Origin of the sequence: Tangfeifania diversioriginum, from assembly GCF_900141875.1 — a bacterium.
Taxonomy (GTDB): domain Bacteria; phylum Bacteroidota; class Bacteroidia; order Bacteroidales; family Prolixibacteraceae; genus Tangfeifania; species Tangfeifania diversioriginum.
Genome location: NZ_FQZE01000027.1, coordinates 1 through 57671, shown reverse-complemented (window position 1 = coordinate 57671; position 57671 = coordinate 1). Strand labels below are relative to the sequence as shown.

At 41.8% G+C, this 57671-nt stretch carries 41 protein-coding genes, 1 tRNA gene and 1 CRISPR repeat array (1 of these 43 running past the window's edge); of the genes, 23 read left to right on the top strand and 19 right to left on the bottom strand.

Features of this window, described 5'->3' with window-relative positions; all coding sequences use genetic code 11:
- On the top strand, positions 1-221 hold the 3' portion of the coding sequence (locus BUC07_RS15855; protein WP_073171741.1) for an SDR family oxidoreductase. The gene continues 571 nt to the left of window position 1, outside the view; only the last 221 of its 792 coding nucleotides appear in the window; its start codon lies off the left edge, out of view; the stop codon is at positions 219-221.
- Between the two features lie 63 nt (positions 222-284).
- Here BUC07_RS15855 and BUC07_RS15850 read toward each other — a convergent pair whose 3' ends face one another.
- From BUC07_RS15850 to BUC07_RS15815, 7 genes are all read right to left on the bottom strand, one after another.
- Positions 285-902, bottom strand: coding sequence for a hypothetical protein (locus BUC07_RS15850; RefSeq protein ID WP_073171738.1), 618 nt, complete (start codon positions 900-902; stop codon positions 285-287).
- Between the two features lie 419 nt (positions 903-1321).
- Complete coding sequence (locus BUC07_RS15845) at positions 1322-3631, bottom strand: glycoside hydrolase family 95 protein (RefSeq protein WP_073171736.1); 2310 nt, start codon at positions 3629-3631, stop codon at positions 1322-1324.
- Positions 3632-3750: 119 nt separating this feature from the next.
- The gene (locus BUC07_RS15840) at positions 3751-4431 is read right to left on the bottom strand and encodes a TonB-dependent receptor plug domain-containing protein (RefSeq protein WP_073171731.1); all 681 of its coding nucleotides are present in this window, start codon (positions 4429-4431) and stop codon (positions 3751-3753) included.
- 92 nt (positions 4432-4523) lie between these two features.
- Positions 4524-5468, bottom strand: coding sequence for a glycosyltransferase family 2 protein (locus BUC07_RS15835; protein WP_073171728.1), 945 nt, complete (start codon positions 5466-5468; stop codon positions 4524-4526).
- A gap of 79 nt (positions 5469-5547) precedes the next feature.
- Complete coding sequence (locus BUC07_RS15830) at positions 5548-6456, bottom strand: hypothetical protein (RefSeq protein WP_073171726.1); 909 nt, start codon at positions 6454-6456, stop codon at positions 5548-5550.
- 69 nt (positions 6457-6525) lie between these two features.
- Positions 6526-7746, bottom strand: coding sequence for a C1 family peptidase (locus tag BUC07_RS15825; protein ID WP_073171723.1), 1221 nt, complete (start codon positions 7744-7746; stop codon positions 6526-6528).
- A gap of 391 nt (positions 7747-8137) precedes the next feature.
- Entirely contained in the window at positions 8138-8713 is a 576-nt protein-coding gene (locus tag BUC07_RS15815; RefSeq protein WP_073171718.1) for a DNA-3-methyladenine glycosylase I, read from the bottom strand.
- Positions 8714-8806: 93 nt separating this feature from the next.
- On the opposite strand from BUC07_RS15815, the gene BUC07_RS15810 reads away from it, so the two are divergent.
- On the top strand, positions 8807-10738 hold the full coding sequence (locus BUC07_RS15810) for a tetratricopeptide repeat protein (RefSeq protein WP_073171715.1): 1932 nt from the start codon (positions 8807-8809) through the stop codon (positions 10736-10738).
- A gap of 97 nt (positions 10739-10835) precedes the next feature.
- Positions 10836-12110, top strand: a complete 1275-nt coding sequence (locus BUC07_RS15805; RefSeq protein ID WP_073171712.1) for a replication-associated recombination protein A — start codon at positions 10836-10838, stop codon at positions 12108-12110.
- Between the two features lie 60 nt (positions 12111-12170).
- On the opposite strand, the gene rny is transcribed toward BUC07_RS15805, so the two are convergent.
- The 3 genes from rny to BUC07_RS15790 form a co-directional block, all read right to left on the bottom strand.
- Entirely contained in the window at positions 12171-13733 is a 1563-nt protein-coding gene (gene rny, locus BUC07_RS15800) for a ribonuclease Y (protein ID WP_073171709.1), read from the bottom strand.
- A 107-nt stretch (positions 13734-13840) separates the two neighbouring features.
- Positions 13841-14143 carry a cell division protein ZapA gene (locus tag BUC07_RS15795; RefSeq protein WP_175552548.1) on the bottom strand — a complete coding sequence of 101 codons (303 nt, stop codon included), beginning with the start codon at positions 14141-14143 and terminating at the stop codon, positions 13841-13843.
- 6 nt (positions 14144-14149) lie between these two features.
- Positions 14150-14443, bottom strand: a complete 294-nt coding sequence (locus tag BUC07_RS15790) for a hypothetical protein (RefSeq protein WP_073171703.1) — start codon at positions 14441-14443, stop codon at positions 14150-14152.
- A 149-nt stretch (positions 14444-14592) separates the two neighbouring features.
- Between BUC07_RS15790 and BUC07_RS15785 the strand changes: the two genes are divergently transcribed.
- The 6 genes from BUC07_RS15785 (at position 14593) to BUC07_RS15760 (ending at position 24393) form a co-directional block, all read left to right on the top strand.
- Entirely contained in the window at positions 14593-16296 is a 1704-nt protein-coding gene (locus BUC07_RS15785; protein WP_073171700.1) for a M23 family metallopeptidase, read from the top strand.
- Positions 16274-17350: an anhydro-N-acetylmuramic acid kinase gene (locus BUC07_RS15780; RefSeq protein ID WP_073171697.1), complete on the top strand. Its 1077-nt coding sequence runs from the start codon at positions 16274-16276 to the stop codon at positions 17348-17350. The genes BUC07_RS15785 and BUC07_RS15780 overlap by 23 nt, the downstream gene beginning before the upstream one ends.
- A gap of 125 nt (positions 17351-17475) precedes the next feature.
- On the top strand, positions 17476-18657 hold the full coding sequence (locus BUC07_RS15775; protein WP_073171694.1) for an aminotransferase class I/II-fold pyridoxal phosphate-dependent enzyme: 1182 nt from the start codon (positions 17476-17478) through the stop codon (positions 18655-18657).
- A gap of 104 nt (positions 18658-18761) precedes the next feature.
- A complete protein-coding gene (locus tag BUC07_RS15770; protein WP_073171692.1) occupies positions 18762-20450 on the top strand; it encodes a dipeptidase in 1689 nt (562 codons plus the stop codon).
- Between the two features lie 158 nt (positions 20451-20608).
- Entirely contained in the window at positions 20609-20956 is a 348-nt protein-coding gene (rplS, locus tag BUC07_RS15765) for a 50S ribosomal protein L19 (RefSeq protein WP_073171791.1), read from the top strand.
- 155 nt (positions 20957-21111) lie between these two features.
- Positions 21112-24393 carry a S41 family peptidase gene (locus tag BUC07_RS15760; protein WP_073171690.1) on the top strand — a complete coding sequence of 1094 codons (3282 nt, stop codon included), beginning with the start codon at positions 21112-21114 and terminating at the stop codon, positions 24391-24393.
- A gap of 65 nt (positions 24394-24458) precedes the next feature.
- Here the strand turns inward: BUC07_RS15760 and BUC07_RS15755 are convergent, their stop codons facing one another.
- From BUC07_RS15755 to BUC07_RS15730, 7 genes are read right to left on the bottom strand one after another with little or no spacing between them, the layout of a single operon-like run.
- Positions 24459-25823, bottom strand: a complete 1365-nt coding sequence (locus tag BUC07_RS15755) for a sulfatase family protein (protein ID WP_073171687.1) — start codon at positions 25821-25823, stop codon at positions 24459-24461.
- Between the two features lie 31 nt (positions 25824-25854).
- A complete protein-coding gene (recN, locus tag BUC07_RS15750) occupies positions 25855-27510 on the bottom strand; it encodes a DNA repair protein RecN (RefSeq protein WP_073171684.1) in 1656 nt (551 codons plus the stop codon).
- An 11-nt stretch (positions 27511-27521) separates the two neighbouring features.
- Positions 27522-28427, bottom strand: a complete 906-nt coding sequence (gene porD / locus BUC07_RS15745; RefSeq protein ID WP_073171681.1) for a type IX secretion system protein PorD — start codon at positions 28425-28427, stop codon at positions 27522-27524.
- A gap of 55 nt (positions 28428-28482) precedes the next feature.
- Positions 28483-29064 (bottom strand): phosphopantothenoylcysteine decarboxylase, encoded by a 582-nt coding sequence (locus tag BUC07_RS21360; protein ID WP_245792722.1) that lies wholly within the window; start codon positions 29062-29064, stop codon positions 28483-28485.
- A gap of 59 nt (positions 29065-29123) precedes the next feature.
- On the bottom strand, positions 29124-29684 hold the full coding sequence (locus BUC07_RS21355) for a flavoprotein (RefSeq protein ID WP_245792721.1): 561 nt from the start codon (positions 29682-29684) through the stop codon (positions 29124-29126).
- 12 nt (positions 29685-29696) lie between these two features.
- Positions 29697-30032: a DNA-directed RNA polymerase subunit omega gene (locus BUC07_RS15735; RefSeq protein WP_073171678.1), complete on the bottom strand. Its 336-nt coding sequence runs from the start codon at positions 30030-30032 to the stop codon at positions 29697-29699.
- Positions 30033-30035: 3 nt separating this feature from the next.
- Positions 30036-30845 (bottom strand): outer membrane protein assembly factor BamD, encoded by an 810-nt coding sequence (locus tag BUC07_RS15730; RefSeq protein WP_083578296.1) that lies wholly within the window; start codon positions 30843-30845, stop codon positions 30036-30038.
- Positions 30846-31104: 259 nt separating this feature from the next.
- Here BUC07_RS15730 and BUC07_RS15725 point away from each other — a divergent pair, with 259 nt between their 5' ends.
- A complete protein-coding gene (locus tag BUC07_RS15725) occupies positions 31105-32358 on the top strand; it encodes an aminotransferase class I/II-fold pyridoxal phosphate-dependent enzyme (protein WP_073171675.1) in 1254 nt (417 codons plus the stop codon).
- 213 nt (positions 32359-32571) lie between these two features.
- On the opposite strand, the gene trxB is transcribed toward BUC07_RS15725, so the two are convergent.
- Complete coding sequence (gene trxB, locus BUC07_RS15720; RefSeq protein ID WP_073171672.1) at positions 32572-33573, bottom strand: thioredoxin-disulfide reductase; 1002 nt, start codon at positions 33571-33573, stop codon at positions 32572-32574.
- A gap of 302 nt (positions 33574-33875) precedes the next feature.
- Between trxB and BUC07_RS15715 the strand changes: the two genes are divergently transcribed.
- Positions 33876-33950 (top strand) — tRNA-Pro (locus tag BUC07_RS15715).
- 287 nt (positions 33951-34237) lie between these two features.
- Here BUC07_RS15715 and BUC07_RS15710 read toward each other — a convergent pair.
- Complete coding sequence (locus tag BUC07_RS15710) at positions 34238-34831, bottom strand: hypothetical protein (protein WP_073171669.1); 594 nt, start codon at positions 34829-34831, stop codon at positions 34238-34240.
- Between the two features lie 494 nt (positions 34832-35325).
- On the opposite strand from BUC07_RS15710, the gene dinB reads away from it, so the two are divergent.
- The 12 genes from dinB (at position 35326) to cas2 (ending at position 50642) form a co-directional block, all read left to right on the top strand.
- Positions 35326-36483 (top strand): DNA polymerase IV, encoded by a 1158-nt coding sequence (gene dinB, locus BUC07_RS15705; protein WP_073171666.1) that lies wholly within the window; start codon positions 35326-35328, stop codon positions 36481-36483.
- 3 nt (positions 36484-36486) lie between these two features.
- A complete protein-coding gene (locus tag BUC07_RS15700) occupies positions 36487-39426 on the top strand; it encodes a DNA polymerase III subunit alpha (RefSeq protein WP_073171663.1) in 2940 nt (979 codons plus the stop codon).
- Between the two features lie 203 nt (positions 39427-39629).
- On the top strand, positions 39630-39938 hold the full coding sequence (locus tag BUC07_RS21150; RefSeq protein WP_073171660.1) for an OsmC family protein: 309 nt from the start codon (positions 39630-39632) through the stop codon (positions 39936-39938).
- Between the two features lie 1368 nt (positions 39939-41306).
- The gene (locus BUC07_RS15690) at positions 41307-42218 is read left to right on the top strand and encodes a helix-turn-helix transcriptional regulator (RefSeq protein WP_073171657.1); all 912 of its coding nucleotides are present in this window, start codon (positions 41307-41309) and stop codon (positions 42216-42218) included.
- A 90-nt stretch (positions 42219-42308) separates the two neighbouring features.
- Entirely contained in the window at positions 42309-43085 is a 777-nt protein-coding gene (cas6, locus tag BUC07_RS15685; RefSeq protein WP_073171654.1) for a CRISPR-associated endoribonuclease Cas6, read from the top strand.
- Positions 43086-43143: 58 nt separating this feature from the next.
- The gene (locus tag BUC07_RS15680; protein WP_073171651.1) at positions 43144-44772 is read left to right on the top strand and encodes a hypothetical protein; all 1629 of its coding nucleotides are present in this window, start codon (positions 43144-43146) and stop codon (positions 44770-44772) included.
- 21 nt (positions 44773-44793) lie between these two features.
- The gene (cas7b, locus tag BUC07_RS15675; RefSeq protein ID WP_073171648.1) at positions 44794-45741 is read left to right on the top strand and encodes a type I-B CRISPR-associated protein Cas7/Csh2; all 948 of its coding nucleotides are present in this window, start codon (positions 44794-44796) and stop codon (positions 45739-45741) included.
- 2 nt (positions 45742-45743) lie between these two features.
- Entirely contained in the window at positions 45744-46454 is a 711-nt protein-coding gene (gene cas5 / locus BUC07_RS15670; RefSeq protein ID WP_073171645.1) for a CRISPR-associated protein Cas5, read from the top strand.
- Positions 46439-48856 carry a CRISPR-associated helicase/endonuclease Cas3 gene (locus BUC07_RS15665; protein WP_073171642.1) on the top strand — a complete coding sequence of 806 codons (2418 nt, stop codon included), beginning with the start codon at positions 46439-46441 and terminating at the stop codon, positions 48854-48856. Before cas5 ends, BUC07_RS15665 begins: the two co-directional genes overlap by 16 nt.
- Positions 48857-48865: 9 nt before the next feature.
- The gene (gene cas4, locus BUC07_RS15660) at positions 48866-49378 is read left to right on the top strand and encodes a CRISPR-associated protein Cas4 (protein WP_073171639.1); all 513 of its coding nucleotides are present in this window, start codon (positions 48866-48868) and stop codon (positions 49376-49378) included.
- Positions 49375-50379 carry a type I-B CRISPR-associated endonuclease Cas1b gene (cas1b, locus tag BUC07_RS15655; protein ID WP_073171635.1) on the top strand — a complete coding sequence of 335 codons (1005 nt, stop codon included), beginning with the start codon at positions 49375-49377 and terminating at the stop codon, positions 50377-50379. The genes cas4 and cas1b overlap by 4 nt, the downstream gene beginning before the upstream one ends.
- Positions 50379-50642: a CRISPR-associated endonuclease Cas2 gene (gene cas2 / locus BUC07_RS15650; protein WP_073171632.1), complete on the top strand. Its 264-nt coding sequence runs from the start codon at positions 50379-50381 to the stop codon at positions 50640-50642. The genes cas1b and cas2 overlap by 1 nt, the downstream gene beginning before the upstream one ends.
- A 225-nt stretch (positions 50643-50867) precedes the next feature.
- Positions 50868-57371: a CRISPR direct-repeat array (repeat unit 30 nt; unit sequence CTATCAATCGTACCAACGTGGAATTGAAAT).
- Positions 57372-57671: the final 300 nt, after the last annotated feature.

The following is a 57671-nucleotide window of genomic DNA, read 5'->3' as shown; positions in this document are numbered from 1 at the left end:
ACACCGATCGCCTGAAAGCACTCGATCAGAATATTTCCGAAAAAACGGGAACTCCCGTTCAGGAAGTCAGGCAAAAAAATGAAGCAAACATTCCCATCGGAAGGTATGGCACCACAGAGGAATTCGGGAAAGCCGGTGCATTTTTGTTGTCGCCGGCAGCATCGTACATCACAGGGTCGAGTTTGGCTGTTGATGGTGGTTCAATGAAAACGGTCTGGTAGGGATAAGCGAATGCCTGAATTCCGTCAGGCGGATAAAACTGCTTAGCGGATGGCTTTCAAAATTCATTTCAGTCTTATACGGTAATTGATTTTCACTCCTAAACTGATTGGGTTGTCTCTGGTTTCATCCAGCCAGTTTTCATTCAGCCGGTATTTCAGAAAAGGTGTAAATTTTATCGAATGGTTCTTTTTGTTTAGTTTTACGAAATCAAAAAGTTCCAGTCCAAAAAACAAATCCGCTGCAAGTTTCGAGCTTTCATCATAACCCGTGTTATGGGTATTATCGTTCCATCCGCCGGTTGAACTTCCCTTATAAAATTCTTTTCCATTGAACAACCATCCCGGATAGATTCCGAATGCGGCATTAAATCCATCGCTGATTCTTCCTTTTAAAATTACAGGAACAAATATTTCATGATACCTCCTTTTAAAATTGCTTTTTATTCCTACTGATTTTTGCCCTGAAGTGAAACTGTAATTAATTCCTGCAGAGATAGAAAATAGGCTCGTAACTTTATTTTGATACAGAATTTCAATACCTGGATTAATAGGAGAAAAATATTCGGTTAAAAAATTGCTAATCTGAGTATTTAAATTTACGGAGCTTTTGTTATCCTGTGCACTACCTGAAGAAATCACCAGGAGTAAGATTGAAAGGAGAAATGAAATTTTAAATTTCATAAGGCATGATTAATTGTTAAATAGTTCTTTTTGGGTTCTTTCAAAAGAATGTGGTTTTAGCTTTTTAAACATGAAAAATTAAAAATAATACCTGTTGGCGGAATTAAATTGTAATATACTGAATTACAGTTCCCGCACAGCGATTCCCATGGGAGACTCCGCTCACTGTGACAGTCAGACTGAGCGGAGTCGAAGTCTGAAAGTCAGTTCTTTGGAAAATAATCCCGCCAACGAGTAAATAATATTTCACGGAAATTAGAAAGTCCCTCTTTCGATGGTATAAAACACTAATCCGTCAGGCAGATCAACTCGCCAAACGGTTTCCCCTAAAAAACCCTGAAAGAAAAACAGAAATTTAATTTCCTTACTAATCGCTGATACTGTTTATTTTAAGTTACCCTGAAGTAAAACCTTTTTCATTACAGGTTTTTATCCAAAACAATTTGTTCGCCTTTGCTTATTTCCGGCGCGGCAACCAAATCACCATACATCACTTTGCAATCGTTCCCAAGCAACGACTTAATTTTTAATTCAGCCAGTTCACCATTATCCCAGGAAATATCCACCTCAAAACCGCCGCGGGCACGCAGGCCTTTAACACTTCCGCTTTTCCAGTCGGGTGGCAGGGCAGGCAAAATTTGAAGCACGTTATTGTGACTTTGTAAAAGCATTTCGGCAATGCCGGCAGTGGCACCAAAATTACCGTCGATTTGAAACGGCGGGTGGTTATCAAATAAATTCGGATGGGTTGATTTGGCCAGAATGGCATCCACATTTTCGTGGGCTTTTTCCCCATCTTTAAGGCGGGCAAAAAAGTTGATAATCCATGCCCGGCTCCAGCCGGTGTGACCACCGCCATGCTTGAGCCGCTCCTCAATCGATTTTCGGGAAGCTTCCATCCATTTCGGATCATCCGGATTGGTAAACTCTTCGCCCGGGTACAATGCATACAAATGCGACATGTGCCGGTGGCCGGGTTCTGCTTCAGGCAATTCCTCCGACCATTCCAAAACCCTTCCGTCTGACCCGATTTGCGACGGAGTTAATTTTTGGAGCATCGTACGCAACGTATCGGCAAATTCGGCATCCACGCCCAGAATTTCAGATGATTTGATACAATTATTGAACAGTTCCCTGATTATCTGATGGTCCATTGCAGGCCCCATGCAAACAGCAGCCACTTCACCACTCGGTGCAATAAAAGTATTTTCGGGAGACATACTCGGGCCGGAAACCAGCAGTCCTGTTTCTGGATTTTCTACCAGAAAATCGACAAAAAACAGGGCAGCATCTTTCAGTACCGGGTAGGCTTTTTCCTCAAGAAACTGTTTATCACCTGTATAATCGTAATGTTCCCAAAAATGATCGGAACACCATGCTGCTCCCATGGGCCACATGCCCCAACCGGTTAATCCAATGGGGTCAGTGAATTTCCACAAGTCTGTAGTATGATGAGCAACAAATCCACGGGCGCCGTAAGTTTCGCGTGCCGTTATGTTGCCACGCTCGCGCAAGTCGTCAACAAATTCAAAAAATGGCTGCTGGCACTCGGATAAGTTGGTTACCAAAGCAGGCCAGTAATTCATTTGAATATTGATGTTGATGTGATAATCGGCATTCCAGGGTGGCGACAATGAAGGATCCCAAATTCCCTGAAGGTTCGCCGGCAGATTTCCTGGCCGCGAAGAGCTGATTAACAAATATCTTCCAAACTGAAAATACAACTCGGTAAGATGTGCATCGCTTATTCCCTCTTTCACCCGGTTAAGCCGCTCATCGGTTGGCAAATTGAGCGTGTCAGGTTCGTTGAGCTCCAAACTTACTCGATTGAAATATCCCTGGTATTCTTCAATATGATTCGACTTCAGCTCATTAAAAGTAATGTTTGCTGAATTATTAATATCGGCAGAAGATGTTTCAACTTCATCTTTTCCCCAATGGTCGGTGCGGCCCGAAATGCGTATCACCACTTCATCGGCATTTGAAACTGACAGTGTTTCACCTGACGAATCTACTTCTCCGTTTTTGGCCTTTACAGCCACAACCGATGCAAAACGAGTTCCCCTTCCTTCGTATTCGGCAAACCCTGTCATAACTATCCTACCTCCATCAGCAGACACTTTTTCGGCCTCTCCCGGGCGGTTCATCCGGGCTGAAAAATTGAGTTTGTCCTTTTCTGAGGCCGAAAGTTTTACGACAATAACCTCATCGGGTGCAGAAGCAAATACTTCGCGTAAATAGTTTACACCATCAGCTTCGAACTCTGTTTTGGCAACTGCGGTATTTAAATCCAGCGATCGTTTATAGTTGGAAACATTATCCAATCCTTCAAACTCAATAAAAAGATCGCCAAGTGTTTGATAAGTATGCTTCCCTCCGTCTATACGAGTGCCCATAATTTTTTCCTGAGCCAGCCGGTCTCCTTTGGCATACTCGCCATCAAAAAGCAACTGACGCACCTCATCGAGGTATTCCAGTGCTTCGGGATTTGCCCTTTCAATGGGGCCTCCCGTCCAAACCGACTCTTCATTTAACTGAATCCGCTCCGTTTCAATACCTCCAAAAACCATAGCTCCCAACCGCCCGTTTCCAAGTGGCAAGGCTTCAACCCATTGCTCTGCTGGTTGGTCATACCATAATTTTAATTCTCTGTTTTCAGTATCGGGTGCATTACTACAACTTTGAAAAATTAGCAGAAGGGAGATGATGGCAAAATAAATTCTGGTCATTTCAGTCCGGTTTAAATTTACGGGGTTGAAAATAGAAATTTATTCCCGGTGAAAAAAGTACCCGGTAAAAATTACCACAAAAATATATTTAGGGTGAAGTTGCGACTGAAAATTTTCAATTAGTCGTTACCACGGCGGGTTTCAATAATAACCACTCCGTTACCACCACGGGCACCGTAAATGGCTGCGCTGCCATCTTTAATTACATTAATACTTTTCACCTGAACGGGTGGGATTGAGTTTAGTGCACTTCCATCGACAGGCACACCATCGACAACAATTAATGCGGCGCTGCTACTGTTTATTGAATTAACCCCACGAATTATAATTTCGCCGTTTTTAACCTGCACACCTGCAAAACGACCTTTAATTAAATCGTAAATGTTGCTGTACTGACTGAAATCAGCGTCTTCATTATTCATGCTCGAAAGGGCATTCAGTTTATCCCGATCGGAAACGGTAGCATAACCTATTGCATATTCCCTGTTTTTGGGGCCTGGTTTCATTCTAAGGTTAACCGCAACGTATTTTGTATTTTCTTCAAGTTTGGCCTTTTCATTGAAAAAACCTTGTGCTTTAAATCTTAGTTTATCACCCGGTTCGCTCATAATTTGAAAACGCCCAAGTGAATCGGAGTAAACTATTTCTTTGGTACTCCTGTTTTCGATTTCAGCATCCACCAATGCGATACTGTCGAAAGTTGTAACAATTCCGCTTATGAGTCGCTCCTGTGCCTGCGTTAAGGATGTAACCAAAAGCATGGAAACCACAAGTAGTATTCTATTAATTCTTTTTGACATAATTAATTCCTTTCGTTATTGATTTACAACCTAATAAAAGTACAATTTTTATACCACATCCGACATTTTAGACCAGATAAATAAAAAATCGTTTAATGACGGCCTGTGGATGAAATATTTTTTATCCGGTAAGGTTTTTTTTGCTGCGACTCATAGTAAGTCCGCATTTGCAATTCTGCAATTATGCCAATGGTAATAAACTGAATACCTCCCATCACAAGCAGTATGCCTAGCAGAAGAAGTGGTTTTCCCCAGATATCATTACCCAGTATTTTTAAAATCAGCAGGTATATATTAATCAGTACTCCAATGCCAAGTGTAACAAACCCAAGACCGCCGAAAAGATGCATTGGCCGCTGCAGATACTTTTTAAAGAACAACATGAGAATCAAGTCACTCAGCACTTTCGATGTGCGGTTAAGGTTATATTTTGAGGTTCCAAATTTGCGCGGCCGGTGGTTTACATCTGTCTGTGTAATCCGTGTAGCACCTTCCTGGGTAATTAATACCGGAATGAACCGGTGCAATTCGCCGTAGATGGTAATACTTTTTATGGTTTCGCGGGTGAATATTTTAAGTGTACATCCCAAATCTTTCATTTGTGTTCCCGTCGATTTTCGAATCATGTAGTTGGCAATTTTTGAGGGCACTTTTCGCAGGAACATTCCGTCTTTGCGGTTTGCCCGAACACCTGCTACCATGTCCCAGCCTTCTTCTTCCATCATACCCAGCATGCGGGGAATATCAGCCGGGTCGTTTTGCAAATCACCATCAATTAATGCAATGTATTCAGCATCGGCGTGATCGATTCCGGCCTGCAAGGCAGAACTTTGCCCATAGTTTCGTTTTAATTCAATCAGAATAAACCGTTCGTCGTTAATTTTACGAACCTCGTCACGGGTTTTGTCGGATGAACCATCGTCCACAAAAACAGCTTCATAATCAATCCCGTCAAGGGCTTTTTGTATTTGTTCCGAAAGGGGTTTTATATTGGATTCTTCGTTATAGACGCAGATAACCAGCGAGAGTTTCTTCATTTTTCTATGATTTCCGAATGCGGCGCATTTATTTTATTCAACAAAAGTAAACATTTCCGGCACAATAACGGAATACCAATCAGGCGGGATTAAATTTCCAGATAAACGAAAAACGCAACGATTTATACCCCCACTCGCGCAAACTGTTTATATATTGAATTCGCAACGTTTTTCGATCAATATTTTTCTGAATATCAAAATTAAGTTGCATGGGGCGGTCGCGTTTATTTTTATAACCTGAGTACCCCGACCACGATGCGGAAACCAGCCAGGTATTTTTTTCAAAATCAGTACCAAGTGCATACATCAGCGCGTCGTTCTGGAGGTTTAGTTCATCGTTGGTTTGCCAACTGTAAAAACCTACTGACCCAAAAGGCCTGAGCAACCCGTTATTGGATGTACTCCATTGTTTTGAAAAACTAACATCTAAAAAATACCCGGGGCTGTCGGTATAGCGCGCGGCCTCCAGTTGATTGCCGGATGCTGTTTTTGTTGCAAAACGAAATAATGTATTCGGAAATTTCCGGTTTTTCGACAACTGAACCAGCGTGCTGAAATAAAAATCGCCAACTGCAAAACCTTTGCCGTCTTTGTCGCGGGCAATGCGTTCGTCTCTTATGGTTTCGGAAAAAGCAAAGCGTTCGATTGCCACCCCGTAAATTTCTACGGCAATTTTATTATTCGCAAACGGAATAAAAAGCCTCCCTGAAATATCCTGAGTGGGATCTCCGGAATGAAAATGATTTGAAAAACTTATTTCAACTTCCGAGAAATCTTCGATAAAACCTTTTTTTACCTGCGGCACCGGCAACGCATTAGGACCGAGGTAGCCGGGTGTTAATTTCATCCAGTTTCGCCAGCCCGGATCCCCGGGCTCCCAGCCATGCTGATTATTCCACCACTCCCAGGAATCTTCCGTAGTTTGTGCATTCGGAATCAGAGGCAGCAGGGTCAAAAAAAAGAGATAAACAAGGGAATTGAATTTCATGAAACCCGGATTATTAGAACACCCAAATATAAAAAAACCCTTCAGAAAAAACTGAAGGGTCAGTGGATTTTATAATTCCAGTTTTGCTCTTATTCCTGGCGGGATAGCATCTTTGTGTACCATTATGCACATGGTTTTATAATTCATGTAAGGCTTGGAAACGTAAAAATAACCATCGTATTTATTATAGTCGCCCCATGAATTTTTCACTTTATAAAAAAGCTTTCCGTTTTGATCTTTTGCTGTTCCGATAATATGCATCCCATGATCGTCGGTAGTCTGAAAATTATCAAAAGCAACCTGGCGCATTTCCTGGGTTACTTCCAGTTCCGGCACTGGTTTTTCGAGCTTGTAAAGCTCTTGTTCTTTTTCGCGTTCGGGCATTTCTTCCCAGCGCGAAATTTCGGCATCAGACATATTAGTTTCGGGGGCTGCAGGCAATACGGCCACTCCTTTATTGCTCGACTTAAATCCCTTTTCGCTCACATCAGCTGCCCAAGCGATGGTGTATTCGTTATTCAATGAATAATCGATGATTTCTTCCAGTTCATTTAAAGGCACGTTGTAAACTTCGTCCCACGACCAGTTGTCCGGCACTTCCAAAATAAATTTTGAGTAAAACGGATGATGGGTATAAGATGAAATCTCCACGTAATCGTCCATATCTAATCCAACATACTCATCAGCAAAACTTTGCGGCGTATATTGTTTGCCTTCGAATTCAAACTTTTGAGGAATTTCACCAAGGTAATTATCCAGAATTGAGGTAAACGCTTCGTGCCATGCGGTACTCAATTTCTGGTTTTTATTTTCAACTACAGCATCAACAAATTCGCGAAGTCCCCTGTCCATTTCGCCATGTACGTGTTTATCTTCACCATAGTTCAGCCCGTCGTAAACCGATTCGGGAACTATTCCGTATTTTGAAATCATGTTGGTCACATCGTGAAAAGCACCACCTGCAGCAAAATTAAGATTACCATGCACACGTACATGTTTTATGGCTTTTTCAGCATAAGTGTGCCAAACAATAAACATTTCCGAGAGGTTTACTCCTGGTTTTCCAAGCCGCAGCATTTCCGACTCCAAAAATGACAATCCTGAAAATGACCAGCAAGTCCCCGAACGGTGCTGATCCTCTACTGGTGTGGCTGGTAAAACCTTAACATCTTCAAACACGTAACCTTTTTTGTCTTTTTTGTCTGAACTGTTTTCATTACCGGCAGAAGCCTGAACCGAAACGATCAATGAAAGCAGAAAAACAAAACAACTTTTTATCCCCTTCTTCATATAAAAAATTTAAATAATCGTCCTTTTGAATGAAAGCCAAAAATAATAATTAATATTTCTTAACGAAAATTTTACCATTTAGAAATATTCTTAATTTAGTTGAAGACATCGTAACTAATCAGTTCAACTTTTGTTTTATTGAATTCAGCGAGAGGCAATCAATAAAAACAGGCCCGGCCTTCAGGCTGGGTACCGGAATTATGATTTGGACCCCGGATTTTTGAAAAATTTGTAAAATATAAAATACAAATTTTTCAAAAATCCCAAGTCGGAGCGTTATCTTTTTTATCCCAACCTGAAGGTTAGGCCTGTTTTTGCTCCTTTTTTCTATGTTTATCATACTTGAATAAACTGATTAGTTACAAGACAGCAATGAAAATGTTATGGGAGTTTAATGTCCGCTATCCGACACCTCCGAATGCCTGAAACAACCAACCAGATGATCGTTAACCATGCCTGTTGCCTGCATGTGGGCGTAAACAATTGTTGACCCCACAAATTTAAATCCCCTTTTTTTCAGATCGACCGATATTTTGTCGGAAAGCGGCGTTTTGGCCGGCAATTCTTCAGTCCGTGAAAATGTATTTACAATGGGAGTGAAATTTACAAACTGCCAAATATATTTGTCGAAACTCCCGAATTCTTCCTGGATTTTCAGAAACTGTTGTGCATTGTTAACACACGCTGCTATTTTTTGCTTGTTCCGGATTATCGATTTATTTTGAACCAGCTCATCCAGCTTTGCCTGATCGTAAGCTGCAATCTTTTCAGGGTTGAATCCGTCAAAAGCTTCACGGAAAGCCTCGCGTTTGTTTAACACAATCTGCCAGCTCAGGCCCGCCTGGAATCCTTCCAAAACAAGAAACTCGAATAATTTCCGGTCATCGTGTAACGGAACGCCCCACTCTGTATCGTGATACCTGATCATCAACTCACCCGAATTTGCCCAATCACATCTTTTCTTCATTTTCAATAATTTTGGTGAAAAAGTTAAATAAAATTAATGAACCTTCCAGCTGTTTTCATTTAATATTATTTTTGTTGGTTCAGGAAAAAGAAAATGAAGAAACAAACGCTAATATTGTTTTTACTGCTCACCACTGTTTTTACAGCAGAAGCACAGCTCAATATCGATCATTACATCCGGGTAGGCCGTACCCGTATCTCAATTGGTAATTACACCGGTGCCATTGAATATTTCAACATCGTATTAAAATTCAGACCACAGCTCCCCGAAGCTTACTTCTATCGCGGTGTGGCCAAACACCAGCTGGAAGATTTCCGCGGTGCCATTCTCGACTATGACAAAGCCATTGAGATAAAGCCGTATTACCCGCGGGCTTACATGAACCGCGGGATGGCTTACCACAACCTGAAAGAATACGAAAAAGCAATTGCCGATTACAACAAAGGCCTGGAGTTTGACCCCGAAAACGAGAACCTGTTTATTAACCGGGGAATTGCAAAACTGTCGATGGAAAAAATTGACGAAGCAGTTGAAGATTATAATAAAGCACTTGAGATTAATCCAAAATCGACCAATGCGCTGATGAACCGCAGCAATGCAAAAATAATGACCGGAGACACTGAAGGTGCCATTCGCGATTTGAACCAGGTCATTATTAACCGCCCCCACTTTGCCGGGGCTTATCTCAACAGGGGGCTGGCCCGTTTTGAAATGGAAGATTACGCATCGGCCCTGCGCGATTACGACCAGTGCATCCAGCTCGATCCGGAAAATGCCCTGGCTTTTAACAACCGCGGAATTGTGAAGCACAAACTGGAAGATTATGCAGGGGCCATTATGGATTACAACATGGCACTGAAATTAAATCCGGAAATGGCCAGTGCCTATTTTAACCGCGCCATGGCCCGCGAAATTCTTGATCGCCCGGGGTACGAAAATGATTACCAAATTGCCGCCCAGCTGAATCCGCAATACGATTTGGAAAGCCGCCGCCTCGATGCACAGCAACTGGCACAAAACCAACAAAGTCAGTCGGGTCAAAGCTCCGGTTCGTCTGGGCAGAGCCAGCAACAGGCAGCCAACCAAAGCACATCGCAGCAAACGGGTTCCGGTAATAACGCACAGGACAACCAGGCTGATGAAGAGGAGGAAACCGACGAACAGCAACAACGCCGGCGCAGGCCAAACCTTATCATTCAGGACACCCGCGATCTTCCCTCCGACGAGGAAGAAGTGGACGATGGCCGGGTTCAAAACAGAAATATTGAGATTGATTTACAACCCATTTTTATTGTTTCTGCATTCGAAAAAAACGCAGTCGATTATAACCGTTTTCAGTACTACAATCTTTCAATCGACCAATTAAACGAAAAAAACAACTATAACCCGATGCTCTCGCTTACCAATAAAGAGGTAGAAGAATATCAGGAAGTTTTTGAAAATTTTGTGTTGTATTTTAATGCAAGACTTGAAATAAATGAAACCAGCCACAACTACCTCAACCGCGGATTTTTTCACAGCCTGACCGGCGATTACAATGCGGCGTTGGAAGATTTCAACAAGGCTATTGAAATGAATGAAAAACAGGCAATTGCCTATTTTTCAAGAGGCAACTGCCGCTATAAAATGCTGGAAGAAATTGAACAACTCGAAAGTCCGTCCGACGAGATTACGGTGCCCATTGGCGGTACCACAAATAATTTAACCGATGACGATCCCATCGCCATGCCCGAGTACCAGAAAATACTGGACGATTACCAGACACTGCTATACCTCAATCCGGATTTCTTTTTTGGATATTACAACCGGGCATTTATTAAGCTAAGGCTGAAAAATTACAAAGGGGCCATTGAAGACCTGAACAGGGCCATTGAACTCGAGCCTGAATTTGCAGAAGCCTACTTTAACCGTGGGCTCACCAAAATTTACCTGAACGATATTGAAGGTGGCGCCCTCGATTTAAGTCGTGCCGGAGAACTGGGAATTGAAGGGGCTTACAATATTATCAAGCGATACGCCAACTGACTTTTTCAGTGGTATCGCTTTCCTAATCTCAAATAATAAATTTTACCTTTGAGTGTTTCTCTGTTCAACTTATTATTAAATTTTTTACCTGAAAAAAATGAGTGCAAACCAACCACTTGCCGAACGGCTCCGGCCAAAAACACTTGACGATTACACCGGACAGGAACATCTTGTGGGCAAAAACAGCGTGTTGCGAAAAATGATTGAATCGGGCAACCTCTCGTCGCTCATATTGTGGGGCCCTCCGGGAGTTGGTAAAACCACACTGGCCCGAATTATAGCCAACACGCTCGAACGCCCGTTTCACACGCTCAGTGCCATTAATTCAGGCGTAAAAGATGTACGCGAGGTGATTGAAAAAGCAAAAAAACAGCAATTTTTCAACCGGCCCAATCCGATCTTGTTTATCGACGAAATCCACAGGTTCAGCAAATCGCAACAGGATTCGCTGCTGGGCGCAGTTGAAGACGGAACCATCACACTGATTGGTGCCACCACCGAAAATCCTTCCTTCGAAGTCATCTCCCCGCTCCTCTCCCGCTGCCAGGTGTATATTTTAAACTCACTCTATAAAAAAGACCTTTTAAACATTGTTGACTCGGCCCTGAAAAAGGATGTGGAGCTGAAAAAAAAATCAATAACGATTACAGAAGACCGGGCAATGCTGCTCTACTCCGGGGGCGACGCACGGAAATTGCTCAATATTCTCGAACTGGTTGTTCTTTCTGAAGAAAGCGACAAAATTGAAATCACCGACGATAAAGTAGTTGCCTGCCTGCAGCGCAACCTGGCTACCTACGACAAAAAAGGCGAAATGCATTACGATATCATTTCAGCATTCATAAAAAGCATCAGGGGCAGCGACCCCGACGCGGCTGTTTACTGGCTCGCCCGCATGATTGAAGGTGGCGAAGATGTAAAATTTATTGCCCGGAGGTTGCTCATCCTCGCGTCAGAAGACATTGGCCTGGCCAACCCCAACGCGCTGTTGCTGGCACAGGGCACGTTCGATGCCGTGCACCAGATTGGTTATCCCGAAGCACGGATTATCCTTTCGGAATGTGCGATTTACCTGGCCACTTCGCCCAAAAGCAATTCGGCCTACATGGCCATTGACGAAGCCGTTGCGCTGGTGAAAAAAACCGGCGATCTTCCGGTGCCTTTGCACCTCCGTAACGCGCCAACCAAACTCATGAAAGAAATTGGCTACGGGAAAAATTACAAATACGCCCATTCTTACGAGGGGAATTTTGCCGAGCAGGATTTCCTGCCTGAAGAAATTCAGAAAGAACGCATTTACCACCCCGGCAAGAACCCGCAGGAAAATAAAATCCTGGAACGGCTGCGCAACTGGTGGGGAAAACGATTTTAGCCACAAAAAAACCGGCTACAACTCTTGCAACCGGTTTCAATTATTTATCTGAGTACTTTTCTATTTCGCGTAACTCACTACCCGTGTTTCGCGGATAACGGTGATTTTAATCTGTCCGGGATAAGTCATTTCATCCTGGATGCGTTTTGAAATATCGTATGAAAGCTGCTCTGTTTCCTGGTCGCTCATCTTGTCGGAACCAACAATAACACGCAGTTCGCGGCCGGCCTGGATAGCATACGTTTTGGTAACTCCCGGATACGACAGTGCCAAATCTTCGAGGTCTTTCAATCGCTTGATGTACGACTCAACCACTTCGCGGCGGGCTCCCGGACGGGCACCTGAAATGGCATCACAAACCTGTACGATCGGAGCCAGCAGTGTCTGCATCTCCATTTCGTCGTGGTGAGCGCCAATGGCGTTGGCAATATCCGGTTTTTCCTTGTATTTCTCGGCCAGCTTCATTCCTAAAATGGCGTGCGGCAATTCCGGCTCATCATCCGGCACTTTTCCAATATCGTGCAACAATCCGGCGCGCTTGGCTTTTTTAGGGTTCAGCCCAAGCTCCGAGGCCATAATTGCACTCAGGTTGGCCACCTCGCGCGAGTGCTGCAACAGGTTTTGGCCGTATGACGAACGGTATTTCATTTTACCAATTAAACGCACCAGTTCGGGGTGTAGCCCGTGAATACCAAGGTCGATGGCGGTCCGTTTACCGGTTTCAATAATTTCTTCTTCAATTTGCTTTTTCACTTTACCCACCACTTCTTCAATGCGTGCCGGGTGAATGCGGCCGTCGGTTACAAGCTGGTGAAGTGCCAGACGGGCAATTTCGCGGCGCACCGGATCGAAAGCCGAAAGCACAATGGCTTCAGGCGTGTCGTCAACCACTATTTCAACACCTGTTGCGGCTTCAAGCGCCCTGATGTTTCGTCCTTCACGACCAATAATGCGGCCTTTAATTTCGTCACTTTCAATATGGAAAATGGTAACGGCATTTTCAACAGCAGTTTCTGTTGCTACCCGTTGAATGGATTTCACCACAATCTTCTTGGCTTCTTTATTGGCCGTTTGCTTGGCTTCTTCCATAATTTCGTTCACGTAAGCCACGGCATCCGATTGGGCTTCCTCTTTCAGCGATTCAACCAGCTGGGCTTTTGCCTCTTCGGCCGACAGACCTGAAATCTGCTCCAGCATATCCTGATGTTGTTTGCGAAGTTTGTCGAGCTCTTCGCTTTTGTGCTCAACGCGTTGCAACTGGGAGTTTAGGTTTTCGCGAATGGCTTCCACCTCTTTGCGGGTATTTTCAAACTCTTTGGTTTTCTTATTCAACTCTTCACGCCGCTGGTTAATGGTATTTTCGCGTTGGTTTAATTTATTCTCAAGCTGGCCGATTTTAGCCCCTTTCTCCTGAATAAATTTTTCGTGGTCAGTTTTCAGTTGAATAAACTTCTCTTTGGCCTGCAGGATTTTGTCTTTTTTAATGACTTCACCTTCACTTTTGGCCTCATCGATAATTCGCTGTTTTTTCGAATTCAACGCCTTGTTCCAGATGACGTAAGCCAACGCTCCGCCTCCCAGAAAACCGGCTGCTACTCCTATTAGTATTTGTATCCAATCCATTATTTTTAATTTAATTTATTAATAAACAACCCGTAATAAATCACTTAATTTTTGTTAAAGAAAGTGACCTAATACGGGCTCCTGATAAATATCTCTTATTTAAAACTTTATTCCTCCGATTTTTCCTTCAGAAAATCTGAAATATCATCGTTTAAATTTTTCAGTTCATCAACGAAAAGAGACTTGTCGGCATGCTCCAGCAATTCTGTTTGATTTAAAGCAATCTGAAATGCTGCCATTGCCAAAATATCGCGGGCATCTTTATCACGAAAAAGTGTTTTAAACTTGTTCACCGTTTCGTTTACAGTTTTTGCAGCAACCCTGTGCCTCTCTTCATCTTTGCGATCGATGTTAAGCGGATAAACCCTGCCTTCGATCTTAATATTTATTCTCAATTGATTCTTATCCACCACTCATTACTTGTTTAGTAATGAAATACATTTATCAATTTCCCGTATAACTTTATTCATTCTTTTCCTGGCCTCGTGGTTTTCGTCTTTTCCCGACAAAATCCGGTTGGCCATTTCCAAACTGTCATTTCTCTGACCGAGCTCTGTTTTTTCACCTTCAATCCGGGCTATTTCATTTTTTAAAAATGCCAGCTGCTCTTCCAATTGTTTCTTATCTGCCTCCAATTTATGGAACGCCTGAAAAAGCTGTTTTGTATTGGCTTTTAACTCGTTCAGAAGGATACGTTCTTCTTCGGTCATTTTTGCTGCAATTCACTGACAAAGTTAATATTTTTAACCTATTGTGAAAACGTTTGCAAAATATTGAAAAAAATAACCTCAAAATAAATTCGGGAGGAAAAATGGATTCCTAAATTTGCAGTACTATTTACCGGCCTAAAGTTTTTTTAATGAAATATTTGACTATCATTCTGCTGATTCTTTTATCGGCAAACCTTTACGGACAAAGCAATTATTATTCAGAACCCCTGAAAATTCCCCTCATTTTAAGCGGGAGTTTTGCAGAACTGCGCAGCAACCATTTTCACTCGGGAATCGATATTAAAACCCAGGGGGTAACAGGAATTCCTGTATATTCTGTAGCCGATGGCGTTGTTTCGCGCATCGTGGTTTCACCCACTGGTTTTGGCAAAGCCGTTTACATTGATCATCCCAACGGCACCACATCAGTTTACGGACATTTGGAAAACTTCAGAGAAGACATCGAGGAATACGTAAAAAATATTCAGTATGAAAAAGAATCGTTCCGGGTTGATTTGCAGGTGCCTGATGGTTCGTTCGAGGTAAAGCAAAACGAATTTATTGCCCGAAGCGGCAACACCGGAAGTTCGGGCGGCCCGCACCTTCATTTCGAAATACGGGATACCGAAAGCGAAGAACCGCTGAACCCGCTAAAATTTGACTTCCCGGTAAAAGACAACACACCTCCGAGGATTTTTTCGGTGATGCTGGTGCCGCTTTCTGACTATTCGCATGTTGACTACAATGCAGTAAAAAAATCATTCCCCGTGGAGTTCAGAAACGGAAGCTACCACATTAAAGGAAATCCGATTATCCCGGTGTATGGCCAAATCGGATTTGCCATTCAAACCAACGATTTCTTTGATGAATCGCACAACCGCTGCGGAGTGTACTCTATTCAGCTTAAATTCGACGGGGAATTGTATTACTCCTTCAAAATGGACCGCTTTTCGTTTGCCGAAACACGCTACATTAACAGCCACATCGATTATGGCGAATACAACCACTCCCGCCGCAGGTTTCACAAAACATGGGTCGATCCGGGCAACCGTTTAAGCATTTACGAGTACATTCGTGAAAGCGGCATCCTCAGGGTAACCGACGGCAATATACACCATGTGCGGTTTGAGCTTACTGATACACACGGGAACAAATCGGTGCTTGATTTTAACATTGAAAGTAAATCACGGAAAGTTTCACCCCCGCAAAAAGAGTACGTCGAACTCATGAAATACGACCGGGAAAACCAATTTCGTTCCGGCGGCATCAAAATCGATTTTCCGAAAAATGCATTTTATACCGATATTCCTTTCAAGTATTCAAAAAAAGCGGGATGGGAAGAATTCTTTTCCGACATTCACACCGTTCACGATGAATCTGTTCCGATCCACACCAGTGCCCGAATGTCAATTGAAACAAAAAACATTGAAAAACATTTGCGGCCCAAAGCACTGCTGGTAAGGGTGGATACCGTTTCCGGGCTTTACAGTACTGCCGGCGGAACCTATAAAAACGGCTGGGTAACCGGAAATATCAGGAATTTTGGGAATTACGCCGTGGCAGTGGATACCGTTCCTCCACGTGTGATTCCCCTGAGCATAAATAATAATGGGGAACTTTCGGAGACAAAGCGCATCCGTTTCCGAATATCAGATGATTTGTCGGGAATTCACATTATTGAAGGAAAATTAGACGGCCGTTGGGCGCTTTTTGAGTACGATGCAAAAAGCAATCTGATAACACATTATTTTGATCCTGAACGCTTTGAATTGCAGAAACGCCATCAGTTTGAATTAACGATAACCGATTACAGCGGAAACACAACTACTTATGAAGCCTCGTTCTGGAAGTAAATACAAAGTGATTGGAGTGATGTCGGGGACTTCGCTCGACGGACTCGATCTGGCCGCTGTTGAATTCTATTATAACGACGGAAAGTGGAATTTTCAAATTACAGCAGCCGAAACGGTAGCATACGGCCACGATTGGGAAAACAGGCTTCGCGGTTCCACTGAACTAAGTGGCGAAAAGCTGATTCTACTTCACGCTGACTACGGTCGTTTTTTGGGGAAAGAAATCAAATGGTTTATGAACGCCACCGGTTTTATACCGGAAATCATCGCCTCACACGGGCACACGGTTTTTCATCAGCCCGAAAAATATTTCACTTTTCAGGTGGGAAACGGGGCCGACATTGCTGCCGAAACCGGAATCACCACAGTGGCCGATTTCCGCACGGGAGATGTGGCCCTTGGCGGACAGGGGGCGCCGCTGGTGCCGGTTGGCGACCGACTGCTCTTCAGCGAATACGAAACGTGCCTCAACCTTGGCGGATTTGCCAATATTTCGTTCGAACAAAACGGCAAACGGATTGCCTTCGACATTTGCCCGGCAAATTTTATACTGAACGATTTGGTCCGGAAACTGGGAAAACCTTATGACGAAAACGGTGAATTGGGACGGCAGGGTACAATTGACAACCAATTGCTTGAAAAGCTGAATCAATTGGAGTTTTATGCTCAAAACCCACCCAAGTCACTGGGAAAAGAGTGGATGGACAGTTACTTTTCCCCGGTTACCGAAGAATCGAATCTTTCGGTTCAGGATAAATTGAGAACAGCTTACGAACATATTGCCATTCAAATTGCAAAAGCCACACCCGCAACCGGAAAAGTGCTGGTAACAGGAGGCGGAGCCTTCAACACCTTCTTAATCGAACAGCTAAAAACGCATAGTTCTGCTGAAATAATCATTCCTGAAAAACAGATCATTGATTACAAAGAGGCGCTGGTTTTTGCGTTTTTGGGATTGTTGCGGCATTTGGGTGAAGTTAATTGTTATGCCTCGGTGACAGGAGCAAGCAGGGACAGTAGTTCGGGGGTGATTTTTCCGGATGGCGTGGATTAGATCCGCATTACTAGATGATTGTATTGGATAAAATTCCAAAAACCAACGTCCCGCAAACCCAACCAATATCATATTTCAATTCCGCAAATTCCCCTATTTTCAACCCAAACTAAAAACCAGTAAAAATGAAATTCGATCCGGCACAAAAACTTTACGAGCTAAAACAATTTGGCGAGTTTGGCGGTGTAAACCCGTCGATTACTGACTCATCGACCTATACTTTTCTGGAAGGCGAAACCATGGAAGAAACCTTCCAGGGCCACATGGAAGGCTGTTTTTTATATTCGCGCCACTGGAACCCCAGTAACAAGTATTTGGCTGATGCCATGGCAGCGCTTGAAAATACCAAATCGGCATGGATAACTTCCTCGGGAATGGCAGCTATAACCTGCGCGCTTTTGCAACTGTGCCGCTCAGGTGACCATATTGTTACAAGCGTTACAACCTACGGCGGCACTTTCGCTTTTCTGAAGAACTGGCTGCCGCGTTACAATATCGAGGTTTCATTTGTGGATATTACCGACATGAAACAGGTGAAAGCCGCCATGCAGCCCAACACCAAAGTGATTTACACCGAGAGTGTAACCAATCCGCTGCTGCAGGTTTCCGACATCCCGGAACTGGCAAAAATGGCACACAAACACGGCGCCAAATTGATGGTGGACAATACCTTCACGCCAATGATAATGACGCCTGCCCTTCTTGGAGCCGACATCGTGGTTTACAGCATGACCAAATTCATCAACGGCAAAAACGACTGCGTGGCCGGGGCAATTTGCGGTACGAATGAATTCATCAACCAATTATCGAACGTAACAGAAGGAACTGCAATGCTGCTGGGCCCGGTACTCGATCCGCTTCGCTCGTCCGGCATTTTGAAAAATCTGCACACACTGCACCTCCGAATGAAACAGCACAGCAAAAATGCACAGTTTCTGGCCGAAGAGTTTGAAAAATCAGGGTTGAAAATCAATTATCCCGGACTGCCATCCCATCCTCAACACGAACTTCATAAAAAACTCATGAACAGCGATTTTGGTTTTGGCGGAATGCTGGCACTCGACTTCAAAACAGAGAAGAATGCCAACCGGTTTATGAAAAACATGCAGGATGCCGGAGTGGGCTATCTTGCTGTTAGTCTGGGATATTTCAAAACACTTTTCAGTTGCTCTGGACACAGCACCTCTTCAGAAGTTCCGCCCGAAGTTCAGAAACAAATGGGCCTTTCCGACGGGCTGGTGCGATTTTCAGTAGGACTCGACAATGACATAAAAAGTACACTTGAGAAAATACAACAGTGCATCTGAAACAAATCCTGAAAACCCTCATTTGCCGCAAATAACAAAAATCTACAGTTGGTTTTTGAAATTAATTATATTTGCCTTTCCTGAAAATTAAAACGATACTAATAATGAAAACAAAATTAATGACCGGGATACTTGCAGTTGTATTCCTTTTATCGAATGTTGAAAATTCAAATGCCTGCACCAATTTTCTGATAACAGCAGGAGCCTCGGTTGACGGTTCCACCATGATTACTTATGCAGCCGATTCGCATACACTCTACGGCGAATTGTATTACCAGCCGGCCATGGATCATCCACAAGGGGCCATGCGCGAAATTTACGAATGGGATACCGGGAAATACCTCGGGAAAATACCACAACCGCGCCATACATACAGTGTAGTTGGAAACATGAACGAGTTTCAGCTTGCCATTGGTGAAACCACTTACGGCGGCCGCAGCGAACTTTCGAGTCAGTCTGGCGCCATTATGGATTACGGCAGCTTGATTTACGTCACACTGCAACGGGCCAAAACTGCCCGCGAAGCTATTGAGGTAATGGCCGGATTGGTAGAAAATTACGGATACTACAGTTCGGGCGAATCGTTTTCAATCTCTGATCCCGAAGAAGTTTGGATTCTGGAATTAATTGGAAAGGGAGAAGGTGAAAAAGGTGCTGTTTGGGTGGCATTGCGTGTTCCTGATGGTTACATCAGCGGTCATGCCAACCAGGCGCGTATTACCACTTTTCCAAAAAATGATCCTGAAAATTGTTTGTATGCTGAAGACGTTATTTCGTTTGCCCGCGAAAAAGGCTGGTACGAAGGGTCGGATGATGATTTTAGTTTTTCAGACGTATATGCACCGGTTGATTTTGGTGGCGCCCGTTTTTGCGAAGCACGTGTGTGGGCCGGTTTTAACAAAGTGGCCCAGGGAATGAAAAAATATACCGATTACGCCAAAGGAATAATTGAACACGCCGGCCCCAATAATTTTGCATCGAACCGGATGCCGCTGTGGATTAAACCCGATAAAAAACTGTCAGTGCAGGATGTAATGGGCATGATGCGCGATCATTTTGAAGGCACTGAACTGGATATGACACAAGACATCGGCGCAGGTCCATTTGAGCTGCCCTACCGCTGGAGAGGCCTCACCTGGGAAGTTGATTCAGTAGAATATTGCAACGAGCGGGCCATCTCTACCCAGCAAACCGGTTTTTCGTTTGTAACCCAAAGCCGCAACTGGCTGCCCGACCCCATTGGCGGCATCCTCTGGTTTGGTGTTGACGACACCTACAGCACCTGTTATGCGCCCATGTATTGCGGAATTACTGAAATACCGGAATGCTTTGCCGTTGGAAACGGCGACTTGCTCACTTACAGCGAAACATCAGCCTTTTGGACTTTTAACCAGGTAACCAACTTTGCCTACCTGCGCTATAACGACATGATTAAAGATATGCAAGAAGTTCAGAAAGAACTGGAAGACAAATTTGTGAGTTATGTTCCGGTAATTGACAAAGCAGCTGAAGCGCTCTATAATTCAGGCGAACAGGGGAAAGCCCGCGATTTTATTTCGCAATACTCAGTAAACGAAGCCAACAGCATGACGGCCCGCTGGAAAGAGCTCGGACAATACCTGCTGGTAAAATACATCGACGGCAACGTGAAACGCGAAAAAGACGGTACATTTGAACGCACTGAAACCGGAATGCCACGATCCCCTCATTTCAACGGATATCCCGAATGGTGGTACCGTGTAATTGTGGAAAAAACTGGCGAGCACTTAAAAGTTATTGGCGAGTCGCATTAATCAGTTTTTCAAGCCTTGAAATTCAATCCGGCAAATAAAAAAATGACAGACAATATTGTTTGCCCTGTTAAAAAAAATACTATTTTTGCACCGCTTTTAAGCAATCTCTTTTCCGGTATGTGACGGAATACATTGCCAACATTAAAAATACTTCAGAAATGGATTTAATAAAAGTTGTAGAAAACGAATTTGCAGTAGAAAACGAACACCCACAATTTGGTGCCGGTGACACGGTAACTGTAAGTTACAAGATTAAAGAGGGAAACAAAGAGAGGATACAGAACTTTCGCGGTGTGGTACTCCAGATTCGCGGAAGAGGAAACAACAAAACCTTTACTGTACGTAAAATGTCAGGAAGCATTGGCGTGGAACGTATTTTCCCGTTGGGCTCACCTTTTATCGACAGTATTCAAATCAACAAAAAAGGTAAAGTACGTCGTAAAAGGCTGTTCTACCTGCGTGGAAGAACCGGGAAAAAAGCCAGAATCAAAGAAAAAAGATTCTAAAAAAACAACAGGATATTTTAAAAAGGTCTTCGCAAGAAGGCCTTTTTTTATGGTTTTTTGATCAACTTCGCCAAAACGCTGTAATATTAACAGGATATGTTTTACAAATAACTTTTATATTTTGCATTAAGCTAATTTCATTAAACAAAGAAACCATGAAATATTCTACAAGTCTCCTTTTTTTACTGCTGTTTTTTATTCCCGAAGTCTGGTCGCAGGGAACACAACTGCTTCGCCAGCCAACCATTTCAACTGAAAATATCGTATTTGTTTATGCAAACGATCTCTGGCAAGTAAGTCGCCAGGGTGGCGATGCCATAAGACTGACTACCGACGAAGGAGAAGAATCACTGCCCCACTTCTCGCCCGATGAAAACTGGATTGCTTTCACCGGCCAGTATCACGGCAACACCGACGTTTATGTCATCCCGGCCGAAGGAGGTTCGCCACGCCGGCTGACCTGGCATCCCGGGGGCGATTACGTGCAGGGCTGGACTCCCCAAGGTGAAATCATTTTTCGCTCTTCGCGCGAAGGACAACCAACACAAACCAACAAATTATATAAAGTTTCGATGAATGGCGGAATGCCCGCTGCCCTCGAAATTCCACGTGCTGCCTTTGGCGAGATTTCGCCTGACGGAAAATCCATTGCTTATGTTCCAATTACATTTTGGGATCCTGAATGGCGCAATTACCGCGGCGGGCAGGCCATGTCCATCTGGATTGTGGACCTAAAAACAAAAGAGCTGATTCGCACTCCGCAGCCTGACAATGAACGGCACCTCGATCCAGTCTGGTTTGGCAAAGAAGTATATTACCTCTCTGAACGCGATTACGCCAGTAACATCTGGTCGTTCAACCCGGAAACCAAAGAAGAAAAAAAGCATACTACTCATGCACAGTTCGATGTAAAAAGTCTGGATGCCTGCGCCGATGCCATTGTTTACGAGCAGGGTGGTTACCTGCACATACTTAATCCTGAAAGCGGTGAATCGAAACAATTGGTGATAAATGTAAAAGGCGACCTCAATTTTTCGCGGCAACGATGGGAAAATGTTTCGGGAGAAAATCTCAGTAATCCTAACCTTTCAGCTACCGGGAAAAGGGCTGTTTTTGAATACCGGGGCGAAATATTTACAGTTCCGAAAGAAGAAGGCTCGTGGCGAAACCTCACCAATACACCCGGGGTAGCCGATCGATATCCGGTTTGGTCGCCAAAAGGCGATAAAGTAGCCTGGTTTTCCGATGCAAGCGGAGAGTACAAATTGATTGTTGCCGACCAGTTTGGTGAAAATCAGAAAAACTACGAACTGAAAAACCCAACTTTTTATTTCAAACCCGACTGGTCACCGGATGGTGAAAAAATTGTATATACCGACACCGATTATAACATCTGGTTCATCAACCTTGAAAATGGCGAAGTAAAAAAAGTGGACACCGACATGTTTGCGCATCCCAACCGCTCGATGAACCCGGTTTGGTCGCCCGACAGTAAATGGATAGCTTATGCACGCCAGCTGAAAAACAGCTACAAAGCAGCCTTTGCATTCAATATTGAAACCGGCGAAAATATTCAGCTGACCGATGGCATGGCCGATGTAATTTCTCCGGTATGGGACGAAAGCGGCAAATACCTCTATTTCCTGGCCAGCACTGATTACGGGCTGAACACCGGCTGGCTCGATATGAGTTCATACGATCCTGATGTTACCCGCAGCTTGTATTGCCTCATTCTTGCAAAAGATGAACCTTCACCACTGCTTCCCGAAAGCGATGAAGAAAAAGCTGAAAAAGAGGAAGAAGAAAATGCGGATGAAAATGAAGACGAGAAAAACGGAACAGACAAAGACAAACAAAAAGAGAAAGAAGAAGAAACAATCGTAAAAATTGACACAGAAGGGCTTGCAGCACGGACTATTGCTTTAAATATGCCCAACCGGAATTACACCGGGCTGGTAGCAGATCCTGAGAACTCGGTATTTGTGGGCGAAAGTATTCCCAACCAGAGTGGGTTCACGCTGCACAAATTCAATTTAAAAGACAACAAAGCCGAGCCGTTCATCGAAGGCATCCGCACCGCGGTAACTTCAGCCGACCGCAACAATATCCTTTTTCAGAAAGGAGGATCGTGGCGTATTGCCGGCACGGAAGCCAAACCTCAAAACGGAAACGGCCAGCTGGAAACTAACCTGAAAATAAAGGTTGATCCGCAGGCCGAGTACGAACAGATTTTCAGGGAAGCCTGGCGCTACATGCGCGATTTCCTGTACGTGGATAATGTACACGGTGCACCGTGGGATAAAATCTACGAATGGTATTCTCCCTGGATCAGGCATGTACGTCACCGCACCGATTTAAATTATGTTGTTGACATTTTAAGCGGCGAGGTTTCCATTGGCCACTCCTATGTTTCGGGTGGCGATATGCCCAACATCGACCGTGTTCCGGTAGGATTGCTGGGGTGCGATTTTGAGGAAAAAAACGGTTTCTACAAAATTTCAAAAATATACACCGGTGAAAGCTGGAACCCCGGACTGGAAGCTCCACTGACCCAACCCGGACTGGAAATTCAGGAAGGCGATTATCTTTTGGCTGTAAACGGAAAAGAACTGAAAGCGCCTGCCAATCCGTACAGCTTTTTCGAGCAAACCGCCGGGCGAACCATCCGGATAAAAGTCAATTCTTCACCAGCATTTGAAGATGCCCGCGAATTAACTGTAAAACCAGTTGCTAACGAAGGGCAACTCAGAAATGTAAGCTGGGTGGAAAATAACCGGAGAAAAGTGGAAGAACTTTCGGATGGGAAACTGGCCTATGTTTATCTTCCCAACACCAGCGGAGGTGGCTTTGCCAATTTTAACCGGTATTACTTTGCCCAACAGGATAAAAAAGGAGTTGTTATTGACGAACGGAATAACGGCGGCGGCTCGGCTGCCGATTACATGATTGACGTGATGGCGCGCACGCTGCTTGGCTATTTCAACAGCAAAGCCGGGGATAATATCCCGTGGACCACGCCAATGGCCGGAATCTGGGGCCCAAAAGTGATGGTGATTAACGAACGTGCCGGTTCGGGTGGAGATTTGCTGCCCTACATGTTCCGTGCAAAAGAGATCGGTCCGCTGGTGGGAACACGCACGTGGGGCGGATTAGTTGGTACCTGGGACACCCCGCCGTTTATCGATGGTGGACGAATGGTTGCCCCCCGCGGTGGATTCTTCGATGTAAACGGCGAATGGGCCGTTGAAGGCGATGGAATTGCTCCTGACATTGAAGTGATTCAGCACCCGAAACTGGTATTGGAAGGAAGAGACCCACAGCTTGAAAAAGCCATTGAAGTGGCACTTGAGATGCTCAAAAAAGATGAATTTGAACGCCAGCCCGAACCACCGGCACCTGTTAAATGGAAACGCCCGGAAGGTTTTGAGGTGGAATAGTTTTCAGCACTATCTTTATATCCGTCGAGCGGCCTGGAGCCGCTTGACGGATTCATTTACTTACATTACAAACTCTCACCCGTCCACCGGTCAAATTTATCGGGAGTTGGGTTTTGAGGGATGGAATCGTTAAACGCTGAAATCCAGTTATTGAGAAGCAACCTCATCTCCTGCAGTTCATTTTTATAATCGGAATTTTCAGCAAGATTGTTAAAATGGTACGGATCTTTCACCACATCGTATAATTCTTCGGCAGGCCGCGGAGCGATAAAACAATCGAGTTGATTTTCATTCAATTCTCCTGCTTCGTACAATTCAATCATTTTTTGGTAAGTAATACTTCGTACAGCATCGGCCGGCGGCGAAGCATTCAGTTGTGGAAACGAATTCCGGATATAAAGAAAACGCGTGTTTCTGACAGCGCGCTCATGGGCCTGATAATCGTGCCAGTTGTGTTCAGCTGCAATGTATTCGCGGGTTTTGGCTGAATAATCTTCCAATACCGGAGCAAAAGAAAATCCCTGAAAAGTTTCAGAAATTCCGGTGCCGGCCAGCTCGCAAAATGTGGGAGCAATATCAATAGAGCTAACCAATGCATCAGTTCTTCCTTTCTTCACTTTATCCGGCCAGCGGACAATAAACGGGGTTTTTATACCACTGTCATACATACGGGTTTTTGCGCGTGGAAAAGGACGTCCGTTATCACTCATGTAAATGACGACTGTATTTTCATCCTCGCCCTGATTTTTTAATTCTGCCATCACTTTCCCCAGATAATTGTCCAATCGCGAAATTTCATCGTAATACAACGCCAAATCTTTTCGGGTGGAATCGTTATCCGGCAGATAAGGCGGAACAATAACATCTTCAGGCTGGTGCGGCTCAGGAATTGTATTTGGCTGGTAAGCACGATGTGGATCAAGGGCAGCCAGCCACAAAAAGAAAGGTTTATCCTTTGGGCGGTTTTGGAGGGCTTCCACCCAAAATTCACATCCACTGGGACTTCCACCGTAAATACTGTCGAACTCCGCTCTCTTTGGGCCAATGTGATATTTACCGGCAACTGCAGTGTAATATCCGGCCTTCTGCAATTCGCCGGCAAACAAAACCTGATCGGCCGGCAGAGGTTGGTGCAATTCGGGTGCGCCGGTACTGTGCGGGTAGCGGCCTGTTAAAATGCTGCACCGGCTCGGGCTGCACGAACTGGTAGTTAAAAATGCATTGTCGAAAACAAGGCCCTCCTCCGCCAGCTTATTGATATTGGGTGTTTTAATGTTTTCGTTTCCGTAAGGTCCGCAATCATTCCAGGCGGCATCATCGGCAATAAACACAATAAAATTGGGCTGTTCTGCTTTTTCTTCCGTTGACTTACTGCAGGAAAAAACCACCAAAACAAGGAAGGAAAATAAGATCGGTTTTACAAAAATCATAATATACAGGTTTAGATTGATTTCAGTTTTGTTAATTTTTAAGCAGCTCCCTGGCAGTGATTAAGGTTGATTTGGTAACCGTTTCTCCACCCACCATTTTGGCCAGTTCTTCTACCCTGTCTTTTTCTTCGAGCTGTTTTACGGAAGTAAAAGTTTTCCCGCCTTCCTCGTATTTGTACACCACAAAATGAGCATCGCCTTTGGCGGCAATTTGCGGTAGGTGGGTTATATTTATGATTTGTGTGGATGCAGAAAATGCTTTCAGAATAGTTCCCATTTTCAGGGCGATTTCGCCGGAAACACCAGAATCGATTTCATCGAAGATAACAGTGGGCAACGCTTTTGAAGTGCGCAACAGGTTTTTTATGGCCAGCATCAGCCTGGACATTTCGCCGCCCGAGGCAATCCGGGATATTTCTGCCGGTTTAACATCTGAATTGGCGCTAAAGTGGAAAGCCACCGAATCGATACCCGAAGGTGTAAATTCCGACAGGGTTTCGTGCTGAACAGTAAATTTCGATTTGGGCATGCCCAGTTGTTTCAAATCTGCCAAAACCGAGGATTCAATTTTCCGGAAAGAACCTTTCCTGACAGAACTGAGTTCAGCAGCTTTTTTCTGCAGTTGTTCCCGTGTATCTGCCAGCTCTTTTTCCAGTTTTTTTATTTCATCATCATAACCGGTGACCTGCGCAATTTTTTCTTCAAAAGAATTTTTCAACTCCAGCAGCTCTCCCACCGTTGCCACGTGATGTTTTTGTTGCAGGCTGTAAATCAGATTCAGCCTTTCGTTCACCTGCTCAATGCGCACCGGGTCGTGTTCAATTTTTCCGGCAAGCATTTCGGCTTCATCCAGAATATCTTCCAATTCTATCTGGCAGCTTTCCAGTCGCCTGGCAAGCTCTTCCAATTCATTCATAAAATCCTGGATAGCGGAAATGCGTTTGTAACCCTCTTTCAGGTTTTGGATGACCGAAAACTGTTCCCCGTCGAGCAGTTGCTGTACTTCCAGAAAAGCGCCTTTTATTTCTCCTGCATGGGTGAGTTTTTCCAATTCAGCTTCCAGCTCTTCCTGCTCGTTTTCCTGTAATCCGGCCTCTTCGAGCTGTTCAAACTGAAACTGAAAATAATCGAGATCGGCGGCTGCTTTTTCCGATTTTTCAGTCACTTCTTTCAGCTCTTTTTGAAGGTTAATAAATTCGGTATAAAGTTTTTTGTATTCACCCAAAATTTTTCCTGACCCGGCAACAGTATCTACCAGGTTGAGTTGAAATTTCTGATTTCCCAGTTCCAGGTTTTGGTGTTGCGAATGAATGTCGATGAGTTGCAATCCCAGCTCGCGTATAACTTTCAGGGTTACGGGTGTATCGTTAATAAAAGCCCGCGATTTCCCGGACGGTGTAATTTCGCGCCGCAAGATGGTTGCCGTGTCGTAATCCAGATCATACTTTTCAAAAAAGGGTTCCAGCTTATACTGTCCGATGCGGAATGTGCCTTCCACAATACATTTTTCGTCGCTGTTTTTCAGCGCCGACAAATCAGCGCGGTTACCTAAAATCAGCCCGAGTGCGCCCAAAATAATTGATTTCCCGGCACCTGTTTCTCCGGTCACAGAATTCAACCCGCTATGAAATTCAACTTCCAGGCGGGTAATTAGTGCATAATTGTTTACAGTCAGTTTGGTCAGCATAACAGACTGGATTAAAATCCTTCGCTTTCGGCGATTTTTTCGTACTTGCTACCGTTGGACGGATCAACTTCTTCAAGGATTGCCATAACACGGTTGCGCTCATCCGGGAATGATTTTGAAAACACATTGACCAGCTCGTCGGCTTTGGCATCGAAAAACATTTGCAGGATGTAAAGCGAAGGGCGACGGCGGAAAACCGTTTGAATATCACGTAAAGATTCGGCAATATTGGCCCTTCCCTCTTCTGGTTTTTCGGCCATAATGTCGAGCCCCTGACGGTGGTAAGTGTACATACACGAGCGGAATGCCGAGTAGGATTTGTTCAGCACATTTTCTATGAGCCAGTAACGGTTTCTTTCACTTTCAAAAGCTTTCCAGCCCTGCTCTCGCGCATTCTGCGAATTGTTCACAATGGCCTGGGCTTTCTCAAAATAGGGCGTTCCTCCTTCGGGCGAAAAAGTATCGTAATCGAAACCCAGAATTACATAGGCATAAAAAGCGAGAATATTGGTCAGGTTATCGCGGTTTGATGTTTCGTTGAATTCTAACGGCTGAAACTCCTGATAGGTACAGCGAAAATCGTTGTCTTTAATATTCAGCACGGTAGTTTCGTAGCTTGAGTTGAAAACCGGCCGGGTTAACTGCACCTGTATGGAGCCTTTGAACTCATCGGCCGAGATCTGTTCGTCGAGGCGGATAAGAATATTGCACCTGATTTTTTCATCGTACGTAAACGCATGTTCCGTCCATTTCCGGTTGTTCATGAACTCGTAAATATCAGATTGCATGGTACGGAAAAGCTGACGATTGGCTCCCTGAATGCGTTGTGCCGAAACGGTAACATTGCAGCGAAGTTCCTGTGCATACAACGCTATTGATGAAAACAGGACAAACAATAATAAGATTGTTTTCTTCATAAAAACCTCCTTCAAGCGATAAAAATATAAAAATTTGACGGGAAAAACACACCCGCTAACGCAGAAGTGAGACCATCATTTCCACAATATCGGCCGCTACTTCTTTCTTAGTCTTTAACTCAAAATGCTGTTGATTATTGTTTTTCCCGATGATGGTAATTTTGTTGGTATCGCCCCCGAAACCGGCCCCTTTGTCGTTCAATGAATTCAGCACAATGAAATCTAAATTTTTACGATCCAGTTTCCTTTTTGCATTTTCAAGTTCGTCGTTGGTTTCGAGCGCGAAGCCTGCCAGCAGCTGGTTGCTTTTTTTCATTTTTCCCAAAGCCGCTGCGATGTCGCGGGTGGGTGTCAATTCTATTTTCCAGTTTTCATTGCCGCGTTTGGTTTTTACATTTTCCGGTTTTACGGGTGTAAAATCGGCCACCGCAGCTGCCATGACAGCCCCGTCGCTTTGCGGAAAATAATGCACGCAGGCATCGTACATTTCTTTTGCCGAATTTACCGGAATTACCCGAACTCCTTTTTTGCTCGTAGAAACCGTAACCGGCCCCGAAACCAGAATAACCTCAGCGCCCTGTCCAACAAGTTCTTCGGCAATGGCATATCCCATTTTGCCCGACGAATAATTTCCGATAAATCTTACGGGATCAATATTTTCGAATGTGGGGCCTGCCGAAACAAGAAATGTTTTATTCAGCAGTTTTTTTTTTGATTGAAATGATCAACCAGTGTCTCCAGGATATTTTCGGGTTCTTCCATGCGGCCTTTTCCTTCGAGACCACTGGCCAGTTCGCCCTCTCCCGGTTCAATAATGCAACATCCAAAATCTTTCAAAACAGAAATATTTTTCTGTGTTGACGGATGTTTATACATATCGAGATCCATGGCGGGCGCTACAAAAACCGGGCATTTTGCCGAAAGATAAGTAGTAACCAGCATGTTATCGGCAATGCCGCCGGCCATTTTTCCCATGGTTGCTGCGGTGGCAGGTGCAATCAGCAGTACATCGGCCCAAAGTCCCAAATCAACATGGGAATGCCAGGTGCCATCATCAGAGCCAAAAAATTCGCTGATAACGGGTTTGCCTGAGAGTGCCGATAAAGTTACGGGAGTTATAAATTCTTTGCCGGCGGGCGTAATAACCACCTGCACTTCTGCGCCCTCTTTTACCAAAAGCCTCAAAAGGAAAGCTGCTTTGTAGGCAGCTATACTTCCGGTTATTCCCAGTATTATTTTTTTACCATCGAGCCGCATGGGCGCTGTTTGTTAAATTTTTTGCTTGCTTTCTCGCGAAGGGTTACGATGGTAAATCTGTCCCTCTTTCAACTCTTCAAAGGCAATTAATGTAGGCTTTGAAAGACGTTCATAAAATTTTGAGATTTCAATTTGCTCCCTGTTTTCAAAAATCTCTTCCAGGTTATCGGTGTACGATGCAAACTCCTGCAATTTCTGGTTTAACTCTTCTTTGAGTTCAGAAGAAATCTGGTTTGCCCGTTTAGCCAGAATCATAACCGTTTCATAAATGTTCCCGGTTTCTTTTGTTAAAAGATCCAAATCGCGGGGAATTGTCGTTTGGGCTGCTTTTGTTTTTTTATAATCCATTTCCTAATTAATATTCGTTTGTTCTTCGTTATAATTCAATAAATCTGCTACTTCTTCGTAAAATTTATCTGCTTCTTTCCGGTGTTCGCTCTCAGAAAATTCATCCACAAAAGCGAAATATTCATCGAGTGCATCCGAAAGTCGTTCTTCTTTTTTCTCCTCCACACTGTTCATGGCCAACAGGTATTTCGATTTAAGGAGCATGAATTTCAATTCTTCGCGGTACTGGCTGAAAGGATATTCCTCCAGGCTGTTCCCTATTGCAATTACAGCGGCTTTGTAGTTTTCAAAATCGTAATACAATTTGGCGTTAAGGTATGATTTGTAAACCAGTTTGTTCTGCAATTCGTCGATAAGCCTGTTGGCCTCGTCAACCTTTTCGTTGTACGGGTAAAGGTTTATATAAAGCTGAAGTGCATCGATTGCTTCGTGTGTCACTTCCTGATCGAGCCGTGGTTTAGGCGATAAAAGATAGGAAGTGTATCCTACCATATACTGGGCTTCCTCGGCAAAATCACTTCCGGGAAATTCTTTCAGCAGTGTTTGAAAATAATGTTTGGCCATCAAATAATCTTGCTGGCCCATCATGCTTTTGGCATAGTAGTAGTATATCTGATCAGCCCGGCTGGTCCCGCGGTAGATATTCACAAGTTCCTGAAAAAGTGTACCTGCCCTGGCGTATTCTCCATCTTCGTAATATTCAACAGCTTTCTTGTACTTAAATTCATAGTCAGTACTCTTCAGTATTGTGTTGTAATCGCTGCACGACGAAACAATAACCAAAGCGATAACTGCCAAACTAATATTTCTCACTTTTTTAAACATGGCGCAAAAATAACCTTTTTTTAGATACATAAAACTTCAAAACAATGAAAATTAAAGATTTCCGTCTTCCCGGATTCTCAGTTAACCGATTCATTAAAAGTATAATACAAATAAACCGTTTTAAAAACTGCGGTGAAAGTAAGTATCCTTAACCGATTTAAGGCCACCGCTTAGTATAATTTAACACATTTGCCGAAGTTTTAAAAAAGTTTACATTTGCACTTTAAAATCTTAAAATTTTTAAACCGTGGATATATTTCAAAAGTTCAGAGAGAACCAGGGGGATATAGGTAAACACATGACAAAAGCGCATGGTTATTTTACGTTCCCGAAACTTGAAGGCGAAATTAGTGCCCACATGAAGTTTAGAGGGAAAGAAGTACTCACCTGGAGTTTAAACAATTATTTGGGCCTGGCCAATCACCCCGATGTTAGAAAAGCAGATGCCGAGGCTGCTGAAAAATACGGTATGGCTTATCCCATGGGAGCCCGCATGATGTCAGGTCAAACAACGAAACACGAGCAGCTGGAAAGAGAACTGGCTTCTTTTGTAGGCAAAGAAGATGCCTTTCTGCTGAATTACGGTTACCAGGGAATGGTTTCTATTATTGATGCCGTTTGCGGAAGGAACGATGTAATTGTTTACGATTCAGAATCGCACGCTTGTATCCTCGACGGAGTAAGACTTCACATGGGCAAACGCTTTGTTTACCCGCACAACAATATTGACAACCTGCGCAAGCAGCTTGAAAGAGCTACAAAACTAGCCACAAAACAAGGGGGAGGAATACTTGTAATTACTGAAGGTGTATTTGGAATGGCCGGAGACCTTGGGAAACTTGACGAAATTACGGCACTCAAAGAGGAATTCAACTTCAGGCTTTTGGTTGACGATGCCCACGGTTTTGGTGTAATGGGTAAAACCGGTGCCGGCGCGCCTGAATATTTTGGCGTTTCCGATAAAGTGGATCTCCATTTTGGAACATTTGCCAAATCGATGGCCGGAATTGGCGCTTTTGTTGCCTGCGATACTGATGTGTGTTACTACCTCCGCTACAACATGCGTTCGCAAACATTTGCCAAATCGTTGCCAATGGCAATGGTAATGGGCGCATTGAAAAGACTTGACATGCTGCGCTCTATGCCCGAACTGAGGGAAAAATTATGGACTGTTGCCAATGCGCTTCAGAAAGGATTAAAAGATGCCGGGTTCGATTTGGGCAAAACCAACTCACCGGTAACTCCCGTTTACATGAAAGGAGGAGTGGAAGAAGCCACCAACCTGGTGTTTGATTTGCGTGAGAATTATGGCGTTTTCTGCTCGCTGGTTGCTTATCCGGTTATACCAAAAGGTGAACTGATGTTGCGCTTGATCCCTACATCCATGCATTCGCTTGAAGACGTAAACTATACCGTGAAAGCTTTTAAAGAAGTGCGCAAAAAGCTGGAAGATGGTAAATATTCAAAAGACGAATTTGCCAAAGTTGAGGTTGATATGTAATACCGATTAGTGTTTAATTTTAATCATCAACTTCACTTTCCCGATTTCACCGGGACAGGCTGTTCATTTCTGATTATTAAACATCTATCGGTATTATACCACTAATATTTATGAGTAATTTTGTCTATAAAATGGTATAAAAAACAAATACAAAATAAGAGACAATAAAAAAAGGAGCTACAAGCTCCTTTTTTTATTTCAACATCCTAATTATTATGCGTTCTTTTCCGATATATACCTTTCGGAATCCATTGCTGCCATACAACCCGATCCGGCTGCAGTAACCGCCTGTCGGTAAATTGAATCCTGCACATCGCCGCAGGCAAATACCCCCGGCACATCGGTTTTTGATGTTCCCGGAATAGTTTTTATATAACCTACTTCATCGGTCTCAAGGTAATCTTTAAAAACCTCTGAATTTGGTTTATGGCCAATAGCAAGGAAAAATCCATCAATTTTAATTTTCACTTCTTCCTCGTTTGCTTCACCTTTATTCTTTACAAGAGTGGCACCTTCCACTACTCCATTTTCGCCAATCAGACCTTTTGTCTGGTGTTTCCACAAAATTTCAATGTTGGGTGTCTTTTTAACCCGCTCGGCCATTACCCTGGAGGCACGCAACACATCGCGCCTTACAATCATATAAACTTTGTTGCATAATCCGGCCAGATAAAGTGCTTCTTCAGCTGCAGTATCGCCCCCGCCAACAACGGCAACATCTTTACCGCGGTAAAAGAATCCATCGCAGGTAGCACAGGCTGACACTCCACCCCCGGCATATTTTTTCTCATCTTCCAAACCAAGATATTTGGCCGTTGCCCCGGTGGCAATAATTAACGATTCAGCTTCAATCAACTTTTTATCATCAATCCAAACCTTATGCACACCGCCTGAAAGTTCGGCTTTTGTGGCCAGTCCCCACCGTACATCTGCACCAAACCGTTGGGCCTGTTTTTTAAAGTCTTCCATCATAACCGGACCGGTAATCCCTTCAGGATAACCCGGGTAGTTTTCAACTTCAGTAGTGGTAGTAAGCTGTCCGCCAGGTTGAAGTCCTTCGTACATAACCGGGCTCAGGTTGGCGCGGGCAGCATAAATTGCCGCTGTATAACCGGCTGGTCCCGAACCAATAATCAAACATTTAACACGCTCCGCCTCAGTTGAAACGGGTGTTTTATTTTCTTCGTTTTCGTTAACATCAAGTGGTTTAAACATAGCTGTAATTTTTTATGGTGCAAAAATAGAAAACATTAGAAACAGACCGCAAGAATTTCAATCAATAAAAATGAACTTATGATAGAACGAAACTATAAAGCTTTAAAAGAATTTATCCTCCAAATTGTAAAAAAAATTTGCAGAACAAAAATCAAAGCTTACTTTTGCAAGCACAAAATTTTTCGGTTCCGGTTAAATTAACCGTAAATCCACGAAACCCTAAGTTTTCGGGAGGTGTGGAGCCCGCCTGAACAATTCAGTCGGACAGGTAGTTTGGTTCCTGAAAAAATGAAATAGAACATCGGGGTGTGGCGCAGTCTGGTTAGCGCACTCGTCTGGGGGGCGAGGGGTCGGAAGTTCAAATCTTCTCACCCCGACAACTAAAAATCAAAGACTTGCAAAATTTCTGCAGGTCTTTTTTTATGCCCTTGTCGCACTTTTGTCGCGACACTCGCTATTTAAACTTTTCACTTCATTATTATTGAAACTTCGCATTAGCCATACGCGTTGGCTGAATTATTTCCCAAAGAACTGGCTTTCAGACTTCCTTGCCAGTCGGTAGACAGGGATTCCGCTCAATTTAACTTTCATTGTGAGCGAAGTCGAACTGTAGGTCAGTATATTATATTTTAATTCCACCAACAGGTATGGGCATTTTAGGTTTTTATTCTATGCTTGAAAATTTTATTCTCAACCCATAATAGGCATTTATTAAATAAAGCAAATTAACCAATGGTCCTGCTATCATAGCTTGTTTCCAGCTGATAAGTTCTGCAAAAGTTATCAGGAAAATGGTTGCCGCAATACCCGACAGTGCAACAGCAATATATTTCAACACCTTTTTCAGGATCTCATCATTCAAATACAAAAGAAATAACCCGCTGAAAAAAACAAGGTTTCCGAAAAGAAAAACAACAGTTGCTATTTCATTTACCATTTCTGCCAATTCAAATGGAGTATTCCGGAATCCCCCAAGCATTAACGGGTAAGTAACCAACAAAAGAATCTGTCCGGTTGATAGTATTGACCAACTTATTTTTTTGCTTTTCGCTGTAAAATAAATAGCTCCAACGGCAATCATAGTCATCAGCAAGAATTCCACCTTCCAAAGGGTTCCGTAAATATTCCAATTTTCGTTGATAAAGGCGTGCCTTGCCTCATAATCAAGTGGTGCCCTACCCGACAAAATGATATAAATCAAAATCGTTACATTAATAAATAGTGAACCCGAGGACCAAAGGACTTTTGCTAGCTTCATATTATTAAAATTGTTTATTATTCAAAGAAAAGTACACCTGCCTGACAGCAGGCAGGGAACCTGCCCGAGTATTCTGGTCAGGCGGGCTCGCATGTATTTAATCATCATCTTTTTTCATCGTTTACCAAAAACGGAACAACATTCTGAATTGCAGCACCATAACAAATATATGAATAATCCAATTAAAGACATAAGGATGAAATAGTATGAATTAATGAAAATTACACCCCCTGAACATGTGATGCAAAATGAACCGGTTTTGGAACTGGTTTTATGAAATCAGGATCAGCTGCAAAAAAGACCCGGCAAACACTTTCATCCGAAATTCTTCTGATCCATAATGTTAGCTCATGCCCGCTGAAAAACTCAATTTTTTTCCATCACAAAATTTTGCAGGATCAAAATTAATGAATAATTTTTAATCTAAATTTTTGACTAAATAAAAGTCAAACGAATAAATATTTAAGTGGGCAAAGAAACAGGAAAAGGATAAGATGCAGTTGCAGGACAGAACAATAGTACACATGGATTTAGACACCTTTTTTGTATCGGTTGAACGGCTGATAAACTCAAAACTGAAAGACAAACCTGTTATCATTGGCAGTTTATCCGACAGAGGTGTGGTGGCCAGTTGCAGCTATGAAGCCAGAATGTTTGGGGTGCATTCGGCCATGCCCATGAAAATGGCCCTGAATTTATGCCGGGATGCGGTTGTGATCAGGGGCGATATGGATTTGTACACCAAATATTCGCGCCTGGTTACCGATGTAATTGCTGACTCTGCCCCACTCTACGAAAAAGCTTCGGTTGATGAACATTACCTCGATATCACAGGCATGGATCGTTTTTTTGGCTCAGCCAAATGGACACATGAACTGCGGCAAAAAATCATCAGCGAAACGGGGTTGCCCATCTCCTATGGTTTGTCAGTAAACAAAACCGTATCGAAAATTGCTACCGGCGAGGCCAAACCCAATGGCGAAAAACAAGTGGATAAACCTAATGTAAAACCGTTTTTAAACCCGCTCTCCATTCGTAAAATTCCCATGATTGGAGCAAAAACGTATCAGCTGCTAAGGTCGATGGGCGTATCGACGATTGAAACACTGGGCGCAATTCCGGTAGAAATGATGGAGAGTGTACTTGGCAAAAACGGCATTGAAATCTGGCGCAGAGCAAACGGAATCGATTTCAGCAAAGTAATTCCCTATTCAGAAGAAAAATCAATGAGCTCAGAACAAACGTTCGAAACGGACACCATAGATGCAGTTATGCTGGAGCAAATCCTGGTTGCAATGACGGAAAAACTCTGTTTCAAGCTGCGCAAAAAAGAGAAGCTCGCCTCGGTGGTTACCGTAAAAATCAGGTATGCCAATTACGACACGCACACCCTGCAAAAAAAAGTGACCTACACTTCATTCGACCATGTACTTATCGATACTGCCAAATCACTTTTCAGAAAACTCTACCACCGGCGAATGTTGGTGCGGCTGATAGGAGTAAAACTGGGCGGTCTGGTTCACGGGTTTCAGCAACTCAATCTTTTTGAAAACAACGAAAAACAAATCCAGCTGTACCTCTCCATGGATAAAATCAGGCGACGCTATGGTGCAAATGCCATCAGAAAAGCTTCAGGAATAATTAAAAATTAGTTTATGCTGCTGAATGTACATTCCTATTACAGCCTGCGCTATGGCACGCAGAGCATCGACCAGCTGCTCGAAAATGCCGGAAGAAACCAGGTGGATGCAATGGCGCTTACCGACATCAATACCACGATGGGAATTCCGGAGTTTGTAAAAAAAGCGAAAGCTGCCGGCTTAAAACCAGTTGCAGGCGTTGAAGTAAAAAACGGAGATGAACTGCTGTTTATTGGAATTGCAAAAAATAACACGGGCTTTAAAGAGCTGAATGATTACCTCACGTGGCACAACCTGGAGAAAAAGGAGTACACATCAGAAGGATGGCTATTCAGCCAGGTAGTTATTATTTATCCTTTTGGTACAAAAGAACCGGGCGAGTTGAAAGACTATGAATTTACCGGGATACAACCGGCGCAATTAAACAAGCTGTTTACTTCCCCGTACAAAAACTGTCAGGATAAACTCCTCATCTGGCAGCCGGTGACTGTTACCGACAAAACAAGCTGGTTTTTACACAAAAGCCTCCGGGCAATTGACCACAATACGCTTATCAGCAAATTACTTCCCGGACAGTTTGCGCATCAAAATGAAACCATGGTTTCAACTGAAAAACTGAAATCAGTATTTCAAAACCATGCCGCCATCATCCGGAATACCGAAAAAGTTATGGAGGCCTGTTCCATTGATTTTGATTTTACAACGATTAAAAATAAACAAACGTTCAGCCAGTCGAAATACGACGATAAACTGTTGCTTCACAAACTGGCAATGGACGGATTGGGTTACCGCTACGGCCGAAACAACCCGCTTGCCAGGGAACGGTTGCTTCACGAGCTCGAAATTATCGACAAACTGGGCTTCTCGGCCTATTTTCTTATCACCTGGGACATTATCCGATACAGCATGGCCAGGGGATTTTACCATGTGGGCAGGGGAAGCGGAGCCAACAGCATTGTGGCTTACTGCCTGAAGATTACCGACGTGGATCCCATAAAACTCAACCTCTATTTTGAACGGTTTTTGAATCCCAAACGCACCAGCCCGCCTGATTTTGATATTGATTATTCATGGAAAGACCGCGACGAGGTGCAGGATTACATTTTCAAACGCTACGGAAAAAATCATACCGCTCTGCTGGGCGCTACTTCAACCTTCAAAAACAAATCCATTTTCAGGGAGCTGGGCAAAGTATTTGGATTGCCAAAAGAAGAAATTGACCTGCTGATACAGGATCCTGCAAATGACTATAACAACTATGAAATTGCCCGGATGATAAACACCCTCGGCGCTCAAATGGCCGATTTCCCGAACCTGCGCACAGTTCATGCAGGCGGAATTCTGATTTCGGAAAAACCAATCACCTGCTACACTGCCCTCGATTTGCCCCCCAAAGGATTCCCAACCACCCACTGGGATATGTACATTGCCGAGGAGATGGGATTTGAAAAATTAGACATCCTGAGCCAGAGGGGAATCGGCCACATAAGGGAAGCGGTGGAAATTATTCAGGAAAACACTGGTGATGAAGTGGATATCAAAAAAACGGATAAGCTTTTTGAAGATGAAAAAGTTAAAAATCAACTTAAAAACGGCGAAACAAATGGCTGTTTTTATATTGAAAGCCCGGCCATGCAGGGGCTGCTGAAAAAACTTAAGTGCGACAATTACATCAGCCTTGTGGCTGCAAGTTCCATAATCCGGCCGGGGGTGGCAAAATCGGGGATGATGAAAGAGTACATCAAACGGTTTCACAATCCCGAAAACATAAAATACCTGCACCCGGTTATGAAAGAACAGCTGGCTGAAACCTACGGGGTAATGGTGTATCAGGAAGATGTAATAAAAGTGGCGCATCATTTTGCAGGACTGGATTTGGCAGAATCCGATGTACTGCGAAGGGCCATGTCGGGGAAATATCGCTCGCTGAAAGAGTTCAAACGGATAGAGGATAAATACTACAGCAACTGCAAAAAACGCGGTTATCCGGATGAAATCACACAGGAAGTCTGGCGCCAGATTGAATCCTTTGCTGGTTACTCCTTCTCAAAAGCGCACTCTGCCTCATACGCCGTGGAAAGCTTCCAGAGCCTTTACCTGAAAGCGCACTATCCGCTAGAATTCCAGGTGGCTGTTATCAATAACTTTGGAGGATTTTACAGCTCGTGGGTGTACATAAATGAAGCCCGCAGGCAGGGAGCAACCATTGAACTGCCCTGTGTAAACAACAGTAATGAACTGACACACATCCGTGGCATTATAATTTACCTGGGATTTACTCATGTGCAAAACCTCGAACAAACAACCATCGAACTGCTGATTAATGAGCGAAACTGTCATGGAAATTACCACTCACTTATTGATTTTACAGAGCGGGTTCCAATCACAAAAGAACAACTGATAATTTTAATCAGACTGGGCAGTTTCAGGTTTACCGGCAAACAAAAGTCACAGCTTTTGTGGGAAGCTCATTTGCACCTGAAAAAACCTGCAAAACAACACCACACACCCGGCCTGTTTGGCAGCGAACATAAAAAATTTCAGTTGCCGACGTTTCAGCATGAAAAGCTGGAAGACGCTTACGATGAAATTGAACTGCTGGGGTTCCCGCTGAGCGTAAACAATTTTGATATGCTGCAAACCAGCTTCAGGGGGCAAATAATGGCCAGAAACCTCGCGAATAATATCGGCCGAAAAGTAAAAATGACCGGCAACCTGGTAACCATAAAATACGTGCGTACCATCAAAAGAGAAATTATGCATTTTGGCACTTTCCTCGACTATACCGGTGAATTTTTCGACACCGTTCATTTTCCGGATTCATTAAAAAAATACCCGTTCAGGGGGAATGGAGTTTACCTGATTCTGGGCAAAGTGGTGGAAGACTTTGGCTTCCCTTCGCTCGAAGTTGAAAAGCTGGCAAAACTGCCATACAAACCAAATCCGAAAGAGTGAAAACCGAAGAGGCAGATGAATAAAAAACAGAAAAAAATCATTTTAATTCTTTCGGTGGAATTATTTTTCATAAGGATTAATTCCGCCAACGCGTATAAATCAAAATTTAAAAGCAATGACAGATTTAAAAGTAAAAATTGAAGGTAAGGCACAAACGATTGCCCGTTTTACAGCACAAGCACGACAGTTTAAAATCGAAATAGATGAGCCGCCGGCACCTTGGGGATAAAGATCTGGCGGCAAACCCAGTAGGATACTTGTTGGCAAGTTGCGCCGGCTGCATAAATGTTGTAGCCCATTTAACCGCCCGCGAATTGGGCATTACGTTTAAAAAACTTAATATCACCATTGAAGGAAATCTCAATCCAGCAAAACTTTTGGGAGATTCCAACGATGAAAGGGCTGGCTTTAAACAAATTGATGTGCAATTTTCACCTATTACCGATGCTACCCCTGGTCATATTGAAAACTGGATAGAAACCATAAAAAAAACGATGCCCGGTAAACGATAACCTTTCTTCTCCCACTCCTCTGACATTTAATTATATTCAGAATTCAGAAAGAAGAACCGGTAGTTATATAATTTGTATCATACATAATCACCTGGAAGATAAATATAGAGGTTGAAGTGCTAAAAACACTTGCAAATGAATATGAAATAAGGGATAACAGCGATATGATTGCAACTGGAAAATCCCAAAATGTACTCTGGCTTCCTGGCATGCCGATAGGCTGATAGACTATGTAAAGGTTGGAGGGAAAATCTGGTACACGAAAGAGAACCGCGATAACTTCTTGATGAGAAATGTTGTTCAGGCGAAGCGGATGGACTTAACGACCTGCAGCAATTGAGGGAACTCCAAAATTGGGAACATACGAGAACGGGGCTGGTAATTTTTACCGGCCCTTTTTTTATGCTGTAGTTTGAAACACAAAGAGGACTAATTTTATTTTGAAGCCCCATGACGTTTTTCAAAAATTTATGTGCGATGGGCACGCTTGCATACTATTCATGTAAAAAATATTTTCACTGATGGGAAGGTATCCCCCGCCTTTATTCCTGAGATGTATAAGAGGATGTAAATATTAGCACTCTTAACCCCGGAAACCATCTTTGCAAGTATAATCCAATCTTGTTATAAAGGGCAGAAACCTGTGTATATAAATTCTGATTATATAATCACATTTTTGTATATCTTCATAAGGCACTGAACATGAGGCGAAAATGTTTTTGCGATGTAGAGATAATTCTACAGTATTTATTTCAAGAAAGGTGAATGTCAGAGTCTAAGTAAGAACCAGGAAATATGGTATTCGTCATCAATCGTCGGCAACAGACCCGCCAACCTTTTGAAAGCGTTTTATGAGAGCTGACTTTAAAGGTATAAAACGCATTCAAAATCCTGCGGATGCCTTCGGCAGGTTGTCATGTCTTTTGCGGCTCCTCAATCTTCCTCATGGCTGCTTTCTCTGGATTTTAAGCCCATGCAGTCGGTTCCTTGGTGCAAGCGCTTAAAATCCAGCCGCAGCCCGTGTATGGCTCGCCTGCGGGTCGCTTCGGGCTTCAACCGGGGTTGTTGATTTGCCTCCGGCAGGTAGGCGGTTTCGTGTGTTCCGTTTCACTTCACACATGTGCTGCAAGCCGATTTCATCCTTCAATCTGTCTCTTGCACCACCCTCGCTCCACTCGCAGACGGCTCGCGATGCTTGACCCCGGACCGCAACCCATTCCGCAAGCTTCATTCATTGCAGCCGGGTTCAGCCGTAGGATTGTTAGTTAGTTTATTTAGCCTAGCCGAGATAGTAAGCAATTGTTTTTAAATATTATAATGGTTTCTGTTAAGAATTTTATAGTTTTATAGTTCCATTTTTTCTGAACCATGAACGATCAACCAAAACTGCATCAATTACTCGAAATGCTTCTTTTTCTGTCCTCCGGCCTGAGGTACAAAATTGATGAAATTGCTGAACGTTTTGATATTACCACCCGAACTGTCCATCGATATATAAAAACCTTCAGAGATGCAGGATTTGTTATTCCAAGACCTACGGATGGTTATTACTTTATCGATAAAAATTCCCCCTATTTTAGGGAAATCAGTGAACTCGTGCACTTTTCAAGGGAAGAAGCAGTCATCCTGCAAAAAGCAATTCATTCCATCGATAACGAGAATCTGCTGAAACAAAACCTGGTGAATAAGCTCTATGCTTTGTATGACTTTGACCGGGTTGCCAATACCATCGTCAAAAAAGAGTATTCAGAGAACATTCATCAGCTCATACAGGCTATAAGGCTTAAAAACCAGGTAATTCTGAAAGAGTATCTATCAGCCAACAGCAATGAGGCGCGTGACCGTTTGGTGGAACCTTTTGATTTTACCACCAATTATGTTGCAACCTGGGCTTATGACGTTCATGACAGATGTTGTAAAACGTTCAAAAATACCAGGATAAAATCTGTTCATATACTTCCAAATCTCTGGGAGAACGAAATAAGCCATAAAAAACTACCAATCGATGTATTCCGGATTAGTTCGGATCGGCAAACTGAGGTTACTCTGGAACTTTCCATTCGCGCCTGCGAACTGCTGAAAGAAGAATATCCGCTGGCCGAAGAATACATTCAACAATTAAACGACAAAGAATACCAGTTTGCTGCTCCTGTTTGTGGGTTCGAGGGTGTAGCACGGTTTGTAATGGGTTTATACGACGAAATTGAAGTAATTGGCCCCGGGGAGTTGAAAAAATTTTTGAAAAATAAAGCAGAAAAAATCCTAACTGACACAGGTTGACAGTTTGATGTATTTACTTGTGTTCCTGATTTAAAATGAAATGAATGTCATCAATAGCAGACAAACATATTATTAAATACAATCGCACCAATGAGATTTAAACTTACATTAAACCGCACCACAAAGCAACGCATGTTGCCTATGGATTACCAGTATTACGTCAGTGCCTGGATTTACAAAGTACTGAAGCAAGCTGACCAGGATTTTGCGCAATTTTTACACGAAAAAGGTTATGGAGGCCAAGGCGAAACCAAATTGTACAAACTGTTTTGCTTCTCCCGGTTAAACTTTGGAAAGCCCAACCTTTGGAAAGAGAAAAAATTGTTTGAGATATCAGCACATGAAATAGGTTTGCAAATTTCGTTTGATGTGCCCGAAGCAGCTACCAACTTTATTAAAGGTCTGTTTATGTCCCAGGAATTTTATCTGGGCGACAAATTTAATGGCATCGATTTTAAAGTGTCAAAGGTTGAGGCACTCCCTGAGCCAGATTTCACCGAAACAATGAAATACCGGCTGCAAACTCCCTGGGTGGTTAGCTACATGACCGAAAATGACAAATACCCACAGTACCTTTCACCCGAAGACGATATGTTTGAACAACGTGCAATCAAGCACCTGGTTGAAAAATATAACAATACAAGAGACGGCGAGGTTATTTCGCAGGAAAAAATCCGGTTCAAGCGGATTAGTGATTTCAAACGGGCTGGTTTTGTGATGAAGCCCGGGACCAGGGAAGAAACGAGGGTAATCGGCAATTTGTTTGAATTTGAATTGACAGCCCCGGTAGAAATAAACCGGATGATTTGGAGTGCCGGTGTGAGCGAGAAGAGTAGCAGTGGATTTGGATGGGTGGAAAGATATTGATATCAAATATGAGAGCGTAGTGCTCAGAAAGATAAACAACATTTAGAATACAATAATTATGAGCTTACAAACAATCATTCAAATCGGGCATAAAATTAGAAATGAACTGAGCAAGGAAGAGAGTCTTCAGTATCACAGATTTGTAAAAAAGGCACCTGAATACAGTGCAAAACAACCTTATACTTATTATCAGATAGATGTAAAAGAAAATTTTGAAATAGACTATAGTTCTTTGCATGAAGTAAGTGACCAAACGATTATCAATAACAAGTTTTATTATTTGAAATTTAAAACCGGTGAAGCTGACAGTTTGGTGAAATATATGTTCGGAGATATAGCCTATCCAGAATTTTTTAAACCAGATAATCCTGAAAATAAGGCTGCTGGGTTTAGAGTAAATTCATTTTTTCGAGGGAAAGAAGATGCATCGAAAATTCAAAATGAAAAATTGAAAGTCTTTCGTATGAGTCTTGAAAAACAGATGGATTCGCTTTTAGAAATATTTCAAGAAAAGGAATTCTGTTACATTCATTTCAATTTTTCAGGAAAATGCTGGTATGAAACTGATGTCTTTGATGAAATAGAAAGTGCTATTGTTTCAAACTTTATCAAAGAAGATGACGGACATATAAGTTTAAGTGCCTTTTTAACACGCACACTTGTAGAATCGGAAGGCAGATTACCTAATTTCAGTAATTCCAATACCTATAAATCCAAATATTTTAATGGCTTTGATGAGGTGAAAGATTTACTCTATGGTTTGGATTTTCAACAAAAAAGCAAAGTAAATGTGGGGAAGGAAATAATGATTAATATGCTTCCCAAAGGGCGACTTGCAGCTAAAGGAATCTTGGCATACTATGACAAAAAATCAAAGTACGATTATAAAAATCCGAAACCAGAAGATACAGACCCATTTGCAGAACCGTTCATTAATCCTGAAATAGATGGAATTGAAAAATATGACATTGTATTTTCAAAACGCTCAAAGCCAATCGGAGTCGATTTGCTGGAAATGACCGATGTAAATCAGAATCTGCTTTTAAGAGTCAACCGAAAAATAAGAAAAGCAAAAACAGAATTGAATTACAAATACACCATCGATTTTGCTCTGAAAATGCTTTTCGATGATAAAAAATATACCAGCCACCTTTTAAAGATATTACCGCTGATATATAAAGACAACTATTACTCCGATGATTTATTACTCCCGGCTCTGATTCAAAAAACGGAATATGGAATCAGAAACGGGAAAGGAGGATTTTTAACTTATGCTTATCACTACTATTTTTTATCAAAACTTCAAATAAACAATACCATTATGGAAATAAGACAATCAAAAAGTTACCTGTTGGGTACTAAACTGGGTATCATGGCTAAGCCTGTTGCCCACAGTATTAAATCATTCGAAAAGGCTTACGTCGGAAATCTTTCGCAACGTATAGCTCGTTTAGACAATTTAGTTGAATTTGTCAATTATATGAATGAAAAATTAATGATTCATCAAAAAGGCTATCCAAGTGTAAAAGAAGCTTCCAGAGAATTAACAGTCATTTTAGACTCCTTTCCGAAAGAAGAAAAATACAATCGGCATTATTGCGCTTTAGGCTTTTTTGAAACCTACTATACCTATTTCAAGGAAGAAGTAGAAATTAAGGAACAAACAGCAACAACAGAAAATGAATAATAAACTTAAAAAATTATCACTATGTCAACATTAACAGAGAAATCAGAAATTATCTTTTTGTATGAGAGTAAATACTCAATGCCGAATGGCGACCCTTTTACAGGAGAACAGCGCTATGATGAAGAAACAAAAAAAGTATTGGTGAGTGATGTCCGCATAAAACGCTTTATACGTGATTACTTGCACAATATTGGAGGAACAATTTATGTAATCAACGACAAAGAACAAATTGGAGAAGGAGTTTCTGGTTCAGCATCTGCGGCAAGAGTGCAGAGTTTAAGAGATAAATTTGCTGAAAAATTAAAAATAGCTGAAAAAGCAGCTAAAGATAACAAGGACAAGTCCTTTAATTCGAACTTATTCGTTTTGAAAGAATGTATTGATGTAAGATTATTTGGCGGGATATCAACTGAAAAGAAAGGGAATGTAAATCTTACAGGTCCGGTTCAATTTGCTTTGCTCAATCCATCTTTAAACTCAGTTGATTTGCGTATGCACCAAAATACTTCCGTATTTTCATCTGATGTTTCTAAATCTGGCGGAGCAATTGGTACCACGTCTTTAGTACCTTATTCACTGAATCAAATTCATGGTTGGATTAATCCTTTTGCAGCCAAACTTTCAGGATTGGAAGATAAAGATGTCGATAAAATGTTTGAAGCTCTTTGGAAAAGCATTAATAATGCAAATACCCGAAGTAAATCCAACCAAAGTTCACTCCTTTTATTGCAGTTGGTTTATGCAAAAGATACAGATAAAGTTTATGGAACCGACAAGTTGATTTCCTATACGTCAGACAAATTGGACGAACAATTGAGAGATATTTCCGATGTTACTTTTGATTTTGGAGCATTAAAAGAAGTAGCCACTTCGGACAAAATAAAAGAAGTAAAATACTATAGTGAATCGAAAGAAATTCTATCCCAATTAACCGGCTTGGGAGATAAATTCACAAAAATGAGCTTATAATTATGGATGCTCTATTACTGAAAATTTCAGGGAACTGGGGGCATTTCAAAAAGGTGGACACAAACAATAATCCATTAACGCACGATTTTATTACAAAAACGGCATTAATCGGACTAATTGGAGCTGTTAACGGAATTGAGCGACAACAAATGAAAGAATTGTTTCCCCAATTATCAGAAGATTTGCTTTATAGTGTCGCCTTAAACAATCAGGTTCGTAAGGAAAGCTGGGGATTTACGCTTCGGTCAGTTAAAGTAAACCTTGAAAAGTCTCCCTGGCAGTTTGAGTTTTTAAAACGCCCTGACTTTATGGTTGTGATTGCATTACAAAACAACAGAAGTCAAAATGTGTTTGAAAAATTCTGCACAAATATTGAACATGAAAATGCCTGTTACAACCCGACACTTGGACTGGCAAATTGTCCTGCCGATTTGTATTTTATTAGCAGAGCAACAGCGTCTGATAAGAAAATTGGAGATTTTGTAACGAAGGGGTTTATTTCAAAATATCATCAGATTGAGATAGGCAATGATTTCAATTTTCGTATCGGTTTTGAAAAAATCCCAACCTTTCAAAATAATGATTTTTGGAACGATCCCGACAAATACGCAGAACTCGCTTACTGTAGTGGAGAAAGTTGTTTTAAAGTAAAAAACGGCGAATATTACGATGTAAAAACTCCAAATGAAGAAACGCAATGGTATATGATTTAGAAGCAATAGAATCGCATCCAGACAAACCGCTAAAAGTTCATATTAACGGTGTTTGTCAAAAAGCATCTAAACGAACAGATAGTGTTTTGGCGAAATATGCCGCACTTTTTCATGATTTTGGGAAGGTTAATCCAAATTTCCAGAAAAAGTTACAAGGGATTAAGAGCGCTGGATATTCCCAGCACTCTTATATCTCTGCTTTTTCATTTCTTAACTGGTATTTAAGTAATCGGGAAGAAGCAAATCGCATTTTTGGTTCTGATGGACGAGATATAACGAAAATAAAGCTAATTACGGCAATTATTCTTCACCATCACGGAAATCTCCCCAATATGGATGAAAATATCTCGGCCAATTCAATGGACGCAATGATTGAATTTTTAGAAGCAAACTCAGATGAGCTTCCCATTTCAGCCTATTTGCAGAAGCAAATGTTATTTCAGCATAATTCTTTTACGGTTGATATAAAACCATGGTATAAAAATCAAATTCCCAATATCGATTTAGGAAGCAAAGAAATAGATTATTGGAAAAATGATAGTCTTAATTATTTTTTGGATACACAATTTTCTTTCGCGTCAGTTATAGAATCAGACAAAAGAGATGCCGGGGATAATGAATTATACAATTATTCCAATCTTTTATTTGATAGTATAAATGCTACAGAAAATTCATTCGAGAAACTTTTTGTGAATTTAGGAGCAAAGCCTCAAAGCGAATTAAATCAGTTAAGAACGGAGATAAGAAAAGAAGCGGTTTCGTTAGCTGAAAATTTATTGAACAATGGGCAAAGGGTATTTACTTTAGCAGCACCTACCGGTGCTGGAAAAACCTTTACATTACTTGACATTGCAAGAGAAATTCAACATCAGAAAGGAAATTTGGGAATTATTTATGCTTTACCTTTTCTCTCTATTACAGAACAGGTTCAGAATATAATTTCAAAAGAATTGAATATTGATGTGATGTCGGTTAATTCTAAATCATTTAATGAGCGTATTGAAAAAGCACAGAAAGAATATGAAACGGAACAAACATCTGATAAATTAAGGGCTTTATTGGTTGAGGATTTTATTGAAAATACTTTTGACCATCCGTTCATTATAACAACTTTTGTCCAGTTTTTTGAAACTCTTGTCAGCAATCGGAATTCAACTTTGTTGAAATTGCCAAACTTTTCAAATAGAATTTTCCTAATTGACGAATTTCAGGCTCTTCCTCCACGGTTGTACATCTTCTTTTCGGCTTGGCTCGATACTTTCTGTAAAAAATACAATTCGTATGCTGTATTATCAACAGCAACAATGCCAAACTTAAATTTTCCTAATAAAGTTGAATTGGAGAACAATCAAAATTATGTATTAAAAAATCCCCAGTTGTTATTTAAAGAATATTCTGTTCCGACAGATTTATTGAGATCTCAAAAGTTCTTTGAGAATGATGTTTTTAACCGATACAAAATAAATGTCATAGAAGAAGAACTTAGGCTTGAAAATTTAAAATTGAGAATACTTCAGGAAGAAAAATCATCTTTAATCATTCTTAATACTATTCAGGATACAAAAGATTTATACACCGAGTTAAAGGGAAACGGGAATGTTATATTATTAAATACTCATTTCACACCGGAAGATAGATTATTAAAGATTGAAGAAGTCAAAAATCTACTTGCAACAGAAAAAGTAATATTAATATCAACACAGTTGATTGAAGCAGGTGTTGATATTGACTTTCCTGTTGTATATCGTGATTTATGTCCTTTACCAAGTTTGATACAAAGTGCAGGAAGATGCAATCGTAATAAAAAGCAGCCATTCGGACAAGTTTATTTATTTAGATTTATAAATAGCAAAGGAAAGTATAGTTCCGAATTGGTCTATCGGAATGAGGCCAAACTATTTCTTGATTTTATAAAGGCAAATATTCAAGGAATAATTCAAGAAAAGAATTTATTCTCCATCCAACAACGGTTTTTCCATTCAATTGCTCAAAATCTGGAAATAGGAACTTACCCTGAAGAAAATATAAATTTGATTGAGGAAGTCAATAAAGCACAATTTGAAAATGTTGGCAAATTTCAGTTGATAAACAATAAAATATTTGGAATTCAATATCAATTTTATGTTCCAAAAAATGATGAAGATTGCCAATTTGAAAGTTTAGCTGATTTAATATATTCCATATCAGATAATAACTATGAATCAGCACGTAAGTCAAAAATAGACATCAATATTCAATTAAAAAAGATGAGTAACCGAATTATTCGCGTGCGTATCATAAATTCTGCCGATTTCCCAACTTTAGCCTTTCAAGAACCAATATGTGGGATATACAAAATTGGGTTAAAGAATTACAATTCAGATATCGGCTTTAAGTTAAATAAGGAAGATGCTTTTCTATAACAATTTATAATGCTCATCACCGGCACCCATTTCAACTACTACCTCATTTGTCACCGGAAACTGTGGTTGTTCGCGAATGGAATCAACATGGAATCCAACTCCGATTTGGTGTACGAAGGAAGGCTCATCCATGAAACCTCCTATTCACGACGCAACGATAAATACCAGGAGATTACGATTGACGGGATTAAAATTGACTTTTACGACCGCAAAAACAAAGTGGTCCACGAGATTAAAAAGTCGGACAAGCATGAAGAGGCGCACGAATGGCAGGTGAAATATTACCTCTATGTGCTGGAACAAAATGGAGTAACGGGAGCTGCCGGATTACTTGAGTATCCGCGGCTGCACAAAACCACCGAGGTTTTGCTAACTACCCCCGACCGGGATGCTATTGCAGAGATGCTGACAAAAATAGAGTCTGTTATCCATGATGAAAATTGCCCGGATCGCATACAAAAGTCAAAATGTAAAAACTGCAGCTATTTTGATTTCTGCTGGAGCGGGGAGGAAGAAAAATGAAAAAGACCTACTATCTGTTTAATCCGGGCCGGCTTCAACGCCGCGACAATACATTGAAATTTACTCCCTACGATGAAGAGGGCAACGAACAAAAGCCACGCTTTCTTCCGGTGGAGAATGTGGGGGAACTGTATTGTTTCGGCAACCTCGATGCGAATTCGGCTTTATACAATTTCCTGGGACAACAACAAGTTCCGCTACACTTTTTCGATTATCATGAAAATTACACCGGTACGTTTATGCCACGCGAATCGCTTATTTCGGGGAAGATGCTGATTTCGCAGGTCAGGGAACAGCAAAACAGACAAAAACGAATAGCGCTTGCACAACGCATTCTCGATGGGGCAGCATACAACATGCTGAAAAACCTGAGGTATTACAACAGTCGCGGGAAGGACCTTGAACCAATTATCGATTGCATGCAGAAGCTGGCGGATAAAATTGCCGGCACTGCAACCATTGAAGAATTGATGGGAATTGAAGGCAACATCCGGAAAAACTATTACGAAGCATTTGAACTCATTATCAACGATTACAGCATGAGCGGACGCAGTTATCGCCCGCCGCGAAATAAGGTAAATGCATTGATTTCTTTTGGCAATATGATGTGTTACAGTCAATGCCTCCGCGCCATTCATCAAACCCAGCTAAATCCGGCCATCAGCTTTCTGCATGAGCCCGGCGAACGACGATTTTCGTTGTCGCTTGATATCGCCGAAATATTTAAACCCCTGCTTGTTGATCGGGTGATATTCAAAGTGCTGAATAAAAAAATGGTTCAACCGAACCATTTCGAGGAAAAACTGAATAGTGTTGTTTTAAAAAATGCCGGGCGTAAAGCTTTTGTGCAGGCTTTTGAAGATCGGTTAAATGAAACGATAAAACACCGCACGCTCTCCCGGTCGGTCAGTTACAAGCACCTGGTGAAGCTGGAATGTTACAAGCTGCAAAAACACATGCTTGGGATAGAAGAATACAAACCGTTTAAAATGTGGTGGTAATGTATGTAATAGCGGTTTACGATGTAGGACAAAAAAGAGTGGGTAAAATGCTGAAGCTGTGCCGGCGTTATCTAAACTGGATTCAGAACTCGGTATTTGAAGGTGAAATTTCAGAAGTCCGGTTAATGGAACTAAAGCATGAAGCACTGGAAATCATGGATGAAGAAGACGACAGCCTGATTATTTTTCAGACACGCCAGGAGAAGTGGCTGGAGAAGGAAATAGTGGGTAAAGAGAAGCAAAATCTGGACAATTTTCTTTGATGCAGGTTGTCGAACCTTTTATTTTTGGTTGGAATGAATTATTTAACGGCCTAAAATTAAATGGCATCGTTCTTTGACATATTGAAAACAAGCGATTTATATAACGTTGTCGATCACCCAGGAAAATTTCGTTTTGGGAGATCGACTATTTTATCATTCAAAATTGTGATATTTGCAGAAGTTAACTTGTTGAAGGTTAACTTATTTTTTTAAGTCGTCGAACGGCTATCAATCGTACCAACGTGGAATTGAAATGGGTTACCGTGCGTGCCGAGGAGTCGGCAGTGAGTTCTATCAATCGTACCAACGTGGAATTGAAATGCGTAACCGCCTTGTCGGTAGCCACCTGGTCTTTTACTATCAATCGTACCAACGTGGAATTGAAATCTCGTTGTTGGCCAGGGTTTTCCGAATACTCAGCACTATCAATCGTACCAACGTGGAATTGAAATATCCTTACTTCATCAGTTATTGTTGAAGGGTATATACTATCAATCGTACCAACGTGGAATTGAAATCCAGTAAGATAGCCCTCATAGCTTCCAACATAAATTCTATCAATCGTACCAACGTGGAATTGAAATAAGCTAAAGACAGTTACATGAAACTGTTTGACAACGCTATCAATCGTACCAACGTGGAATTGAAATGAGGCAGCCATGCCACATTGTTGACAACCCTCACTGTCTATCAATCGTACCAACGTGGAATTGAAATGTCATACAACTCGGTTGTTCTGTTTACGTTTATCCTATCAATCGTACCAACGTGGAATTGAAATGATGGAAGTCCTGATACAGAGCCAGTTAAAGTGTTGCTATCAATCGTACCAACGTGGAATTGAAATAAAAATCAGCGTGGACGCATTGCATTCAGCCTAACTATCAATCGTACCAACGTGGAATTGAAATTTAATAAAAGACCTTCCCATGCTGAACTGATTTTTCTATCAATCGTACCAACGTGGAATTGAAATTTCTGAAAAATCACTATTCTTTAATAAACTGCCTTTTCTATCAATCGTACCAACGTGGAATTGAAATGACTCTAAAGCAGCCTGAGCCATTATGGCCAAAGCGCTATCAATCGTACCAACGTGGAATTGAAATTCGTTATCGAAATCCAAACCAATAACCGGAAAACGACTATCAATCGTACCAACGTGGAATTGAAATATCTTCCCTGGTACTGAAAGGGTTGTTCGACACACCTATCAATCGTACCAACGTGGAATTGAAATTTTATCGGGTAGATTCAGCAGATGCTCAAGTTGACTATCAATCGTACCAACGTGGAATTGAAATTTGGTCTTTATGATTTTTAGGGTTTCTTGCAATCCTATCAATCGTACCAACGTGGAATTGAAATTTAAGTAACCGCCGATTGTTCGGTTGATTGCGCCCTATCAATCGTACCAACGTGGAATTGAAATAACTAAATAAGAAGCATAAAGCATTTCGGTAAAATCTATCAATCGTACCAACGTGGAATTGAAATTCAACAATAAACAACTCCCTTAGTTGTTCGTGCCAACTATCAATCGTACCAACGTGGAATTGAAATTTCCTTGTTTGAACTGACGGTCTTTTAATCCGAGCTTCTATCAATCGTACCAACGTGGAATTGAAATGCATACAACACGTGGTATAAAACATGGCGGGTTTCTATCAATCGTACCAACGTGGAATTGAAATTTGAGTATGCCTTCGGCTTTCTCGTCGAGCTTTTCTATCAATCGTACCAACGTGGAATTGAAATTTGCTAAAAGGTTGATTCATTTCAATCCCTTCGATCTATCAATCGTACCAACGTGGAATTGAAATTCGTTATCGAAATCCAAACCAATAACCGGAAAACGACTATCAATCGTACCAACGTGGAATTGAAATCAATTAATATTAGGTACTTATGAAGATGGTAGCGCTCTATCAATCGTACCAACGTGGAATTGAAATTCGCTTTACATTTTCACGCCTTGCATCGTCAAAATCTATCAATCGTACCAACGTGGAATTGAAATCTTAAATCCACCTGCATGGTTTCTTTCATTTTTGCACTATCAATCGTACCAACGTGGAATTGAAATGATGGTAATCCTGATACATCGCCTGTTAAAGTGTTCTATCAATCGTACCAACGTGGAATTGAAATGATGGAAGTCCTGATACATCGCCTGTTAAAGTATTGCTATCAATCGTACCAACGTGGAATTGAAATATGAATTACCAAGGCTATTGGAAGCTCCGCAATCGACTATCAATCGTACCAACGTGGAATTGAAATTTAAGTTTTCAATCCTGTTTGCTTTTTTGCTGCCTCTATCAATCGTACCAACGTGGAATTGAAATTCCAATATGGCTGTAATGATAATCTCCTTGTTGGCTATCAATCGTACCAACGTGGAATTGAAATTTGGAGTAATGCTCCGGTAATAAACGATGTTTGCCCTATCAATCGTACCAACGTGGAATTGAAATAAATATACTTTGATTATTTCGATGTAGATTATGACCTATCAATCGTACCAACGTGGAATTGAAATCAAACTGCTGTAATTGATGGAGAATTGGTAGTTCACTATCAATCGTACCAACGTGGAATTGAAATGAGACAAGATTGGTAAGTTCTGACCACCCTACTCGACTATCAATCGTACCAACGTGGAATTGAAATATGAGGATGAGTGGTTAAAGCAAATTGAAATAGAACTATCAATCGTACCAACGTGGAATTGAAATTTATAAATTCAGGGATAATCTTAAAAAAGAAATTGCTATCAATCGTACCAACGTGGAATTGAAATAAAGATATGGATTAAAAAGTTACATCAACCTTGTGCTATCAATCGTACCAACGTGGAATTGAAATTTGTATAATTTCAGTTTTCCCAGCCATCCCGCTTACTATCAATCGTACCAACGTGGAATTGAAATGGGATTTAGGACTTTCCGACAAAAAAGAATTAACACTATCAATCGTACCAACGTGGAATTGAAATATTGTACTTTAAATAATTCCCAAACCGGGAACAGGACTATCAATCGTACCAACGTGGAATTGAAATAACGGAGATTACAAATGCTACTGATGAAGAGATGACTATCAATCGTACCAACGTGGAATTGAAATTCGAGTAATAAGCAGTCAAAGTACCTCCAGCCGTTCCCTATCAATCGTACCAACGTGGAATTGAAATTTGGAAGAAACGTTGGAAGATTCTATTAAGATTGCCTATCAATCGTACCAACGTGGAATTGAAATATAGATTAACGCGCGCTTATGATATGTTTGGCAAGCTATCAATCGTACCAACGTGGAATTGAAATTTGAAGGACGCTATATTGAAGTGGTGAATTTCGATATACTATCAATCGTACCAACGTGGAATTGAAATAATTATCCAGTTGGGTTGGTATAACACCTGGTCGGCTATCAATCGTACCAACGTGGAATTGAAATTTGTAAACCGCATACCCACTCCCGGCCAGAAATATTCTATCAATCGTACCAACGTGGAATTGAAATACGGTAGCGGCGAAGCCAAATTTGATATTTCGGGTTCTATCAATCGTACCAACGTGGAATTGAAATACGGTTATGCTCAATACAAATTATGGCTGCTGGAAACTATCAATCGTACCAACATGGAATTGAAATGATGTAGCCAATCCAGCCAACGAAACCGAAACATCCTATCAATCGTACCAACGTGGAATTGAAATTGAGGTACGACCTTAGCGGGATGAATCAAAGTATGCTATCAATCGTACCAACGTGGAATTGAAATTGCTTAACCCGGAGTAGGCAACATCGAGAAAACAGCCCTATCAATCGTACCAACGTGGAATTGAAATCTCATAGCTTATCCTTTTTTAATTTACCGGAAACGCTATCAATCGTACCAACGTGGAATTGAAATAATGTGGGGATTGTTTCATACCTGGGAGCCAATGATCTATCAATCGTACCAACGTGGAATTGAAATAGGATATTGGCCTTTAGGGTTAAGACCAGTACTGGCCTATCAATCGTACCAACGTGGAATTGAAATTAGGGATAGGATTGTCCCAATCGTATAAGCGGCGGCTATCAATCGTACCAACGTGGAATTGAAATGAGTATGCAGGTAGGTACTTTCTCATTACGGTTTACTATCAATCGTACCAACGTGGAATTGAAATGGGTGTCATCATCTGCGGCAACGGCATCGGTACAAACTATCAATCGTACCAACGTGGAATTGAAATTTGGACATTACAGGTTGGCGAATTACCTCTGATGCTATCAATCGTACCAACGTGGAATTGAAATAATTATCCAGTTGGGTTGGTATAACACCTGGTCGGCTATCAATCGTACCAACGTGGAATTGAAATTTATGGCCAAAGCGGGAATTTTAGTTTTTGCTTGAACTATCAATCGTACCAACGTGGAATTGAAATACGGTAGCGGCGAAGCCAAATTTGATATTTCGGGTTCTATCAATCGTACCAACGTGGAATTGAAATACGGTTATGCTCAATACAAATTATGGCTGCTGGAAACTATCAATCGTACCAACGTGGAATTGAAATGATGTAGCCAATCCAGCCAACGAAACCGAAACATCCTATCAATCGTACCAACGTGGAATTGAAATTTCGGCAACCGGTTTGTTGTCGGCATAAAGTATGCTTCTATCAATCGTACCAACGTGGAATTGAAATGTGAGAATCAGGTATTTCGATATCAGCAAAAGTAAACTATCAATCGTACCAACGTGGAATTGAAATGAGCTTATCGGCGAGGTGGTTTACAACTGTTTCAAACTATCAATCGTACCAACGTGGAATTGAAATATGTTAATCGTGCTAATATTAGGGCAAGGTGCCAGGCTATCAATCGTACCAACGTGGAATTGAAATTGAGTATTTAGATACATGTGTTATTTGCGAAGAATCCTATCAATCGTACCAACGTGGAATTGAAATAAGGGGGAGAGAAGGAGGGGAAGGATAAAAAAGCCCTATCAATCGTACCAACGTGGAATTGAAATGGTGAACTTCTTTTTCGAAGACAAGGAAAGCAAAGTCTATCAATCGTACCAACGTGGAATTGAAATTCGGTTATTATCGCGTTGTCGTCAGTAGCCGGATCTATCAATCGTACCAACGTGGAATTGAAATTCATAAGCACTATTCCAATCATGCGGGTAGTTGCTCTATCAATCGTACCAACGTGGAATTGAAATACAGTAGATAGAACAACAATGCCACCAACTAAGGATCTATCAATCGTACCAACGTGGAATTGAAATGCGAGGAAGTCGTAAAATATACAATTGACCTGATACTATCAATCGTACCAACGTGGAATTGAAATACGATTGTAGCTACATTGACAGAAGCAAAATTAAACTATCAATCGTACCAACGTGGAATTGAAATTTCAATTGGTTACAGTCCGCTTCGTGAACAAAAGGATCTATCAATCGTACCAACGTGGAATTGAAATCCAAAAGGCAGGATTAGAAAAAACAGTTTTTAATGACTATCAATCGTACCAACGTGGAATTGAAATTGATTTTTTATGGCTGCTTCCGGGATTTGTTCTATACTATCAATCGTACCAACGTGGAATTGAAATGAGGTTAAGTTCAGCCAGATGAATTCTACCGACTTTCTATCAATCGTACCAACGTGGAATTGAAATAGGTCGGAGTTTGAAAAGGTATCAACCGGCACGAACTATCAATCGTACCAACGTGGAATTGAAATTTGCAAAAAACACACTTTCCTTAAAATCAGCAGGACTATCAATCGTACCAACGTGGAATTGAAATAAAAATATCTCCATTTCTTGTATTTCTCCTTAATACTATCAATCGTACCAACGTGGAATTGAAATGCGTAAAGAATATTTATGAATTTCTGCATGGTTATCCTATCAATCGTACCAACGTGGAATTGAAATAAGGAATTTAGCCAGCCCCTTTGAGCTTCCGGATCTATCAATCGTACCAACGTGGAATTGAAATATGTCAAGAAATGTAGTTTCAATTAACAATGCCCTATCAATCGTACCAACGTGGAATTGAAATTGATTTTAAATGGCTTCCAGAAACAACATCTGGACTATCAATCGTACCAACGTGGAATTGAAATTTGGTAATATTGCCGATGACTCGGACCAGAATTCGCTATCAATCGTACCAACGTGGAATTGAAATTTTGGAAAAGGTCATATTTATCCTAAAAGTGATGGTCTATCAATCGTACCAACGTGGAATTGAAATTCGTGAATTTCTCCGGTATGTCATCAAATGAATGCTATCAATCGTACCAACGTGGAATTGAAATATGATTGCACGGTTGCGCCGGCAGCGGCCAGTTGTGCTATCAATCGTACCAACGTGGAATTGAAATATCATATAATAGGTTTGCCCGGCAATGCTGCACTCCTATCAATCGTACCAACGTGGAATTGAAATTGTTGAACCTAATGTTCAATCGGGCTTTGTGATTCTATCAATCGTACCAACGTGGAATTGAAATGCATTTGAGCCGTCGATAGTGACCGTTCCAGACAACTATCAATCGTACCAATGTGGAATTGAAAGCACCTACATCGTTTCCATGTCCGAATCACCCATTGTCCTATCAATCGTACCAATGTGGAATTGAAATGTTATTAGTGTTGCTATTATTAATAATATTGAGCCTATCAATCGTACCAATGTGGAATCGAAAGCAGGCAGGGGAGTTCGGTATAGAAATGCTGCTATTACAATAGAATGATTTTAAGATTTTGCACCTTTTATTCATTGTTTGAGGTTAGTGGACTGTTATTCTGAAAATTAAGTGTGTTCTCCGCGCACTACCACACTATACCCGGCAAAAATTTTCTTCAAAATGGGGAAACACCCCCCGGGGGTCTGATATATATATATACGTAATCGAGGCCGGATATTTTTGAAATTGTATTCCTTTGAGTTGTTTACTACTTCCGTAGACTGAAACCCTGTCATTTCATTCTAAACCTGTAAAGACC

Excerpts from the sequence above, each read along its gene's own strand:
- BUC07_RS15850 (WP_073171738.1), bottom strand. The coding sequence starts at position 902 with ATGAAATTTAAAATTTCATTTCTCCTTTCAATCTTACTCCTGGTGATT.
- BUC07_RS15845 (WP_073171736.1), bottom strand. The coding sequence starts at position 3,631 with ATGACCAGAATTTATTTTGCCATCATCTCCCTTCTGCTAATTTTTCAA.
- BUC07_RS15840 (WP_073171731.1), bottom strand. The coding sequence starts at position 4,431 with ATGTCAAAAAGAATTAATAGAATACTACTTGTGGTTTCCATGCTTTTG.
- BUC07_RS15835 (WP_073171728.1), bottom strand. The coding sequence starts at position 5,468 with ATGAAGAAACTCTCGCTGGTTATCTGCGTCTATAACGAAGAATCCAAT.
- BUC07_RS15830 (WP_073171726.1), bottom strand. The coding sequence starts at position 6,456 with ATGAAATTCAATTCCCTTGTTTATCTCTTTTTTTTGACCCTGCTGCCT.
- BUC07_RS15825 (WP_073171723.1), bottom strand. The coding sequence starts at position 7,746 with ATGAAGAAGGGGATAAAAAGTTGTTTTGTTTTTCTGCTTTCATTGATC.
- BUC07_RS15815 (WP_073171718.1), bottom strand. The coding sequence starts at position 8,713 with ATGAAGAAAAGATGTGATTGGGCAAATTCGGGTGAGTTGATGATCAGG.
- BUC07_RS15810 (WP_073171715.1), top strand. The coding sequence starts at position 8,807 with ATGAAGAAACAAACGCTAATATTGTTTTTACTGCTCACCACTGTTTTT.
- BUC07_RS15805 (WP_073171712.1), top strand. The coding sequence starts at position 10,836 with ATGAGTGCAAACCAACCACTTGCCGAACGGCTCCGGCCAAAAACACTT.
- rny (WP_073171709.1), bottom strand. The coding sequence starts at position 13,733 with ATGGATTGGATACAAATACTAATAGGAGTAGCAGCCGGTTTTCTGGGA.
- BUC07_RS15790 (WP_073171703.1), bottom strand. The coding sequence starts at position 14,443 with ATGACCGAAGAAGAACGTATCCTTCTGAACGAGTTAAAAGCCAATACA.
- BUC07_RS15785 (WP_073171700.1), top strand. The coding sequence starts at position 14,593 with ATGAAATATTTGACTATCATTCTGCTGATTCTTTTATCGGCAAACCTT.
- BUC07_RS15780 (WP_073171697.1), top strand. The coding sequence starts at position 16,274 with ATGAAGCCTCGTTCTGGAAGTAAATACAAAGTGATTGGAGTGATGTCG.
- BUC07_RS15775 (WP_073171694.1), top strand. The coding sequence starts at position 17,476 with ATGAAATTCGATCCGGCACAAAAACTTTACGAGCTAAAACAATTTGGC.
- BUC07_RS15770 (WP_073171692.1), top strand. The coding sequence starts at position 18,762 with ATGAAAACAAAATTAATGACCGGGATACTTGCAGTTGTATTCCTTTTA.
- rplS (WP_073171791.1), top strand. The coding sequence starts at position 20,609 with ATGGATTTAATAAAAGTTGTAGAAAACGAATTTGCAGTAGAAAACGAA.
- BUC07_RS15760 (WP_073171690.1), top strand. The coding sequence starts at position 21,112 with ATGAAATATTCTACAAGTCTCCTTTTTTTACTGCTGTTTTTTATTCCC.
- BUC07_RS15755 (WP_073171687.1), bottom strand. The coding sequence starts at position 25,823 with ATGATTTTTGTAAAACCGATCTTATTTTCCTTCCTTGTTTTGGTGGTT.
- recN (WP_073171684.1), bottom strand. The coding sequence starts at position 27,510 with ATGCTGACCAAACTGACTGTAAACAATTATGCACTAATTACCCGCCTG.
- porD (WP_073171681.1), bottom strand. The coding sequence starts at position 28,427 with ATGAAGAAAACAATCTTATTATTGTTTGTCCTGTTTTCATCAATAGCG.
- BUC07_RS21355 (WP_245792721.1), bottom strand. The coding sequence starts at position 29,684 with ATGCGGCTCGATGGTAAAAAAATAATACTGGGAATAACCGGAAGTATA.
- BUC07_RS15735 (WP_073171678.1), bottom strand. The coding sequence starts at position 30,032 with ATGGATTATAAAAAAACAAAAGCAGCCCAAACGACAATTCCCCGCGAT.
- trxB (WP_073171672.1), bottom strand. The coding sequence starts at position 33,573 with ATGTTTAAACCACTTGATGTTAACGAAAACGAAGAAAATAAAACACCC.
- BUC07_RS15710 (WP_073171669.1), bottom strand. The coding sequence starts at position 34,831 with ATGAAGCTAGCAAAAGTCCTTTGGTCCTCGGGTTCACTATTTATTAAT.
- dinB (WP_073171666.1), top strand. The coding sequence starts at position 35,326 with ATGCAGTTGCAGGACAGAACAATAGTACACATGGATTTAGACACCTTT.
- BUC07_RS15700 (WP_073171663.1), top strand. The coding sequence starts at position 36,487 with ATGCTGCTGAATGTACATTCCTATTACAGCCTGCGCTATGGCACGCAG.
- BUC07_RS21150 (WP_073171660.1), top strand. The coding sequence starts at position 39,630 with ATGAGCCGCCGGCACCTTGGGGATAAAGATCTGGCGGCAAACCCAGTA.
- BUC07_RS15690 (WP_073171657.1), top strand. The coding sequence starts at position 41,307 with ATGAACGATCAACCAAAACTGCATCAATTACTCGAAATGCTTCTTTTT.
- cas6 (WP_073171654.1), top strand. The coding sequence starts at position 42,309 with ATGAGATTTAAACTTACATTAAACCGCACCACAAAGCAACGCATGTTG.
- BUC07_RS15680 (WP_073171651.1), top strand. The coding sequence starts at position 43,144 with ATGAGCTTACAAACAATCATTCAAATCGGGCATAAAATTAGAAATGAA.
- cas7b (WP_073171648.1), top strand. The coding sequence starts at position 44,794 with ATGTCAACATTAACAGAGAAATCAGAAATTATCTTTTTGTATGAGAGT.
- cas5 (WP_073171645.1), top strand. The coding sequence starts at position 45,744 with ATGGATGCTCTATTACTGAAAATTTCAGGGAACTGGGGGCATTTCAAA.
- BUC07_RS15665 (WP_073171642.1), top strand. The coding sequence starts at position 46,439 with ATGGTATATGATTTAGAAGCAATAGAATCGCATCCAGACAAACCGCTA.
- cas4 (WP_073171639.1), top strand. The coding sequence starts at position 48,866 with ATGCTCATCACCGGCACCCATTTCAACTACTACCTCATTTGTCACCGG.
- cas1b (WP_073171635.1), top strand. The coding sequence starts at position 49,375 with ATGAAAAAGACCTACTATCTGTTTAATCCGGGCCGGCTTCAACGCCGC.
- cas2 (WP_073171632.1), top strand. The coding sequence starts at position 50,379 with ATGTATGTAATAGCGGTTTACGATGTAGGACAAAAAAGAGTGGGTAAA.